This is a genomic window from Micromonospora sp. LOL_013 (assembly GCF_048060315.1).
Classification (GTDB): Bacteria; Actinomycetota; Actinomycetes; order Mycobacteriales; family Micromonosporaceae; genus Micromonospora_E.
This window is the reverse complement of the sequence record NZ_JBHMIQ010000002.1, coordinates 170657-228327: the sequence shown is the minus strand read 5'-3', so window position 1 is coordinate 228327 and position 57671 is coordinate 170657. Positions and strand designations below refer to the sequence as shown.

Sequence of the window (57671 nt, the reverse complement as noted above, 5' to 3'; positions counted from 1 at the left end):
GTTCCAGCTGCGCGACGACGTACTCGGGGTGTTCGGTGACCCGGCGCTCACCGGCAAGCCGGCCGGCGACGACCTACGGGAGGGCAAACGCACCTTCCTGGTGGCGTCGGCGTACCGGACGACGTCGCCGGCCGGCCGGGCGTTGCTGGACGACCGGCTCGGTGACCCGGTGCTCGACGCCGACGGGGTCGAGCGGCTGCGCGAGGTGATCGTGGCCAGTGGCGCGTTGGCCGTCACCGAGGCGCGGATCACCGAGCTGACCGAGCGGGCGTTGGCCGCGCTGGGTCCGGTGCCGGTCGAGCCCGAGGCCGGGCAGGTGCTCCGGGAGCTCGCGGTGGCGGCGACCACCCGCACCGGCTGACCGCCGCCGACCCCAGAACGGCTCAGCTCAGCCGGTAACTGTTGGCAAAGTTGTTCGGGCTGCACTCGTTGAGCCGGCTGACCACCAGATCGTAGGTGTACCCGGACGGCACCGAGCAGGCGTGGGTGCCGTCCAGGTTCTGCCCGACCGTCCAGCTGAGGCGGTCGCGGCGGTCCGGTTGGCGGCGTCGCGGGCGGTCACCGTCACGCTGTACGTCCGGACGGTCGTCGGCGTTCCCGAGATCAGCCCGGTCGAGGAGTTGATGGACAGCCCGGCCGGCAGCCCGGTCGCCGACCAGGTGTACGGCGCGGTACCGCCGGAGGCGGTCATCCGCAGGCTGACCGCGACACCCCGCAGGGTGTTCTGGGCGCCCGGGTTGTCGACGGCCGGCATGCCCGGCGTACCGCCGCCGGTGTTGACGAACAGCAGCCGGTTCGGCGAGCCGCTTCCCGCGTTGGTGATCTTGTTGGGGGTGGCGACGGTGGACATCGCGGTCGCGACCTGGGCAGGGGTCAGGTTGACGGTGATCGCCTGGCTGACCCGGGCCGGGGCGAAGTTGCAGGCGTTGGAGCTGGAGTTGCCGGAGGCGATCGCGTAGACCACGCCGTCGGCGATGGAGTTGCGTACCGCGTTCTCCAGGGTGGTGTTGCTGCCCTGGCCGCCCAGGCTCATGTTGGCCACCGCCGGACCAGAGGTGTGGTTGCCGGTCACCCAGTCGACCCCGGCCGTCACCGCGGCGAACGAGCCGCTGCCGGCGCAGTCGAGCACCTTCACGGCGACCAGGCGGACCGCCTTGGCGACCCCGTACGAGGTGCCACCGACGGTGCCGGCGGAATGGGCGCCGTGTCCGTTGCAGTCGGGGTTGCTGCCGCCCACCGTGTTGACACCCCAGACCGCCCGGCCACCGAAGTCGCTGTGCGTGGTGCGGATGCCGGTGTCGATGATGTACGCGGTGACGCCGGACGCGGTGTTCGGGTAGTCAGTTTCCGGTCAATGCTCGTCTCCGGGGGCGGCGGCGGACTGGCGCGCCCGGCGCCGCCGCAGCCGGGCGAGCAGCCAGTCGCCCTCGCCGGCGACCGGGGCGCGCTGCACGCCGCGTCGCCCCAGCCACACCCACACCGAGAGGGTGAACAGCACCATCGCGAAGCCGAACAGCAGATCCTCGACCGGCGCGTACGCGATCCGCAGCCCGACGGTGGCGGCCGGGTCGTAGCGCACGATGTGGCGGCCGGTCAGGATCCCGTTGGAGAGCAACTGGAAGCCGACGATGATCGGGTAGGTCGCCCAGAAGACCGCCCGCAGCACCAGCCGGGTGCGCAGCACCACGAGGTCGACCAGGACGGCGGCCACCACCCCGAGCAGCGCGGCGACGGTGTAGCTCACCGGACTCGCCGCCGGCCGGCATCGGCCTCGTCGCCCGCCGACCAGCGGTCGTCGGGGCGGCGTAGGCGGCCGGACGGGGTACGCACCGCGCGGACCGCCTCGAATCCCAGCACCGTGCAGATCGGCACGACCATGAAGAACAGCAGCTCGTCCAGTGGCAACCGGCCTGGCAGCAGCACCCCGGTCGTCTGGGCGGGGTCGAAACTCCAGTGTCCGGCGGCGATCGCGGCCAGGTCCCAGGCGACGAAGACCACCACCACCGCCAGCAGAGTCAGGGACAGCCGACGCCACCGGCGGAGCACGTTGACCCGCAGCACCGGCTCCAGCCAGATCGCGGCGAACAGACAGCCGGCCAGCACCGCCAGGTAGCTGAGCTGACCCATGCCGGTCAGAAACCCTCGGCCTGTGCCCGACGTTTCACCTCGCGAGCGCGGTCCCCACCCAGCGCAGTCGCGGGCGTGCCGGGCAGCGAGTCGTCCGGCCGGTACAGCCAGCCCAGCATCTCCTCGTCGGAGAAGCCGGCGTCGTGCAGCAGGGTCAGGATGCCGGGCAGGTGTTTGCGTACGGTGTGGTTGGCCACCAGTTCGGCCGGCACCCGGCGGACCCCGTCGCGCCGGACGGCGAGCAGCTCCCGGTCCCGGACCATCTGGTGGACCTTGCTGATCGTCACGTCGAGGCGTTCGGCGACATCGGGCAGGGTCAGCCAACCGGCCGGCTCCCCGGCGGTCACCGGCCCGGACCCGCCGGGGGCCGGCGGCGCTGGTGTCGAGGCGGGATCTGTCACGTCACCACCCTGCCACGCACCGGCCCCGCCGGCACCACTGACCCCGTCCTTACGCGCCAGGTGAGCCCGTACCGGTTGCGCCCCGACGGGTTCGCCGTTCGGCGGGCCTGGGCGGGTTGCCAGTTGGTTGCGGTGCGCTGCCGGCAGGTAACGGTTTGGCCCGGTTCGGCGGACCCGGCCTGATCGGAGTTCTGCCCTCCCCCTGCGGCCGCATAGACTGCCTGCCGATGGACACACAGGTCGCCGACTCGCTGCTGGGCTCGTTGATCGACGGGCGGTACCGGATCCGTGCCCGGGTGGCGCAGGGTGGCATGGCGACCGTGTACACGGCGACCGACGAACGGCTCGAGCGCACCGTCGCGCTGAAGATCATCCATCCGACCCAGCTCAACGACGTGCAGGGCCGCGATGCCGGGTTCCTCGACCGGTTCACCGACGAGGCCAAGACCATCGCCCGGCTGACCCACCCCAACGTGGTCGCCGTCTACGACCAGGGCACCCACCTCGGGCTGCCGTACCTGGTGATGGAGTACGTCCGGGGCCGGACGCTGCGCGACGTGCTGGCCGAGCGACGGCGGCTCAACCCGGGCGAGGCGCTGGCGATCCTGGAGCAGATGCTGGCAGCGATCGGTGCCGCCCACCGGGCCGGCCTGGTGCACCGTGACGTCAAACCCGAGAACGTGCTGGTCGCCGAGGCGCCGACCGGCGGCGCCGGGAACCTGATCGACAGCGTCGTGAAGGTCGCCGATTTCGGCCTGGCCCAGGCAGTGCAGGCCAGCGCCGAGGCCGGCGGCGGTCAACTGATGGCCACCGTGGAGTACGTGGCACCGGAGCTCGTCACCCAGGGCCGGGCCGATCCGCGTACCGACGTCTACTCGGCGGGCATCGTGCTGTTCGAGATGCTCACCGGTCGGGTGCCCTACGACGGCGACCGCCCGGCGGAGGTCGCCTGGCAGCACGTCGACCAGGACGTGCCACCGCCGTCGCAGTCGGTGCCGGGTGTCCCGGCGATGGTCGACGACCTGGTCGTCCGGGCCACCCGCCGGGATCCGGGTGAACGCCCCACCGACGCCGGAGCGCTGCTGTCCGACGTCCAGGTGGTCCGCGACGATCTCGGCAACGCGAGCGCCAATACGGCGGTGCTGCGCCAACTGGCGCAGCCCACGATGGCGGTCTCGCCGGTACCGGAGGCCGAGCGCCCGTCCTGGGCCCGACTGCCGGAGCCGAAGGACCGACGGGACCGGTCGGCACCGCGCCGCCGGGCCGCCTCCAGCACCGTGGTCCGCTCCGCCGCCGCCGGTGGGCCACCGGTGATGGCCAGCGGCGGGGCCGACCCGGCTCCCGGCCGGCGGCGCAGCACCAAGCGGAGCCGGACGAAGAGCACCGAGCAGCCCGGCGGCGCAGGCCTGGGCGGGTTGCGGGACCGGCTGGTGGAGAACCCCCGGGCCCGGCTGGCGGCGATCGCCGGGGCGCTGGTGTTCCTGCTGCTACTCGGGGTCGGCGGCTGGTGGCTCGGGGCCGGCCGGTACACCGTCGCGCCCAGCATGGTCGGCCTCGACCAGGCGCAGGCGCAGGCGCTGGCCGCGCAGCGCGGCCTCACGATCAGCATCGCCGACCCCCGGCACGACGAGAACGTCGCCCGGGATCTGGTGCTGGCCCAGGATCCGCCCAGCAACGGCCGGATCGTCCGCGGCGGCGAGATCACCCTGACCTTCTCCCTCGGCCCGGAGCGCTACGAGGTGCCGGACGTGGTCGGCAAGACGCTCGACCTGGCCCGGGTCGACCTGGAGAAGGCTCAGCTGGTGTTGGAGCAGGCGGCTGACCGGTACGACGACAACCTGCCCGCCGGTGTGGTGGCCGCCGTCGACCCGCCGGTCGGCACCGAGGTGCAGGCCGGCGATGTGGTGAAGGTGACGGTCAGCAAGGGCCGGGCCCCGATCACCGTGCCCAACGTGGTGGGGCTCAACGTCGACGAGGCACGCCGGATGCTGGCGGAGCTCAAGCTCGAGCCGCTAGTCGCCTCCGAGGAGTCGGACAAGCCAAAGGACCAGGTCATCGGTCAGGAGCCGGCGGACGGCGCCGGGGTGGAAGAGGGTACGGAGATCAAGCTCAGGGTGAGCGAGGGCCCGCCAGCGGTCGTCGTGCCGAGGATGATCGACCGGCCCTGTCAGGAGGCGCTGGCCGAGCTGCAGGGCCTGGGCTTCCCGGTCCGGGTCGACTTCAACCCCAACGGCACGGTCCGCTACCAGAGCCCCAACGACGGGTCCGAGGTGCCGCCGGGAACCGAGATCGTGATCGGCTGTCTCTGAGATGCCGGTTGACGGTTCCGCCGGGCACCGGCCGGTCGGCTCGCACACGCCCACCTCGGGCGGATTGGCCCGAGCCGCGCTGCCGTACGCCGCCGCGGCCGGCTCCGAGGTGGTGCAGGTGTACGTCGGCAACTCGCGCGGCTGGGCGATGCCCGACGGCGACCCGGCGCAGGACGTGGCGTTCCGCGACGGCTGCGCCGAGCGTGGGCTGCGCGCGTACATCCACGCCTCGCTGCTGGTGAACCTCGGCTCGCCGACCGCCGCCACGGTGGAACGCTCCGCCGCGACCCTGGCGCACGCGCTGCGCCGGGGCCGGGCGATCGGCGCTGAGGCGGTCGTCTTCCACGCCGGCAGCTCCGTCGACGACGGCTACGCCGACACCGCGATGCGTCAGGTACGCGAAGCGCTGCTGCCGTTGCTGGACGCCGCCGACGCCGCCAACGGGCCGATGCTGCTGGTGGAGCCGAGCGCCGGCGGCGGACGGTCGCTGGCGTCGCGGGTGGAGCATCTGCGGCCGTACCTCGCCGCAGTGGACTGGCATCCCCGGATGGGAGTCTGCTTCGACACCTGCCACGCGTGGGCCGCCGGGCACGACGTGGCCAGCCCGGGTGGCATGACGGCGACGATCAACGCGCTGGTCAACGCCGTCGGGGCGGACCGGCTGCGGCTGGTGCACGCCAACGACTCCCGCGACGGTTGCGGATCCACCCGGGACCGGCACGAGACGATCGGCGCGGGCATGATCGGCGAGGCGGCGTTCGCCGAGTTGATGCGGCATTCAGCCACCGCCGGCGTGCCGGTGCTGGTGGAGACGCCGAGCGAGAAGCACGTCGGGCATGCCGCCGACATCGCCACGCTGCGTCGCCTGGCCGAGGCGGCGACTGTGCGCTAGCGGCGCAGAATGGCGCCGAGCACCTCGCCCGCCCGGTCCACCGCCGCGTCGTCGACGTCCAGGTGGGTGACCAGCCGGGCGGCGGTCGGCCCGACCACCGACACCAGCACCCCGTCGGCCCGGGCCGCCTCGGCCAGCGCCGGGGCGGTCAGCGGGGTCTTGGTCAGGTCGAGACCGACGATGTTGCTGCGCACCTGGTCCGAGCGCACCACACCGTACGGCTCCAACGCCTGCGCCAGCCGGGCCGCCCGCACATGGTCGTCGGCGAGCCGGTCCACATGGTGCGCCAGGGCGTACCGCCCGGCGGCGGCGAGCACTCCGGCCTGGCGCATCCCGCCGCCCATCCGTTTACGCAGGACGCGGGCGGCCGCGATCCGCTCGGCGCTGCCGACCAGCACCGAGCCGACCGGCGCGCCGAGCCCTTTGGACAGGCACACCGACAGGGTGTCGAACATCGCGCCGTAGTCGGCCAACGGCACACTGTCGGCGATGTGCGCGTGCCAGATCCGGGCACCGTCGCAGTGCAGCGCCACCCCGGCGTCGGCGGTGACCGCCCGCAGCCCACGCAGCACGTCCAGCCCGATGATCTGCCCGCCGGAGCGGTTGTGGGTCTGCTCGACGGCGACCGCCCGGGTCGGCACCGCGCCGTACCCGGCCGGCCGGATCATCGCCGCGATCAGGTCCGGGTCCGGGTCACCGCCGGCGGCCGGCCAGGTCCGTGAGGAGATCCCACCGTACGCCGCCGCGGCCCCGACCTCGTAGGTGACCACGTGTGCGTCGGCGTCGCAGAGCAACTCGCCGCCGGGCGGCACCAGGGTCTGCAGGGCGACCTGGTTGGCCATCGAACCGGTCGGAGCGAACAGCGCCGCCTCGTGGCCGAACAGCGCGGCGACCTCGGATTCCAGCGCGTTGACCGTCGGGTCCTCGCCGTACACGTCGTCGCCGACCTCGGCCGCGGCCATCGCCGCCCGCATCCCCGGCGTCGGTCGGGTGACGGTGTCCGACCGCAGATCGACCACCGGCCGGACGGCGCTGCCGGCCGGCGCCGGCTCAGCCACGGAGCATCTCCGCGACCAGGAAGGCCAGCTCCAGGGACTGCTGGGTGTTGAGCCGTGGGTCGCAGGCGGTCTCGTACCGGTCCGGCAGGTGGATGTCCTCGATCGCCTGGGCGCCGCCGAGGCACTCGGTGACGTCCTCGCCGGTCAGCTCGACGTGCAGACCGCCAGGGTGGGTCTGTAGGCCCCGGTGCACCTCGAAGTAGCCGAGCACCTCGTCGACGATGCGGTCGAAGTGGCGGGTCTTGTAGCCGTTGGACGACTCGTGGGTGTTGCCGTGCATCGGGTCGCACTGCCACACCACCCGGGCGCCGGCGGCGGTGACCTTCTCGACGATCGGCGGCAACGCGTCGCGGACCTTGTGGTTGCCCATCCGGCTGATCAGCGTGAGCCGGCCGGGAATGTTGTCGGGGTTGAGCTTCTCGCACAGCTCGATGGCCTGCTCGGGACTGGTGCCCGGGCCGAGCTTGACCCCGATCGGATTGGCGATGCGGGAAATGAAGTCGATGTGCGCACCGTCGATCTGCCGGGTCCGCTCGCCGACCCACAGGAAGTGCCCGGACAGTCCGTAGGGGCGGTCACCGGAGATCCGGGTCAGCGCCCGGTCGTACTCCAGCGCGAGCGCCTCGTGTGAGCAGTAGAGGGTGACGGTCCGCAACGCCTCGTCGTCGGTCATTCCGCAGGCCTGAATGAACGCCAGCGCCCGGTCGATCTCCCGGGCGATCGCCTCGTAGCGTTCGCCGGCCGGGGACCGCTTGACGAACCCCTTGTTCCAGTCGTGCACCGCGTGCAGGTCAGCCAGCCCACCGGCGAGGTAGGCGCGGAGCATGTTCATCGCGGCGGCGGAGTTGGCGTACGCCCGGATCATCCGCTGCGGGTCGGCGACCCGGGCCTGCGCCGTGGTGTCCAGCGAGTTGATCATGTCGCCGCGGTAGGCGGGCAACCCGAGCGCGTCGGTCGGCGACGAGCGGGGCTTGGTGTACTGACCGGCGACCCGGGCCACCTTGACCACCGGCAGCGACGCGCCGTACGTCAGCACCACCGCCATCTGCAGGATGGTGCGGGCGTTGGCCAGCAGATGGCTCTCGGTGTTGTCGGTGAAGGTCTCGGCGCAGTCGCCGCCCTGCAGCAGGAAGGCCTTGCCGTCACAGACCAGCGCCAGCCGCTCCCGCAACTGGTCGACCTCGTACGGGGCGACCACCGACGGGACGTTGCCCAGCACCTGGCACACCTCGTCGACGACGGCCGGATCCGGCCAGGGCGGCGTCTGCGCCCGGGGCAGGCCGCGCCACCGGTCCAGCCCGAACGCCTCGTCCTCGGCCGAGTCGGCGGCGGGACGGCTGGTCTGCAGGCTCGGGTGCCCGACCGACGGATAGCTCAGCTGATGCCATTCTTGGCCCATGGCCAAAGCCTAGTCCGGCGGCGCGGCGGCGGACCCGCCGGCCGGGGCGGTACCCGGCGCACCTGCCGGAGCGGCATCGACGTCGACGTCAACGTCACCCGGACCGGTGTCGCCGGGCTGGTCTGGCGTCGCGGTCTCGTCGTGGATGCACCAGCCGCCGTCGCCGCTGCCGGCCGGCGTCACCGTGAACACGAGACTGACCCGGAGCGTGGTGGATCCGACGGCAGCGGCGACAGTGGTGGTGACCTCGTGGCCGACCGGGACCGGCTGGGAAGCCACGATCTCCGCCCGCTCCACCAGCAACGACTCGGCGAAGTCGCCGTTGGGGCCGGTGGCGCTCGCGTCAAAGATCTCCTGCGTCGCGGCGCAGAGCTGGGCGCGCCCTTTGTCGAGGTCCTTGGCGACCATCGCGTCGAGGTAGTCCTGCACGAGCCGCCGGGACTCTTCGGCACCAACGGGCACGTCCGTCCCGGTCGGCTCCGGTTGCGGCTCCGGGTCGCCGGTGCAGCCGGTGGCCGTCATCGTCAGCAGGGCCACGACGCCGACGGCCACGCTGCGGCCCGGTACCGCCCGGGTCCGCATCCGTAGCGCGCTGGTCCGCATCCCGTTCCTCCCGTACCGCTGGCCGCCGTCGCCCCTGGCCCGCTATCGCCGCAGGCCGCCATCACCAGGCGCTGAGTCTACGACCGGGCTGGCAGTAACTGATCTGTCGAGGGATTGACATGCCGTCGACACAGTCGTAGCTTCCTTGTCGAATCGCTTCGTCGAAGCGTTTCGACAACCGAAGTCGGCTCCCTCCACCGATCAGCCGCGTTCGAGACCCCGCCGCCAGCGGGCAGCCTCACCGCGGTCCGTGACCTTCACCCGACCCCTGTCCCCGTGGCGGCGCCTGCACCGCGCCGCCCCTGCGGCACACCCGCGAGGAGGCTGGAAATGATGTTCCGTCGACAGCGAACAAACACCCGCACCCTGATAGCCGCCGTACTCACCGCCACCGCCCTGACCCTGTCGGCCTGCGGTGCCGATACCGACGACAGCGGCGACGGCAGCACCCTGCGCCTGTGGCACTACGAAGGCGCCAACAGCGCCATGGGCATCGCCTGGGCCGAAGCCATCAAGCAGTTCGAGGCCAGCCATCCCGGCGTCACCGTGGTCTACGAGGAGAAGGGCTTCGAGCAGATCCGGCAGAACGCCGGCATGATCCTCAACTCCGACCAGGGACCGGACATCCTGGAGTACAACAAGGGCAACGCGACCGCCGGTCTGCTGTCAAAGCAAGGGCTGCTCACCGACCTCAGCGACGTGGTAGCCGAACGCGGCTGGGACGAGATGATCTCGCCGAGCGTCGCCACCACCTGCCGGTACGACGGCAACGGGGTGATGGGTGGCGACACCTGGTACGGCATCCCCAACTACGGCGAATTCGTGATGGTCTACTACAACAAGGACATGTTCGCCGAGTACGACCTGCCGGTGCCCACCACCTTCGCCGAGTTCGAAGGCGTACTGGACACCTTCGTCGACAACGGCGTCACCCCGATCTCGGTCGGCGGCGCCGAGTACCCCGCCCAGCAGATCCTCTACGAGTTGGCGTTGACCCAGGCCGACCGGTCCTTCGTCGACGACTTCCAGCTCTATGCCAACCCGGTCGACTTCCACGGTCCGGAGTTCAACTACGCGGCCAACACGTTCGCCGAGTGGGTCGACAAGGGCTACATCGGCGCCGACTCCGCCGGCATCAAGGCCGAGGACATGGGCGTCGCCTTCACCCAGGGCAGCTTCCCGATCATGATCTCCGGCAGTTGGTGGTACGGCCGGATGAGCGACGAGATCACCGACTTCGAGTGGGGCACCTTCCTCTTCCCCGGCAGCGACCTGCACCCCGGCTCCGGCGGAAACATCTGGGTGGTGCCGAGCAACGCCAAGAACAAGGACCTCGCCTACGACTTCATCGACATCACCATGCAGCCGGACATCCAGAACCTGCTCGGCGACTCCGGCGGGGTGCCGCTGGCCGCGGACCCAGCCGCGATCACCAACCCGAAGGCCAAGGAGCTGATCGAGAACTTCAACACGCTCAACGACTCCGACGGGCTGGCCTTTTACCCGGACTGGCCGGCACCGGGCTACTACGACGTGCTGGTCGCCGGGGTCCAGCAGCTGATCAACGGCAGCAAGTCGCCGGACGAGGTGCTCGACGAGATCGCCAAGCCGTACAACGACAACCTGGCCAGCATCGGCGAGTGAGCGACGACCGTGCGCCGGGGACGCCGGTCCCCGGCGCACGGTCCGCTCCGGGAGGTTCCATGGCTAAGTTGCTCACCCGCCCCCACCCCCGTACCCGCGCCGGCGCGGACGCCCGGAAAGCGGACTACGGATACGTAGCCTTCCTGCTCCCCGGGGTCGTGCTGTTCCTCGCCGTGATCGTCGTGCCACTGCTGATGAACATCGGGATCAGCTTCACCCGGTGGTCTGGCGTCGGGACGCCGGAGTGGATCGGGTTCGACAACTACGACCGGTTGCTGCACGACACCAACTTCTGGATCTCGTTCCGCAACATCGGCTTCATCATCCTCGCGATGGCGGTGCTGCCGACGCTGCTCGGCCTGTTTCTCGCCGCGGTCCTGTTCGACTACGTGGCCAAGCGGATCGGCCCGCGGACGGCGAGCGTGTTCCGCTCCGGGCTGTACCTGCCGCAGGTGCTGCCGGTCGCGGTGACCGGCATCGTCTGGGGCTGGATCCTGCACCCCAGCTACGGTGCGCTGAACTCGATCCTTGACCGTGTCGGTCTGGGTGCCCTCGCCCAGAACTGGCTCGGTGACCCGGCGTACGCCCTGCTCAGCGTCATGGCGGTGATGGTCTGGTTCCAGCTCGGCTACCCGGTCGTGATGTTCATGGCCGGTCTGCAACGGGTCGATCCGGAACTCTACGAGGCGGCCGACCTCGACGGCGCCGGCTGGTTCCAGCGGTTCACCCGGATCGCGGTGCATCAGATCAAGCCGGAGATCTACGTCGTGCTGGTCACCACGACCATCGCCGCGCTGAAGATCTTCGGGCAGATCTTCGTGCTGACCCGGGGCGGCCCAGGCAACGCCACCCTGGTGCCGTCGTACTTCGCCTACCAGAACTTCTTCGAGAAGGCCGATGCCGGGTACGGCTCGGCGATCGCCACCGTCCTGACCGCCATCATCGTCGTGCTGACCTACCTGTTCCTGCGGATCCAGACCCGCGACGAGCGCCTGGAAGGGAGCTGAGATGGTCGCCACCACCCCACCCGCCCAGCGCGGCCGGCCCGGCCGGCTGACCGCCTCGACCGTCCTGATCGGCCTGACCGTGCTCACCCTGCTGGTGCTGGCACCGTTCCTGGTCGTAGCACTCAACGCGGTCAAGGCACCGGCCGAGTACGCCGCCAACGGTCCGCTCTCGCTACCCGGCGAGCTCTACCTGCGCGGCATCGTCGACTTCTGGTTCCGGGTCGACTTCGGCGAAAAACTGTGGAACAGCTTCCTGATCAGCGCCACGGTCGCCGTACTCGCGGTACTGATCTCGGTGCTCAACGCGTACGCGATCGGCATCGGTCGGATGCGGGGTCGGATCGCGTTCCTGATGTTCTTCCTACTGGCCAACCTGCTGCCGCAGGAGGCGCTGGTCTACCCGCTCTACTATTTGTCCAAACAGGTCGGACTCTACAACAGCCGGATCGCCGTCATCATCATCTTCACCGCGATCCAGGCGGCGTTCGGCACCTACCTGCTCTCCTCGGTGTTCCGGGACTTCCCGCGACAGTTGTTGGAGGCTGCCGCGATGGATGGGGCAGGCAAGTGGCGGGTGCTCTGGAGAGTCGTGGTGCCGACCAGCTGGCCGACCCTGTCGGTGCTGTTCACGTTCTTCTTCATCTGGACCTGGAACGAGTTCTTCCTGCCGCTGATCTTCCTGATCTCCAACGACAAGCAGACGGTGCCGGTCGCGCTCGGTGTTCTGCAGGGGGACCGGATGATGGACGCCACCACCACCAGCGCGTCGGCGCTGCTCGGCATCGTGCCGGCGGTGCTGTTCTTCCTCATCTTCCAGCGCACCCTGACCCGGGGTGTGCTGGCCGGCGCGGTCAAGTAGGACCTGACGCAAGAGAGGGTTCGATGAAATTCAGCAACGGATACTGGCGGATGCGTGACGGCGTACAGCCGCTCTATCCCGCGCAGGTGCACGACGTCGAGGTCGAGCCGGCGGCGTTGACCGTGTACGCCCCGACCCGGCGGATCACCGGTCGCGGCGACACCCTCAACCAGCCGCTGCTCACCGTACGCTGCACCTCCCCCGCCCCAGACGTGATATCCGTCCAGGTGGGGCACTTCCTCGGCCGGCGGCCCCGGCATCCGGACTTCGCCCTGGCCACCGAGCCGGACACCGACGTCCAGGTAACCGACGGCGCCGAGCACGCCTGCATCACCTCGGGTGGGCTGACCGCCCGGTTCGCCCGGGGCGACGGCTGGCGGCTGGAGTTCGTGGCCGCCGACCGAGTGCTCACCGGCAGCGGCTACAAGAGCATGGCCGCGCTGGACACCGACGACGGGTCGTACATGCGGGAACAGCTCAGCCTCGGCGTCGGCGAGACGGTGTACGGACTCGGCGAGCGGTTCGGCCCGCTGGTCCGCAACGGCCAGGTGGTCGACATCTGGCAGGAGGACGGCGGCACCAGCAGCGAGCAGGCGTACAAGAACGTCCCGTTCTATCTCACCACCGGCGGGTACGGGGTGTTCGTCAACCATCCCGGGCTGGTCTCGTTCGAGGTCGGCTCCGAGGTGGTCTCCCGGGTGTCGTTCAGCGTCGCCGGGCAAAGCCTGGAGTACCTGGTCATCTACGGCCCGACGCCGCACGAGATCCTGCGCAAGTACACCGCCCTGACCGGCCGTCCGGCCCTGCCGCCGGCCTGGTCGTTCGGGCTGTGGCTGAGCACCTCGTTCACCACCTCCTACGACGAGCAGACGGTCAGCTCGTTCATCGACACCATGGCGGAGCTGGAGCTGCCGCTGTCGGTGTTCCACTTCGACTGTTTCTGGATGCGCGAGTTCCACTGGTCGAACTTCGAATGGGATCCGCGGGTTTTTCCCGAACCCGAGCTGATGTTGGAGCGGCTACGCAAGCGGGACCTGAAGGTCTGCGTGTGGATCAACCCGTACATCGCGCAGCGGTCGGCGCTGTTCGCCGAGGGGGCGGCGCGGGGCTACCTGGTTCGGACCGCCGACGGCGACGTCTGGCAGTGTGACCTCTGGCAGGCCGGGATGGGTCTGGTCGACTTCACCAACCCGGACGCCCGACGCTGGTACGCCGACAAGTTGCGGGCGTTGCTGGACATGGGCGTCGACGCGTTCAAGACCGATTTCGGGGAGCGGATCCCGACCGACGTCATCTGGCACGACGGCGCCGACCCGGAACGGATGCACAACTACTACACGCACCTGTACAACCAGACGGTGTTCGACCTGCTCCGGGAGCACCGCGGCGAGGGCGAGGCGGTGCTGTTCGCCCGGTCGGCGACCGCTGGCGGGCAGCAGTTCCCGGTGCACTGGGGCGGTGACTGCGAATCCACCTTCGAGTCGATGGCGGAGAGCCTGCGCGGCGGCTTGTCGCTGGCGATGTCCGGGTTCGGCTTCTGGAGCCACGACATCGGCGGTTTCGAGGGCCGGCCGGCACCGGAGGTGTTCAAGCGCTGGATCCCGTTCGGGCTGCTCTCCTCACACAGCCGGTTACACGGCAGCCAGACCTACCGGGTGCCGTGGACGTTCGACGAAGAGGCGGTCGACGTGCTGCGGATCTTCACCCGGCTCAAGGCGCGGCTGATGCCGTACCTGTTCGGGCAGGCGGTACTGGCCCACTCCGACGGGATCCCGGTGATGCGTCCGCTGGTCGCCGACTTCCCGGACGACCCGGCGGTGACCCACCTGGAGCGGCAGTACCTGCTCGGGGACAGCCTGCTGGTGGCGCCGGTGTTCCGGGCCGACGGGCAGGTCGACCTCTACCTTCCGGCCGGCACCTGGACCCACCTGCAGACCGGGGAGGAGATCACCGGCCCGGGCTGGGTGCGCCGGACGGTCGGGTTCGACCAGGTGCCGGTGCTGGTCCGCCCCGGCACGGTGCTGCCGCTCGGGGCGAACGCGGACCGACCGGACTACTCGTACGCCGACGGGGTGACCCTGGCGGTGTACCAGCTCGCCGACGGGCAGCAGGTGCAGGTTTCGGTGCCGGCGCTCGACGGGTCCGAGGCCGCCAGGTTCGTGGTCGCCCGGCACGGCACGACGGTCACTGCTGACCGGGTCGCTGGGTCGGCCCTGCCGTGGCGGGTGCAGCTGGTCGGCCACGGCGAGGTCTGGGAGGTGGCCGCCGACATCAGCCGGTGGCAGGGGGAGCTGACCGACCGGTAGCCGGGTTGGCCGCCCGGCCGCCCGCCGGGTCGGCTGCCGCCCCGGCGGTGAGGGCGGCGGCGACCGAGGCGGCCAGCCGGGCGACGTAGCCGCGTGGCAGCGGGGTACGGGCCACCGCGAGCCGCCAGTAGAGCGGGCCGACCATCAGGTCGACGACGAAGTCGGGATCGGTGTCGGCGGGCAGTTCGCCCCGCCGCACCGCCCGGTTCGTCACCAGGCTGCCGATCCCCCGCTGGTTGTCCCGCAGGGCTGCCTGCAGGGTCTGGGCGATCGCCGGGTTGCGGGCCGCCTCGGCGAGCAGGTCCGGCACGATCTGCCCGGCCAACGGATGACGCAACGCCCGGGCCGCGATGGTCAGCACCAGCTCGAGGTCACCGCGCAAGCTACCGGTGTCCGGCACGGCGGTCACCCCGAGGGCGACCTCGGAGACGATCCCGATGACCATCTCCAGTTTCGAACCCCACCGCCGGTAGACAGCGGTTTTGCCGACCCCGGCCCGACGGGCCACTGCTTCGATCGACATCCTGCCATAGCCGACTGCGGCCAGTTCCTGCAACGCGGCAGCCCGGATCGCCTGCGTCACATCCTCCCGCAGTACCGCCGCGCCCGCCGGCGGTCGCTTTCCGTCGCCCTGCATTCGAGCCAGTGTAACCGCACGACGATACGGTTGCGTATCGTCGTTGCCTCCCCTACCGTTTCCGTCAGGACGCGACGGTATCGTTCCGTGCCATCGGACATGAAAGGTGAGGAGCCGGGCATGAACCGGCTTCACCGGTCCGGCACCACCCGTGCCAGCGGGTCGCGCGGCACCGTCGTCGCGGCGTCCGGGACGAGAGGTACCCGTCGGAGAGGGGCGCGGGTGTGCACGAGCGGCAGCGTTGGCTGATGGAAGGACAGATCGGATGCGGCAGCCAACCAGTGGCACGACCGTGACGCTGGAACCGGACAGCGGGCCCACCCTCGCCGAGCTGGCCCGACAACACGGCCTGGCGGTGAGCGGTGCCCGCCCGTCGCTGGGTGCCTACGTCAAGCAGTTGTGGTCGCGGCGGCACTTCATCTGGGCGTACTCCAACGCCCGGCTGATCGCCATGTACACCAACGCCCGGCTGGGCCAGATCTGGCAGGTGATCACCCCGCTGGCCAACGCCGGGGTGTACTTCCTGGTCTTCGGACTGCTGCTGGGCACCGACCGCGGCATCGACAACTACATCGCGTACCTCTGCACCGGGATCTTCATCTTCACCTTCACCCAGCAGGCGGTGACCACCTCGGCCCGGTCGATCGGCGACAACATGAATCTGATCCGGGCGGTGCACTTCCCCCGGGCCAGCCTGCCCTTGACCTCGGTGCTGGTGCAGTTGCAGCAACTCGCCCCGTCGATGACCGTGCTGGCGGTCATCATGCTGGCCACCGGTGAGGGGATCGACTTCAGCTGGCTGCTGCTGATCCCGGCGCTGCTGCTGCAGACGCTGTTCAGCGGCGGGCTGGCCATGATGGTGGCCCGCTGGGCGGCGCGCACCAGTGACCTCTCCCAACTGCTGCCGTTCGTGATGCGGACCTGGCTGTACTCATCCGGCGTGTTCTACAGCATCGACCGGTTTACCGGCGACCTGCCCGGCTGGGTGGTCACCGTGCTGCAGTTCAACCCGATGGCGGTCTACATCGACCTGGTCCGCTACGCGTTGATGGACTCGATGGGCAGCCCGCCCGGGTACCTGTGGCCGGCGGCCGGCGGTTGGGCCGTGCTGATGGGTGTGGTGGGCTTCATCTACTTCTGGCGTGCCGAGGAGGAGTACGGCCGTGGCTGACCTGCTGGACGCACCGGCTTCCGGGGCCGACACCCGGGTGCCCACCGTGATCGTCGACGACCTGCACGTCGTCTACCGGATCAACACCGGCGGCGGCGGGCGCAACAGCCCGGTCTCGGCGCTGCGGCGGATCGCGACCCGCAAGCAGGCCCCGACGGTACGCGAGGTGCACGCCATTCGCGGCGTCAGCTTCGTGGCGCACCGTGGCGAGGCGATCGGGTTGATCGGCAGCAACGGCTCCGGCAAGTCCACCCTGCTGCGGGCGGTGGCCGGCCTGCTGCCACCGCGCCGGGGCAAGGTCTACACCCAGGGTCAGCCGTCCCTGCTCGGGGTGAACGCCGCCCTGATGAACGACCTGACCGGCGAGCGTAACGTCGTGCTCGGTTGCCTGGCGATGGGAATGAGCCCGGCGGAGGTGCGGGCGAAGTACGACGGGATCGTCCAGTTCTCCGGCATCAACGAACGGGACGATTTCGCGTCGCTGCCGATGCGGACCTACTCCTCGGGTATGGCGGCCCGACTGCGGTTCTCGATCGCCGCGGCGAAGAGCCACGATGTGCTGATGATCGACGAGGCGCTGGCCACCGGCGACGCCGCGTTCCAGCGGCGCAGCGAGGAACGGGTCCGTGAGCTGCGGGCCGAGGCCGGAACCGTCTTCCTGGTCAGCCACAGTAACAAGTCGATTCTGGACACCTGTGAGCGCAGTATCTGGCTGGAGTCCGGCGTGATCCGGATGGACGGGCCGAGCACCGAGGTAGTCAAGGCCTACCAGGAGTACGCCAACCGCAGGTGACCCGAGCCGGGTGTCCGGGTGCGGCGTACCCGCAGCCCCTGGACACCCGTGCGGGTGGTGGTTTCAGCTTCAGCCGAGACCGTTGCGGATCGCGGTGACCAGTTCGCCGTTGCCAGTGTCGCCGGACAACTCCCAGAAGAACGCCCCGCCGAGGCCCTGGCCCCTGGCGTAGTTCATCTTGCCGCCGATGGTCGCCGGGGTGTCGTAGCTCCACCAGTTGTTGCCGCACTTGGCGTACGCGGTGCCGCCGACGGTGCCGGTCGCCGGGCAGGTGTTCTTCAGCACCTTGTAGTCCTCGATGCCCTGCTCGTACGTGCCCGGTGCCGGACCGGTGGCGGTACCACCCGGAGCGCTCTGGCTGACGCCGGTCCAGCCCCGACCGTAGAAGCCGATGCCGAGCAGCAGCTTGTTCGCCGGGATGCCCTTGCTCTTCAGCTTCTGGATCGCCGCGTCCGACCAGAAGCCCTGCTGCGGGATTCCCGGGTACGAGGTCAGTGGCGAGTGTGGGGCGGTCGGTCCCTGCGCGTTGAAGGCGCCGAAATAGTCGTACGTCATCGGCATGATCCAGTTCAGGTCGCCGACCGCTCCGGCGTAGTCGGCCGCGTCGATCTTGCCGCCGTTGCCGCCGTCCGCGGTGATCGCTGCGGTCACCAGCGCGCTCGACCCGAACCGGTCACGCAGTGCCGAGATCAGGTTCCGGAACGCCGCAGGACCGCTGGAGTCGCAGGTCAGGCCACAGGCGTTGGGGTACTCCCAGTCGATGTCGATACCGTCGAACACGTCCGCCCAGCGTGGGTCCTCGACCAGGTTGTAGCAGGACTCGGCGAACGCGGCCGGGTTCTGCGCGGCCTGGGTGAAACCGCCGGACCAGGTCCAGCCGCCAAACGACCAAACTACCTTCAGGTGCGGGTACATCGCCTTGAGCTTGCGCAGCTGATTGAAGTTGCCCCGCAACGGCTGGTCCCAGGTGTCGGCGACCCCGTCGACGCTGTCCGCGGCGGTGTACGCCTTCTCGTAATCGGCGTAGCTGTCCCCGATGGCACAGCGCCCACCGGCGGTGTTGCCGAAGGCGTACATGATGTGGGTCATCTTCGATGCCGACCCGCTCGTGTGGATGTTGCGCACGTGGTAATCGCGGGCGTAGACCCCCCACTGGGTGAAGTAGCCGACCACCTTCTGCCCACCGGGCGGCGGTGGCGGAGTCGTCGGCGGTGGCGTGGTGGGCGGCGCCGTCGTCGGGGGCGGCGCGGTGGTCGGGGCCGGGCCACCGGCACAGGAGACCCCGTTGATGGTGCAGTTCTGCGGTGCCCGGAATGCGCCGGTGCCGATGTAGCCCCAGCTGAACGAGGCTCCCGGCGCGAGGCCACCGGCCCAGCTCTTCTTCACCGCGGTGTACCGGTTACCGCTACGCGTCACGTCGGCGTCCCAGAAGCTGCTGATGGTGGTGCCGGCCGGCAGGTCGAACTCGATCCGCCAAGTGCCGACGGTGGCGTCGGAGCCGTTGGCGCCCGTCACCCGGACCTCGTGCCCGGTACCCCAGTCAGAGCTGGCGGCGAAGCTGGCGGAGATGGTGCCGGCGCCGAACGCCGCAGTGACCGGCACCGCCGCCGCAGCCGTCACCACGGCCAGCGCCCCGGCCAAGACGGCGCGGCGCAGTGATCTTCTCATCAGGCGTCCCCCCATTTGCTTAGGAAACTTTCCTTAAAGTGCATGAGACGCTACTCACACATCAACCAGTTCGTCAAGATGTCGATATCTCGATGGCTACGCGACCCCGGCCAGGCGTCGTCCGGCAGCACCGGGGAACCGCTCGGACGAACCCGGGCTCAGATCCGGCGGCGGCCGGAGAACCCACACTCCAGGCGGTGGTACCAGCGGATCTCGCCGTCGCCTTCCAGCCAGCACCACAGGACCGGACGGTCGTCCAGCTCGCCCGGGAAGTCGAGTAGCACCGGGGCGACGCCCTTGACCTGGATCTCCTGCTCGTTCAGCTCGTCAAGAATCCCGTAGATCCGCGCTTCCAGCCCTTTCACCTCGGCCAGACCGCCGTGCGGGCTGTCCGATCCGGCGGCCAGATCAGCCCGCAACTCAGCCAGGTCCGCGCGGAGTAGGACCAACTCGTCGATCCGTGGACGGAGGGTTGCCATCAGGTGGCGGGCCTGGGCGAGGGTGAACACGTTCGCCAGTATGGTCCATCACCACCCGTCGTGGGTCGACCGGTCGCCGGGAGGACTGCGGCCGACCGTCACGCGAGGCCGCTGACCCGGACGGCTGCCCCGGGCCGCCGCCGGTCGCCGTGCGCCGGCGGCGGCACTGGGCGCGTCGGCGGAACGCGCCCGGTAGCCGGCCGCAGGGGGGCAGCCAGGGCCGGCTGTCGACGTCGCCGCAGGGGAAGTCACGATACGACGCCGGTACGGCGGTCGCCCAGCGCCGGCGGACCTCGTTCCCGTCGAGCTACCTACGACCACCTATGTCGCAAACGGTAGCCACGCCGACACGTTCAGCGGAAGAGGCTGAGCGTGAATGAATACCTCAGCCCTGCTGCGCGGCCAGCTCCCGGGCGCGGTCGCGGGCCGCTTCCAGGGCGGCGAGCAGCGCCGCCCGAACCCCGTGGTTCTCCAGCTCACGGATGGCCGAGATGGTGGTGCCGGCCGGCGAGGTGACGGCCTCACGCAGCTTGACCGGATGCTCGCCGGAGTCCCGCAGCATCACCGCCGAACCGATCGCCGTCTGCACGATCAGGTCGTGCGCCACCTGGCGGGGCAGCCCGAGCAGGATTCCGGCGTCGATCATCGCCTCGACCAGTAGGTAGAAGTAGGCCGGGCCGGAGCCGGACAACGCGGTGACCGCGTCCTGCTGGGTCTCCGGCACCCGGATCGTGACACCGAGCGGCTGGAACATCTCCTCGGCGAGGGCAAGATGCTCGACGGTGGCATGCCGGCCGGCGGAGATGGCGGTCATCGCCTGATCCACCAGCGCCGGGGTGTTGGTCATCACCCGTACCACCGGGGTGCCGTCCGGTAGGCGGCGGGCGAAGAACTCGGTCGGCAGTCCCGCGCAGAGCGAGACGACCAGCTTGTCCGCCGGCACCTTGGGGCCGATCTGGTCCAGCAGGGTGGCGGCGTCCTGCGGCTTGACCGCCACGGCCAGCACCTCCGCCTCGGCCACCGCAGTGTGGTTGTCCACCACCGACACGCCGTAGCGCACCGCGATGTCCTCGGCCCGCTCCCGCCGCCGAGTCGTCGCCAGCAGTTGATCGGCCGGCCAGCCGGCCCGCAACAGGCCGGAGAGGACCAGCTCGCCGATCTTGCCGGCGCCGATCACGGCTACCTTGTGCGCGCCGGGAGGCATCCGTGCGTCATCCTCTCTCGAACCGAACCAAACCGACCAGGACCGGTGACCGACCAGGACCGAAACGCGACGGACCGGACCGTGACGGACCGGGCGGAGCAGCGCCCTGGCGGGAGCCGCTCATCCCGGCCCGGACCCGGTGGTCAGCTGCCGAAGAAGACCTCGGCCTCGGTGTAGCGCTCCAGCGGGACGGTCTTGAGCTCCCGGGTCGCCTCGGCCAGCGGCACCCGGACGATGTCGGTGCCCCGGATACCGACCATCTTGCCCCAGTCGCCGTCGTTGGCGGCGTCGATGGCGTGCAGGCCGAGCCGGGTGGCGAGCACCCGGTCGAAGGCGGTGGGGGTGCCGCCACGCTGGATGTGACCCAGCACGACGGTCCGGGCCTCCTTGCCCGTCTTGGCCTCCAGCTGCTCGGCGAGCCACTGGCCGATGCCGCCGAGCCGGACGTGGCCGAAGGAGTCGAGTTCCTTGTTCTGCAGAACCATCTGGCCCTCCATCGGGTGGGCCCCCTCGGCGACCACCACGATCGGGGCGTACTGCTTCTGGAACCGCTTCTCGACGTAGGTGGCGACCTGCTCGACGTCGAACTCGCGCTCCGGCAGCAGGATCACGTTCGCCCCACCGGCGAGTCCGGCGTGCAGCGCGATCCAGCCGGCGTGCCGGCCCATCACCTCGACCACCAGGGTGCGGTGGTGGCTCTCGGCAGTGGTGTGCAGCCGGTCGATGGCCTCCATCGCGATGTTGACCGCGGTGTCGAAGCCGAAGGTGTAGTCGGTGGCACCGAGGTCGTTGTCGATCGTCTTCGGCACGCCGACCACCTGCACGCCGAGTTCGTGCAGCTTGGTGGCGACACCGAGAGTGTCCTCGCCGCCGATCGCGACCAGGGCGTCCACGCCCTGGGACGCCAGGTTCTCCTTGATCCGCTCGACCCCGCCGTCGATTTTGAACGGGTTGGTCCGGGACGAACCGAGGATGGTGCCGCCGCGGGGCAGGATGCCCCGTACCTCGTCGATACCGAGAGGCCGGCTCAGCCCCTCCAGCGGTCCGCGCCAGCCGTCGCGGAATCCGATGAACTCGTGACCGTAGCTGGCGACGCCCTTGCGCACCACCGCCCTGATCACTGCGTTCAGGCCGGGGCAGTCGCCGCCGCCGGTGAGCACGCCGATACGCATGATCCGCTCATCCTCCAGGAAACTGTGCGGTAGACCCACTCGAGCCCCAGGAACGAAGTCCGGTCAGACCGTCGGCATCGTTGCCGGCCCGGGGCGGGCCGTCAGTGCGCACTTTATCGGCCCGACCGGCGACCGGGCGAGCAGACCCCGAGGATCACCGGACCGTCGCTGGCCCGGTCACCGCCGGTAGGCCCGGCTGATCACCTGCCATCGGGCAAGGTTGTGGCGTGCGTCGACGAGCGCGTCGTGCCGGTCAGCGGCCGACGCCGGCAGATCCGGCCGACCGGCGTCGTCCCACCGCTGCCGCAGGTCCTTGGTGAACCGGGGAATCTCCCGGGGCAGGGCCGGCATGGCCCCCCACAACTGGGCCAGCGCCACATGGTCGTACGCGGCGTACCAGGCCCACAGCTCCAACTCGGCAGCCGAACCGTCGCGCAGCGGCGCGACCAGGAATGCGTACAGCTCGTCGCGGATCCGCGCCCGGGGCCGCCAGGCCGGATCGGCCGGTGACGGCAGCTTGTCGAGCACGTGGCGACGCACCCACGGCACAGCCCGGGCACCGTCGAACTCCGTGGAGACCGCGTAGAACTCCCGGCCGTGCTCGTCGACGACACCGATCGAAACCAGGTCGACGAGGCGCCCGTCCTCGATGAACTCGCAGTCGTAGAAGTAGCGGTAGATCATTACCGCCATCCTCGCCGATACCGGAGATAGACCCCCATCGGGGTGCCGGCCGGAGCGTCGCCGTCGCCCGGCTCGCTCCGACCGGTACCGCATCCCCACGGCCGGATCCGCCGGGCCCCCGTGTCGGCCCCCACCCGCCGGTGGATCTGGCCGCTAGCCTGCCGGTTTGTCGGGCACAGGACTGTCACAGAAATGATTGTGGGGGTGTACACCACGCGACACGGCAGCCATGATCTGATGTTGACACCGTTCTCCGAACGGTATCTATTTCATGTTCGCCTGGGTCGGGTGATGCACCCCGGACGGGCACGATGGTGCCCCCGGTGGGATGGTGCCCTTGGTGGGGAGGGGTTGGACCGTGGAGATGCGCCTGCCGGAGCCGGGTGACGCGCTCACCGGCGTGGACATGTTCGCCGGGCTCGAACCCGAGGTCCGGCAACGGGTCATCGCTGCCGCCGTGCCCCGCACCTACCGCAGGGGTCAGTTGCTCTTCGTCGAGAACGACCCGGGCGAGTCGCTCATCGTGCTCAAAAGGGGCGCCGTCGCGGTCTTCCGCACCGCGCCGACCGGCGAACGCGCGGTGTTGTCCGTCGTCCGCCCGCCCGACGTGCTGGGCGAGGTGTCGCTGCTGGACGCGTCGACCCGGTCGGCGTCCGCCGAGGCCATCGAGGACTGCACCGCGCTGGCGTTGTCCCGGGGCGCGTTCATGGATCTGGTGCACTCCAACCCGCGCATTCTCGACGCGGTGATGCGCTCACTCGGTGCGCTGATCCGCCGGCTCACCGAGCAGAACGCCGATCACGTCTTCCTCGATCTACCCGGTCGGGTGGCCAAGACGCTGGTCCGGCTGGCCGGGGAGAGCCAGGCCCCGATGATCACCATCGAGCTGAACCAGAGCCAGCTGGCGGAGATGGCCGGTGGCTCCCGGCAGAGCGTCAACCAGGCGATCGGATCGTTCAGCAACCGGGGTTGGCTGCGTACCGAAGGTCGGCGGATCGTGGTGACCGACGTGGCCGCGCTACGCCGCCGGGCCGGAATGGCCGACCGATGAGGTCGATACCGGCGGTACACGCGTGGCGCGCGTACCGCCGGGCCTGACGTCTACCGCCGTCAGGGCTGGGTGCTGGTCGGGCCGATCCAGTTGGTGCCGACCTTCTCCCCGGTCGGGCCGATCCACTCCTCGGCCACGACCCCCTCCTCCTGCAACTTCGCCAGCGTGCCGGCGTCGAGATCGATCATCTCCCCCGCGCCGTGGCTGACCCCGGACAAGTCCGTCCAGTCCTTCTCCAACTTGACGTACACCATGTCAGGACTCCCCTGCTCGGTCTGATCTGGCCAGATGAATGTATCCCGGTACCACCAGTAGATGGACTGTCCATTAGCCAACAGCCCGGTTATGGACAGTTGACCGCACGGGCGATACTCGGGCTGACGCACCCGCCGTGACCTGCGAATCCGGCCCCCCCGGCAGATCGGGTCCGGCACCGCCACGCCCGGCCGGGCATAGCCGCTGGCCAGGGCAGGTGGCCAGATGCGACAGTAGGCTCCCGACTCGACGTTCCCGCGAGGAGGCTGGCATCGCTGCCCCGTGCGAAAAGTGTGGCCGGACCGCAGCCGACGACGACCGCTACTGCGGCGGCTGCGGTACGGCGCTCATCCCTGTCTGCGCGCACTGCGACCGCCCGCTGGCGGCCGACGCGAGCTTCTGCACCTCCTGCGGCCAGCCGCAGGGTGGCCGACGGCCGACCGAGCCGAGTCAGGAGGACCGACGTCGGGTCAGCGTCCTGTTCATCGACCTGATCAACTTCACGCCGTACGTGGAACGGGTCGATCCCGAGCAGGTCCGGCGGATGCAGACGAACTTCTTCTCCATCGCGCGCCGGGTCGTCGGCCAGTACGGCGGGGTGGTGGAGAAGTACATCGGCGACGCGGTGATGGCGCTGTTCGGTGCGCCGGTGGCCACCGAGAACGACGCCCTGCGCTGCGTCCGGGCCGGGCTCGACCTGCGCCGCGCCCTGACCGAGTTCACCGCTTCCGCCGGCGAGGGACTCCGGTTCCGTATCGGCGTGGCCACCGGCGAGGCGCTGGTCGACACCGGCGCGGCCCGCGACGGTGGCCAGGCGTTCCTGGCCGGCGACGTGGTCAACACCGCGTCCCGGATGCAGTCGGTGGCACCGGCCGACGGGTTGCTGGTGTGCGGTGTCACGCACGGGCTGACCAAGGAGGCGATCCGCTACGACCCGCAGCCGGCGGTGACGCTGCGCGGACGGTCGTCGCCGACCGAGGTGTGGCTGGCGCTGGCCCCGTTGCGTCCCGTGCCGGCTGACCGGCAGACCGACGCGACCCCGCTGATCGACCGCGAACACGAACTGGGGCTGCTGGTCAACGCGCTGTACCGGTCGATCCGCGACCAGCGGCCCCAGGTGCTCACCGTGCTCGGCCAGGCCGGCATCGGCAAGAGCCGGCTGGTCCGGGAACTGCTTCGGCACACCGAACGGCTGGTTGACCAGCCGGTCACCTGGCGGATCGGGCGGTGCCCGCCGTTCGGGGAGAACGTCACGTTCGCCGCGCTCGCCGACATCGTCAAGGCCGAGGCCGGCATCCTCGACACCGACCTGGCCACCGTCGCCGAGCAGAAGTTGGCCACCGGGGTCCAGGCCCTGGTCGGACCGGAGGCGAACCGGCTGGTCGACGCGCTGCGCCCACTGGTCGGGCTGCCGCACCGCAACCTGCCGGCCGAGGAGACCGAGTCGGCATGGCGGCGCTTCCTGCTCGCCCTGGCCGCCCGGCAGCCGACCGTGCTGGTCTTCGAGGACCTGCACTGGGCCGACGAGGCGATGCTGCGCTTCGTCGAGCTGCTCGGCGCCTCCGCCTGGCAGGTGCCACTGCTGCTGCTGTGCACCGCCCGACCCGAGCTGACCAGCCGTGAGCCGGCCTGGGCGGGCACCACCCCGGGCGCGCTGACCGTCACCCTGCCGCCGCTGCGCGACACCGGGGTGGCCGCACTGTACGCGCACATGTTCGGTGCGGCGCCGTTCTCGGCCGATCTGCTCGGCCCGTTGATCGAGGTGGCCGACGGCAACCCGCTCTACGCCCACGAGTACGTGCGAATGCTGATGGAGCAGGGGGCGTTGCGGCGCAGCGGCCGTGGTTGGGCGTTGACCCGCAGCGATCGGCTGCCGATCCCGGACAGTGTGCACGGGGTGATCGCCAACCGGATGGATCTGCTGGACGCCACCGACCGGGCGGTGCTGCTCGCCGCAGCCGTGGTCGGGGTGCAGTTCTGGCCCGGCGCGGTCGCCGCCGCCCTCGGCCAGCCGGTGGAGCTGGTCGACCGGGCGCTGCGCCGGTTGGAGCAGCGCGACTTCGTCCACGAACAGCCGGGTTCGACGATGGCGCAGCAACCCGAGTTCCGGTTCCGCCACGTGCTGGTCCGCGACGTCTGCTACCAGCGGTTGCCCCGTAACGAACGGGTTGCCCGGCACGCCCGGACCGCCGACTGGTTGGACACCCTCGCTGGCGACCGGGACACCGACCTGGCCGAGGTGCTGGCCCACCACCGGTGGGCGGCGCACGAGATCGCGGACACGCTGGGTCTGGAGACCCACGGGTACGCTGGGGCCGCCCGGGATGCCCTGCACCGTGCGGCCCGCAGGGCGTACGCCCTGCACGCGCTGGACGTGGCGAGCGGGCACGTGGAACGCGCGCTGCGCCTGGTGACCGCCGCCGGCACCGACGGGCTGGGTGAGCGGTTGCAGCTCGAACTGCTCGGTGCCGAGCTCGCGTTTCTGCGCGACGGCCCGGGCTTCCTCGCCGACGGGGGCGCCGACCGGCTGAGGACGCTCGCCGACCAGCTGGCCGACGTCAACGATCAGGGGTGCGCGGCCCGGGCCTGGACCCTGCTCGGGCGGGCTGCCTGGCTGCGGACCGACCGGGACGAGGCGCTGCGCTGCCTCGACCGGGCGGTGGAACTGTTCGACGCGCTGCCGGACACCGATCAGAAGGCCGACGCGTACGCCGAACTGGGCCGGCTGCACATGCTCAACCTGGAACGGGATCCGGCGGTCGCGGCGGCCGGCGCGGCGGCCGAGATCGCCGACCGGTTGAGGCTGACCGAGACACTGGCCAACGCCCGGATCACCGTTGCCATGGCCCGGTACCAGTCCGGGGACCGGGCCGGGCTCGACGAGCTGCGGGCGGCCACCGCGATGTGTCGCGAGCACCAACTGCTCGCGCTGCCCCGGGCGCTGCAGAACCTGTCGTACGCGTTGTGCGAAGAGGGCGACTGGTCCGGCGCCCAGGAGCTGATGTCCGGTGCCGCCTCCGGCTCCGGGCTGAGCACCGGATACTCCGGCGAAGCCATGCGTGCCTACTTCGCCGGGGACTTCGCCGCCTTCCTCGCCGCCGCCGACTCCTTCGTCGCAACGCCCAGCGGCCGGTGGGACATCCAGGTACGGGGCCTACGGGCGTGTCTGCGGGTACTGCGCGGCGATCCGGTACCCACGGCCGATCAGAGCGGGGTCGACGACGTCGCCGACGCGGTACACGCGGCCCGGGACAGCGGCTTCCGTCGGCCGTACTGGAACAGCCTCGGCTTGGGCGCACTGTGCCGGGCGCTACAGGGGCGGGGTGTGGAGGCCGCAGCGCTGCTCGACGAGCTGGACCAGTCCTGGTCGAAGGTCCCCGCGCTGGCCAGCGGCGAATGGATCGCGGCCGCCGCGTTCGCCGCCGCGATCGCCGGGCGTGGCGCGGCAGGGCAGGTCCGGGCGATGCTCGACCGGGTGCAGCATCGCACCCCGTGGGCCGAGGCCGCGCTGCGGACGGTGACCGCAGCGGTGGCGGCGGCCGACGGCGAAAACCGCGCGGCAGGTGAGCTGTACGCTGCCGCAGCGGCCGGTTTCGCCGACATCGACGCGACCACCGACCGGATGATCGCGTTGGCGTTGGCCGTGGCGGCGTGGCGGCGTGTCGGCGACCGCGATGCCGACGCGCCGGCGCTGGCCGAGGTGCGCAGCTTCGCGCTGCGCAACAAGGCACCCGGGTTGCTGCACCTCGACGATCAGGACGCGGGCGGCTACCGCTGGTCTCCGACCCTGGCGTCGTGACCGCAGGCGGCGAGGTTCACGGGCACGGCACCGCACAACGCACTCCCACAACCGCCTACCGGCGTGTCACGATTCAAGGGCACGGCACGCCCCCGGCCGGGGGTCCGCCGGCGGACAGGGCCCGACGGCGGCCGGTGAGGAGTTGATTCGGTGTCTGCGGGTGGCGCGCGTCGGGGGCGGCGGGACAACGGCCTCGACGCATCCGAGTACGCCGTGGCCGGCGACGTCGACCCACGGGTCGGTGAGCACCTGCTCGACGTGCTCGCCGCCGGTGGGATCGCGGCCTACCTGCAGCCGTCGTCGGACGTCAATCCGGTCACCCGCACGACCACCGTGCCGGCCCGGCCGGTGGACCGGCTCTTCGTCGACCGGGCACACCTGGACACCGCCCGGGGCTACCTGGCGCAGTTGGCCGAGGACGGCCCGGGCGCACCGGGCAGCCGCTCCGGTTCCCCAGTGGCCGGGTTCGGACAGACCACGTCGCCGGCGTCGGACCCGGTTGTTCCGGCGGGCGCGGGGCAGCCGGCCGGTCGGGACGCCGATGTCGACGCCGTCTGGGCCGGCATCATCGCCAACTATCACGCTCCGGCTCCGGCGGACCCCACCGCCGCGCCCTGGCCGGCCGCCGAGAACCTGCCGCCGGTTGAGAACCTGCCGGTGGAGGGCCGGTCGACCGGTCGGGATCCGCTCGCCGACGGTCCACGCCGGGACGGGACGGCAGGCGAGGGCGACGGCCGGGACGCCATCGGCCGGGACGCCACCGAGCGAGGCCCGGCGGATCGGGCCGGCGACAGCCGGGACAGCGACAGCCGGGCCGGCGACGATGCTCACGGCCGCGCCGAGCCGGAGATCACGGCCACCGGCACGCCGGACCCGTTGCCGTGGGCGGTCGGCTACACCAACATCTCCGTCGGACGGCGGGACGACGAGCCGTCCCTACTGGATGGGCTGGACACCTTCGGTGCCCGGTTACCCGACGAGCCGGAGGAGGGCTACACGCCTCCCCTGCCGCCTCCGCTGCCCCGGTTGTCGTCGGCTGCGGTCCTCGGGGTACTGGCGATCATCGCCGGCTTCATCCTCTTCGTCTTCCCGACGGTGCTTCCGGTGGATCGTGGACTGGCTATCCTGCTCGGTTTCGCTGGCGTGGTCGGTGGCTTTGTCACGCTGATCTGGCGGCTGCGGCCGGATCACGACGAGGATGACGATCTGGACGACGGCGCGGTCGTCTGAAACTGACCAACGGATGGCGAAAATCCGGATCCATTGACGCCTGTGGTCACTCTGTAACACTCGCGTAACTTGTTCTCAGTAGGAATAATTCTCGTAGCCGATCCCCCCCCACGAGTTCGTGATCACTCGCCATGCGCGGCAACCGCCGCAGCGAAACGAGGTCCCCTCATGCGTCAGAGTTCTCTCGTCGTGGTGGCGAACCGGCTGCCGGTGGATGACAGCGTCGCGCGCGACGGCGCGTGCGAATGGCGTCGCAGCCCCGGTGGTCTGGTCAGCGCCCTGCACCCGATCCTGCAGCACACCCCGGCCACCTGGGTCGGCTGGGCCGGTGGCACCGGCCCGGCACCGAGCCTGCCCGACATCGACGGCGTACGGATGCACACCGTCGCTCTGTCTCAGGAGGACATCAGAGACCACTACGAGGGATTCGCCAACGCTACGCTCTGGCCGCTGTACCACGACTCGGTGGAGCAACCCGCGTACCACCGCAGATGGTGGGAGGCGTACCAGCGGGTGAACCAGCGCTTCGCCAAGGCGGCGGCGGCCGCCGCCGAGCCTGGTGCGCTGGTCTGGGTGCAGGACTACCACCTGCAGTTGGTGCCCGGGATGCTCCGGGCGCTGCGGCCCGACCTGCTGATCGGGTTCTTCCTGCACGTTCCGTTCCCGCCGCCGGAGCTGTTCATGCAGCTGCCACGCCGGGCCGAGCTGATGCTCGGCATGCTCGGCGCCGACCTGGTGGGGTTCCAACGCGCCCAGGCCGCGCACAACTTCGCCCAGCTGGCGACGAAAGTGCTCAAGGTGCCGGCCACCGACCGGCGAATCGCTATCGACGACCGGGTGGTGCGCATCGGCGCCTTCCCGGTGTCGATCAACATGTCCGAGATGGAGTCCCTCGCCGGCCGGCCGGATGTGCTGGAACGGGCCCGTCAGCTGCGGTCCGACCTCGGGGACCCGCAGCATGTCATCCTCAGTGTGGACCGGATGGACTACACCAAGGGCATCGAGCAACGGCTCAAGGCGTACAGCGAACTGATCGCCGACGGGCACATCAAGGTCCGCGACACGGTGATGGTTCAGGTCGCGGTGCCCAGTCGGGAACGGGTCGAGCAGTACCGCATCCTGCGCGACCGGGTGGAACGCGAGGTCGGACGGATCAACGGCGAGTTCGGCCGGGTCGGCGAACCGGCGATCCACTACCTCAACCAGTCGTTCAGCCGGGCCGACCTGGCGGCACTGTACCGGATCGCCGACATGATGGCGGTCACCCCGCTGCGGGACGGGATGAACCTGGTCGCCAAGGAGTACGTCGCCGCCCGGGTCGACGACGACGGTGCGCTGCTGCTCAGCGAGTTCGCCGGTGCCGCCGCCGAGTTCCAGCAGGCGTACCTGGTCAACCCGCACGATCTCGACGGACTCAAATTGACGCTGATGCACGCGCTGGAGGCATCACCGACCGACGTGGCGGACCGGATGCGCTCCATGCGCGAGTATCTGCGCACCCACGACATCCGAGCCTGGGTGCACGGCTACCTCACCGCGCTGGACCGCACCGGTTCCCTGGCCGCCCGACTCACCGCCTGATCCCACCGGCCGATCGCCAGCGGTCAGCCGGCGCCCTTGTCCAGCCAGTCGAGGATCGCGTCGACCGGCTCCGTCCAGCGGGCGTCGAGCATCAGATCGTGGCCCATCCCTGGGAACAGCAATGGAGCGCCCCCGTACCGCCGGGCCGCGCGGTCCAGCACCGCAGCCGGCACCACCCGGTCGTCGGGGCTGCCGAGGACCAGCACCGGTGGATCACCGACCGGCGGCTCGACCCGCTGGCGGACCAGCAGCTGCCACTGGGCCCGGGCCGACGCGCGCCCCAACCGCTCCATGTAGGACAGTGCGACGGCCTCTGGTAGCTCCCGGCTGAACAGTTGACCGGCGCGCAGCCGCAACGCCCCGCCGAAGACGGCCGGCAGGGTGCCGAACGGATTGCGCCGCAGCGCCGCGCCGAGCAGCGGCCAGCCACCGAGCACGGGGGCGGCCAGCACCGCGGCCCGCGCCGGATAGCGGGCCAATGCGTGACCGACCACCAACGCCCCGGCGCCGTGCCCGATCAGCACCGCTTGCCGGGGCAGGCCGGCTGCGGCCTGCACCACGTCGTGCACGTACGCCCGCAGGTCGGCCCGCGGCGCCGCGCCGCTGTCCCCGTGCCCGCGCAGACTGACCGCGTACGCCGGGAACCCGCGCTCGGCGGCCCGCTCCAGCCAGTGCTCGGCAAACACCCACGCGCCGTGCCCGAACCCGGGCACGAACAGCAGCGGCGGCCGGCCCTCGTCGCGCGACACGTCGGCGTGCAGCACCTCGCGGCGCACCGCCGGGACCGGTCTGGCCCATTCCCGGGTACGGACGATGCGGGGGGCCGCAAGGGTACGGCTCATCGGGCCGCCACCTCCAGACTGTCCAGGGTCTCCTGCAGCGCGCGCAGGTAGGTGACGTGGCTGACCTCGAACCAGCGCCGGGCCGGGACGGTCGCCTTGGCGTCGTGCCAGGGCCGTCCCGCGCCGGCCTCGATCCGGCCGGCCAGGGCACCGGTGACCGCCGGATCCGCCGACCGGGCGCGCAGCCACCGGGCGACCATGACGCTCTGCCAGTGGACCAGCGGGAAGACCCCGAACTCCGCCTGCACCAGCCCGATCACCGACAGCGTCGGGTGTCCCGGGGCGAAGGCGTGCAGGTGCAGGCGGGGCCGTCCGTCCGCGTCGACGCCGAGCACCTGCGGGTCGAGAAAATCGAACTGGGGCTGGTAACCGGTGGCGAGTACGACGAGGTCGGGATCCACCTCGGTGCCGTCGGCGAGCTCCACGGTGTGCCGGCGGAACCTGGCCACGTCGGGCACCGGGCGGACCGTACCGTGCCCGATGTGCAGGACGAGTTGGCTGTTGACCACCGGATGGGCGTCGAACACCCGGTGCTCCGGAGCCGGTAGCCCAAACCGGGTCTGGTCTCCGACTACCAACCGGAGCAGCCGGTGGAAAACTACCTGGCGCAGCCAGCGCGGCAGACGCCGGGCGAGCAGCCCCGCGTTGACCTGGTCACTCGGCCGGCCGAACAGGTACTTCGGGGTGTACCAGTAGCCGCGACGGGTGGAGTGCCAGCAGCGGGCCGCCTGTTGCCCGGCCTCGACGGCGATGTCGCAGCCGGTGTTGCCGCCGCCCACCACCAGTACCCGCCGGCCGCGCAGCTGGGTCGCGTCGTGGTAGGCCGACGCATGGATCACCTGGCCGGTGAAATCGGACAGTCCTTCGTAGGCGGGCAGCCGGGGTGCCCAGTTGTGTCCGTTGGCGACGACCACGGCGGCGTAGCGCTGGGTGCGTCGGGCACCGTTGCCGCCGGCGCTGCGGGTCGTCACGTCCCACCGGTCCCCCGGCGCCGGTTCGACCCGTACCACCTCGGTGCCGAACCAGATGTGCTGGCGCAGATCGAAATGGTCGGCGTAGCGTTCCAGATAGGCCAGCAGCTGGCTGTGGTGCGGGTAGTCGGGCCAACTGTCCGGCAGCGGGAAGTCAGGGTACTGGCTGAACGGCTTCGACGAGATCAGATGGGTGCTGGCGTAGACCGGGCTGCGGTCGTGGCGCCAGTTCCAGGCACCGCCGACGCCCGTCTCCCGTTCGTAACAGTCGACCCCGAACCCCTGTTCGCGCAGGTTCTTGACCGCGCACAACCCGCTCGCACCGGCACCGATGACGCAGACATTCTCACCCTGTTCGGAGATCGGGCGGTCGTCCCGCCACCGGTCGTCACCGGTGGCAGGGCTGTCGTAGTCAGCGGAAGTAGACACCGGCAATCTCCTTCGTACGGCTGCGAAATCGTGCCGGCTAGCCGCCCCGCTTGTCCAGTCCTGGTGCCGGTTCGGTGAGCACCAGATCGGCAACGACCGGAAGATGGTCACTCGCCCGCCGCGCCGCTGCAGTGTCCACCACCCGGCAGCCGGCCACCTCGATGCGCGGATCGACGAAGATTGCGTCGATCCGGCGGCGCGGGTCGCGGCCCGGGAACGTGCCGGCCCGGCCCGCACCGGCGGCGGCAGCGGCGTCGGTGAACCCGGCGGCGGCCAACCGCCACGCCGCACCGGTGTCGTCCGGCGGCGGGGCGGCGGTGCCGAGCCGGGCGGCGGTGCCGGGCCGGGCGGCGGTGCCGGGCCGGGCGGCGGTGCCGGGCGACGACAGGTCGTCGGGGTCCGCCGGCGGGTCGTTGACGTCCAGGCCAAGGATCACCGGCCCGTCGACGTCGGCGCAGGCCTGGCGCAGCAGCCGGGCCTGCGCCGGTCGCTCCGTCGGATCAGTGGACAGATGCGATCCGACCACCACGAAGCGGGCCGAGCCGACCGCGCAGCGGGCGAACACCGCGCCGCGCAGGTGCCGGCCGGGCGTCAGCGGGAACCGGACCGACCAGGTGCTCCCCACCCGTACTCGCAGCGTGGTCAGCACCAGGTTGCCCAACGGCGGTGGCCCACCGGATCCGACGACCATCTCGAACGCGTTCGCCAGCGCGGCCGACCTGGTCCGCCACCGCCACCGACGCGGTGCCTCCTGCAGGATCGCCACATCCGGTGCGATCTGGCGGACCACCTCGGCCAGCGCGGCCCGATCGTCACGCTGGCCGTGGATGTTGTACGTGAGCACCCGCAGCCGCACACCGGGCCGCTGCGGCGCGGTCGTCTGGTCAGCCGTCACAGTCTCCTCCTCGGCACGATGTGAAGGGGCCGGAATCCGGCGGGCAGGCCGGCTCAGATCCGCCGGGCGAGGTCGGCCGCACCGACCACACCGGCGGCGTTGCCCAGTTCGGCCGGCCGCACCTCGGCCACCGGGATGCGGACCCGCTGGGCCAGCGCGTCGGTGTACGCCCGTTGAGCGGGGCCGAGCAGCAGCTCACCCGCGTCGACCACGCCGCCGCCGATCACCATCACCTCGGGATCGAGAATCTGCGCCAGGTCGGCCAAGCCGATGCCGAGCCAACGCCCGATCTGTGCGAACGCCTCGCAGGAGACCGGGTCACCAGAGCGGGCCGCGGTGGTGACCATCGGCCCGGTGACCGCCTCGGCGTCGCCGCCGGCCAGGGCGAGCAGTTTGGTCGCCCGGTCCGGTTCCTGCCGGGCGCCGGCACGGGCGAACCGGACCAGGGCATTGCCGCTGGCGTACTGCTCGATACAGCCCTGCCGGCCGCAGCCGCACTGATGTCCGTCCGGGACCGCCAGCATGTGGCCGAGTTCCGCGGCGATGCCGTGCGCACCGCGGACGAGTTCGCCGCCGTACACGATGCCGCCGCCGATGCCGGTGCCCACGGTGAACATGACCATCGAGTCGGCGGCGTCCCGGCCGGCGCCGTGCCGAAACTCTGCCCAGGCCGCGACGTTTGCATCGTTCTCGACGATCACCGGCAGGTCGACCGCCGCGCTCACGTACTCCCGCAGCGGTTCGTCCCGCCAGGCGAGGTTCGGGGCGAACAGCACAGTTGAACGACGTGCGTCGATCCATCCGGCAGCCCCGATACCGACCGCGCCGACCGGGTGGTTCGCCGCCAGCTCGAGCACCACCTCGATGATCACGTCCCGGGTCATGGCCACGTCGTCGGCTGGCGTTTCGTGCCGAGTCCGGGCCAGGACCTTTCCGTCCGGATCGACGACCCCGCCAGCGACCTTGGTGCCACCGATGTCGACTCCGATGGTCAGCGTCACCGCTGCCGCTCCCCTCTGCTGTGCTCTTCGCGCGCCGGTGTCCGCACCGGGTCCGGTCCGGCGGCTGTCCACCGCCGGGGCAGTCGTCCGGCCGGACGGTGCCGGATCAGGCCGGATCAGGTCCCGGCCGGCCATGGTCCGGCGAGGTGGCACCCGACCGGTCCGGCTCCGCCCCGGCGGTATCCGCGCCGGGTGTCGCCGGAGCGGTCACCGCCGGACCGCCGGTGCGGCCCTGGGCTGGTGGTGCGCCTGTCCCGGCGACGTCGACGGGGGCGTTCGTCGCGGCCGACCAGACGTCCCGATCACCCGCGTAGTCCGAATCATCCATGGTCCAGGTGGTCTGGCGCCAGACCTCGTCGTCCGAGGTCGTCCGGCCGGTCGGCGGACCGTGCCGGTCCGGCGGCGGGCCGGCGGGATCCGCAGCCGGCGAACCGGCCGCCGGCTCCGGGGACGCGGTGGGGTCAGCCGGACGCTCCGATTGCCCGGCGGGGTCGGCCGGACGGTCGGGGGCCAGGGCACGCAGCAGGCTGGCGACTCCGGCGGCGAAGTCCCCGGCACCGGCGGCCAGCCGGTCGGCCAGCTCCGGGCTGGGGTCACGCAGTGCCGTGATGGCCCGGCAGACCGGGCAGACGCAGCAGGCCGGGTCGCCGGTGGCGACTGGCCCGGTGCCGCCCAGCAGGTCACGCAGCAGGCCGAGGCCGCCCGCGGCGCCGGCACCGAGCCGCTGGCCGCGCGCCGCCAGCTGCGCCATCGCCAACGCGGTCGCCACCAACCGTTCCGCTTCCGCCCGCGCGGAGCGAGGATCTGTTTCCACCGTCGGCCCGCCCCTAGCCTGTCTCCGTCGCACCGAACTGTTCCACTCGGTGCTTGAGCTGTGTCAGGGCAGCATCCATGATCATTTTTTCGGCCTTGCGGCGGAACATCCCGAGCATCCCGACAGAGAGCTCCACCTCCAGCGTGTAGGTCACCGTGGTGGTTCCATCCCCGTTGTCCTCGATGTCGTACGCACCGTCCTGCCGGCGCTGCATCCGGGACGGCTCAGCCAGCCGCCACTCGATCCGGGACAGGTCCTCGGAGTACTCGTAAATCAACGTGTAGTCGTCTGCGAGCACTCCGGCGTCAAGCACGAAGCGGACCTCACGGGCGTGTCCATCCTCGTACTCCTGGCGCACCTCGACTCGGTCCAGCGCCTCGGTCCACTCGGGGTAGCGCACGAAGTCGCAGATCACCGCCGTCACCCGGAACGCGGGCGCGGCGACGACAATCGACTTGGTGGAGGACTCCGCCATGTGGGGCAGGCTACCCGGTGCCGGGCCAAGATCAAGCCAGTGGCCGACAACCGTCCGGCCGCCGCCGGCAGCGGGCTGACCGCGCAGGTCATCGGTCGCCCGGTAGGTTGCGGGTAGCCGGACGTGCACCGCCGGTCCGGTCCGCCTCAGCCCACGAGCACAAGGAGTGCAGGTGCGCGAGTTCTCCGTACCACCGGTCGTCACGGTCGGTGATGCCGCCAACCTGACCGATCCGGTCTGGGACAACGCCGAGACCGCACCGGACGCGGTCCAGTTCACCCGGCCCGGACCGGACGGGCTGCAGGAGGTGACCTGCCGGGAGTTCCGCGACGAGGTGGTGGCGGTCGCCTGCGGCCTGATCGGCGCGGGAATCAACGCCGGAGACCGGGTCGGTCTGATGAGCCGGACTCGGTACGAGTGGACGCTGCTCGACTACGCGATCTGGTCAATCGGCGCGGTGACCGTGCCGGTGTACGAGACGTCCAGCGCCGAGCAGGTCAGCTGGATCCTGGCCGACTCCGGGGCGGTCGCCTGCGTGCTGGAGACCAACGGGCACGCGATCACCCTGGCCTCGGTCCGCGACCGGTTGCCCGCGCTACGCGAGGTGTGGCAGCTGGAAACCGGCGGTCTCGACGAGATCCTGGCCCGGGGCGGGACCGTCGACGCCGCCCAGGTGCAACACCGCCGCCAGCAGCTGACCTCGAACGACATCGCCACGATCATCTACACCAGTGGAACCACCGGACGGCCGAAGGGCTGTGTGCTCAGCCACCGGAACATGTACGCCGACATCGCCAACGCGATCCCCGGTCTGCCGAACCTGTTCCACGAGGGCGCGGCGACCCTGTTGTTCCTGCCCCTGGCCCACTCCTTCGCCCGGCTGATCCAGATCGGCGCGGTGCACGCCCGGGCCACGATGACCCACGCGGCCGACCCGAAGAACCTGGTCGACGACCTGGCCAGCGTCCGCCCGTCCTTCGTGTTGTCCGTACCCCGGGTCTTCGAGAAGGTCTACAACGCGGCCCGGCAGCGCGCCTACGACGGCGGCAAGGGTGCCATCTTCGACCGGGCCGACCATGTGGCCGTCGCCTACAGCGAGGCTCTGGACACCCCCGGCGGGCCAGGGCTCGGGCTACGCGTCCGGCACGCGGTGTTCGACCGGCTGGTCTACCGGAAGCTGCGGGCCGCGCTCGGCGGCCGGTGCCGCACCGCGATCTCCGGCGGCGCCCCGCTGGGCGCCCGGTTGGCGCACTTCTTCCGCGGCGTCGGGGTGACCGTCTACGAGGGGTACGGGCTGACCGAGACCTCCCCGGCGGTGTCGGTCAACCTGCAGCACGCGATCCGGATCGGCACCGTCGGCCGGCCGTTGCCCGGCGTCAGCGTCCGGATCGCCGACGACGGCGAGGTGCTGATCAGCGGCGACCTGGTGTTCCGGGGGTACTGGAACAACCGGCAGCAGACCGATGAGGTGCTCACCGACGACGGCTGGTTCCGCAGTGGCGACCTCGGCCAGCTCGACGACGACGGATTCCTGACCATCACCGGTCGGAAGAAGGAGCTGATCGTCACCGCCGGCGGCAAGAACGTCGCACCCACCGTGCTGGAGGACCAGTTGCGCGCCCACCCGCTGGTCAGCCAGTGCGTGGTGGTCGGCGACCGACGGCCGTTCATCGCCGCGCTGCTCACCGTTGACGAGGACGCCTGGCCGGGCTGGCTGGAACGCAACGGTCACCCGGCCGGTCGCACAGTCGCCGATCTGCGCGACGATCCGACGCTGCTGGCCGAACTTCAGCAGGCCGTGGACGAGGCGAACCGCGCCGTCTCGGCCGCTGAATCAATCCGGCGGTTCCGGGTGCTGGCCCGCGACTTCACCGAGGCGAGCGGCGAGTTGACCCCGTCGCTGAAGGTGAAACGGGCGGTGGTGCACGCCAACTACGAAGCCGAGATCGCCGAAATCTACGGGGGCTGACTACCATCCGTCACGTGTCCGCACCGACATCCGACGCGCCCCGTCCGCATCCACTCGCCGCGGTGGCGCGCCTGGTCATGCTCGCGCTCGTCGCGGTGCTGACCCTGATCACCACCCGGGACCTCGGCGAACTGCGCTGGGTGGCGCTGCTGGCGGTCGCCGGCGCCCCAGCGGTGCTCGTCCCCCGTCAACCGGTCATCGCCATGCTCGGCCGCCTCGCCGAGGTCGTCATCGTCGGCCTGGCCACGAGCGAGGTTGCCGCCGCCGCCAACCTGCGCGGCTCCATCGGCGCCGGGCTGGGCGCGTCGGCGATGCTGCCGTACCTGTCAGTGCCGTTGACGGTGGCGGTGCTGCAACGGCGGACCCGTGAGGCGACCGCGCTGCTCGGCGTCACCGCGCTCACCCTGGCCCTCAGCGGGTTGTTCACCACGATCGACGGCCGACCGCAGCTGGCCCAGCTCGGCTACGTCGCGGTCTGCACGCAGTGGCTGATCCTGGCCAGCCTCGGCATCCTGGCCGCCGGCACGCTGCAGCAGGTGATGCAGGCCCGTGGGGAGAGCAAGCCGGCCCCGTACGCGGAGGCCACCCGGCTGCTCACCCAGCTGCGCAGCGTCGCACGGCAGCTGCCCGGTGCCACGCTCGACCCCGGCAGCATCTCCGAGCACCTAATCGAGGAGCTGCGGGCGGTGGCGCCGACCGGTCGCACCGCGGTGCTCTCCGGCAGCGGTGGGGGGCGGCTGGTGGTGCTCGCCCAGGCCGGTCTGGATCGGGTCGACTGGGAGACGACCCTGGACGCCGATTCGGCCATCGCCGACGCCTGGGCCAGCCAACTGCCGCAGACCGCGGCCCGCTCGCAGGCCCGGTCGCATCCCGGTGGTGACGTGTCGGCGCTGGTGGTACCGCTGGTCGCCGGGGTGCGCACGGTCGGTCTGGTGATTTTGGAGACGGACAGCGCCAACGCCTACCCGCCGCCGGTGGTCGGCCGGATCACCGCGTTGACCCGCCCGGCGGCGCTTCGGCTGGAGGCCGCGCTGCTGTTCGACGAGGTCCGGTCGCTGGCCACCAACGAGGAACGGCAACGGCTGGCCCGGGAGATTCACGACGGGGTGGCCCAGGAGTTGGTGATGGTCGGCTACGGCATCGACAACGCCCTGGCCACCCTGCCGGAGGGCAGTGACGAGACCGCCGAGGACCTGCGGACGCTGCGCGGCGAGGTCACCCGGGTGATCACCGAGCTGCGGCTGAGCCTGTTCGAGCTGCGCAGTGAGGTTGACCGGCACGGCGGGCTGGCAGCCGCGATTGCCGAGTACGCCCGTACCGTCGGATCGTCCGGCCGGTTGCGGGTGCACCTGTCGCTGGACGAGTCCGGGGCCCGGCTGCCGGCGGCCACCGAGGCGGAACTGCTGCGCATCGCACAGGAGGCGATTACCAATGCGCGCAAGCATGCCGGTGCCGCGAATCTGTGGGTCACGTGCGACATCGACCCGCCGTACGCGCAAATAGAAGTGTCGGATGACGGTCAGGGGATCGCCGACCAACGGCCGGACGGGCGGTACGGTCTTGCAATCATGGCAGAGAGAGCGGAACGTATCCGGGGCCGGTTGGAGATCAGGCCACGGCACCCGAGCGGAACGACCGTGGCAGTGGTGCTCGGAACCTCGCCCCGGCGCGATAGCGTGCGCGATAGCGTGACAGCACCAGAAGGGGAGTAGCCACAGCATGACCACCAGCCCCACACCGACCACCCGGACCAAGGTCCTACTTGTCGATGATCACGACCTCATCCGGAAGGGCCTGCGGCACGCTTTCGAGCGCGACCGCCAGTTCGAGGTCGTCGGTGAGGCCGCAACGGCGGCCGAGGGTGTACGCCAGGCGGGCGCCCTGCAACCAGATGTTGTGATCATGGACCTGCGGCTGCCGGACGGCAGCGGCCTCGAAGCGACCCGGGCGCTGCGCAAGTCCAGCTCCACGATGGGCATCGTGGTGTTGACCATGTACGCCGGCGACGACCAACTGTTCGGCGCGCTCGAGGCCGGGGCCAGCGCGTTCGTGCCGAAGACCGCACCGGCGGACGAGGTGGTCGCGGCGGCCCGGCACGCGGCCTCCTCGCCGAGCGCGTTCACTGCGGCTGACCTGGCCGAGGCGATGAAACGCCGGCTCGCGCCGTCCGGACCGCAACTTTCCCCCCGGGAGGGCCAGGTGCTGCGCCTGCTCGCCGACGGGATGAGCGTGGCCGGGATCGCCAAGCAGTTGTTCGTCAGCGAGTCGACGGCGAAGACGCACATCTCCAAGTTGTACGAGAAGCTCGGCGCGGCGAACCGGGCCCAGGCGCTGATGACGGCGCTGCGGCTCGGTCTGTTGGAGGCGCCGGACGCTCCGAAGTTCTGACCTGGTCGCGTGGTGCCGGCGGCGGGCGGGCCGGCCCACGTCGACCCGTGGCGACTGTGCTCGGTGCGGCGGGACCTCCCGGTTCGGACGCTCTGGATGCCCGGGCACGCAGCGGGCACAATGGCTAGCGCCACCAGCCAAGCCAGCAAACGGCCAGACAGGGACAAAAGGGGCGAAAATGGATCGGCCGCACTGGGCACCGGAGAGCATCGACGTCGAGCGGCCGAGCGTCGCCCGGATGTACGACTACTACCTCGGCGGCTCACACAACTTCGCCGTCGATCGGGCCGCCGCCCAGGCGATGATCACGGCCGTTCCCGACGCCCCGTTGATGGCCCAGGCGAACCGGGCCTTCATGCGCCGCGTTGTGCAATTCCTCGTCGAGTCGGGAATCCGGCAGTTCCTTGACATCGGCTCCGGGATCCCCACTGTAGGCAACGTGCACGAGATCGCTCAACGGCTGGCACCGGAATCGAAGGTCGCCTACGTGGACGTCGATCCGATCGCCGTCGCACACAGCCGGGAGATCCTCGCCGGCAACGACCGGACTACGATCCTGCAGGAGGACCTGCGCAACCCGGAACGGATCCTGCACGATCCTCAGGTGCGCAAGCTACTCGACTTCGACCAGCCGGTCGCGGTGCTGATCGTCGCGGTCCTGCATTTCGTGCCGGACTCCGACGACCCCACCGGGATCCTGGCCGAACTGCGCGCCGCCCTCACGCCCGGCAGCCATCTGGTCCTGTCCCAGGCCAGCGACGACGGTCGCAGCGACGAGGAACGCCGCGAGGCGGACCAGATCTACCGGCGCACCGACAACCCGCTCAACGTCCGGTCCCGGGCCGCGCTGACCAGGTTCTTCGACGGGTTCGACCTGCTACCGCCGGGCGTGGTCTGGGTGCCGCAGTGGCGCCCAGAGTCGCCCGAGGCGGCCGAGGACGCCGAGCGTGCCGTCTTCATGGGCGGGGTAGGCCGACTCGGTGGCTGAGCAGTCCGAGCCGGACGCCGATCCGCCCGGTGGCCGGCCACCGGGCGTCGCCGCCGTCGCCCGGGCCTGGGCCAAGGCGGTAACCGGGACCAGCTACCTGCCGCTGACCCAGGAGCAGTTGGAGGCGTTTCTCGGCGACCTGACCGTACGGCTCGTCACAGCGCTGCGCGCCGAGCCGTTCACCATTCGGGTCGGCTACCAGATCGGGTCGGACCTGGTCGCCGCGCACATCGCCTCGGCGGAAGGGCTCGGCCGCACCATAGAGGTACTCGACCTGCGACTACTGCGGGACCTGGACATCGACGACCCGGACCTGCCGGACCGGATGGCACGGCTGCTCGGCGGTATCGCCACCGGCTACACCCGGGCGCTGCGCGACCGCACCCTGGACGAGCAGGAAACCATCCGCCGCGCGGCGTTGGTCGCCCGGGAGCAGGCCGAGATCGCGCTGCGCGAGAGCGAGGCCCGGTACCGGCACCGGGCCACCCACGACCCGCTCACCGACCTGCCCAACCGGAGCTTGTTCACCCAGCGGCTGGACGACGTGTTCAGCAGGACCGGGCGTACCGGCAGGGACGGACGCCGACTCGGCGTCTGCTTCGTCGACCTCGACGGTTTCAAGATCGTCAACGACACCCTCGGTCACCACATCGGGGACCTGCTGCTGGTCTCCGTCGCCGAGCGGCTGCGCCGGGGCGTCGGCGAACACCTGGTGGCCCGCATCGGTGGCGACGAGTTCGTCATCCTGGTCGCCGACACCACCTGCACCGACGACGTGCTCAAGGTCGCCGAAGCCGCGCTCGCCGCGATCGGCGAACCGGTCGTCGTCGACGGCCACGAACTGACCGTGACCGCCAGCATCGGCATCGTGGAACGCCTGGTCGCAGGCACCACTCCGAGCGAGGTGATGCGGGCCGCCGACGTCACCCTGCACTGGGCGAAATCGGCGGGAAAGGGCCGGTGGGCACTGTTCGATCCGGTGCGCAACGACCACCAGTTGGCCCGGTACGCGCTGTCGGCGGCGATGCCCGCCGCTCTCGACCGGGGCGAGTTCTACCTGGACTACCAGCCGCTGGTCGCGCTCGCCGGCGGCGCGCTGCTCGGCGTCGAGGCGCTGGTCCGCTGGCGGCACCCGACGATGGGGGTACTCGGGCCGGACCGGTTCATCTCCCTCGCCGAGGACTCCGGGCTGATCGTCCGGCTCGGATCGTGGGTGCTGGCGGAAGCCTGCCGGGAGGCCCGGCGCTGGCTGGACCGCAGCGCGAACGCCCCGTTCGTCAGTGTCAACCTGGCTGTCCGGCAGGTCAACGACCCCGGTTTGGTGCGGTACGTGACCGAGGTGCTCGCCGACACCCGGCTACCAGCCGACCGGCTGCAGCTGGAGATCACCGAGAGCGCCCTGATGAGCACCGCTGACGGACCGGTCCGCACCCTGCGAGAGCTGGCCGACCTGGGCGTACGGATCGCCATCGACGACTTCGGGACGGGCTACTCCAACCTGTCCTACCTTCGCTCGCTGCCGGTGCAGGAGCTGAAGCTGGCCGGGAAGTTCGTCGAAGGGCTCCGTGCCCCGGCTGGCACCGACCGGACCGACGAGAGCATCCTGCTCACCCTGGTGACGCTGGCCCACACGCTGCGGCTGACGGTCACCGCCGAAGGAGTGGAGACCGCCGGGCAGGCCGAGCGGCTCCGGGCAATCGGCTGCGACGCCGCCCAGGGCTGGCATTTCGGCCGGCCCGGACCAGCCGACGGGATCACCGAACGACTCGGCTGACGCCGCAAGCAGCCGCCCACCGCAGGGCCAGGCGACGCCGCTGAGGGGTCAGGCCGCCCCGAGGTCAGCGCCGGATTCAGGCCACCGGGGCCAGGCCGCTCAGCCGGCCAGCAGCGACGCCAGCCGCTGCGCCTGGGTGTCCCACCGCCACTCACGCTCCACCCAGGTCCGACCGGCGGCCCCCATCCGCCGAGCCAGCTCCCGGTCGGCCAGCAGGCCCGCCAGCCGGTCAGCCAGCTGGCTCGGGTCTCGACCGTTCACGACGTACCCGGTCTCGCCGTCGCGGACCGCATCCGGCGCGCCGCCGGAATCCCCGGCCACCACCGGCAGCCCGGTCGCCGATCCTTCCAGGTAAACGATGCCCAGGCCTTCCACGTCGAGCCCGCCGCGACGGGTGCGGCAGGGCATCGCGTACACGTCCCCGGCGGCGTAGTGCGCCGGCAGTTCCGCCCAGGGCACTGCCCCGGTGAAGGTGACGTCGTCGGCCACCCCGGCGCGCCGGGCGAGTCGTTGCAACCGGCGGCGGTCCGGGCCGCCGCCGACGATCAGCAACGCGGCGCCCGGCACCCGACGCCGAACCAGCGGCCAGGCCCGGATCAGCGTGTCCTGACCCTTGCGCGGCACCAGCCGGGACACACAGACCACCACTGGCCGGTCCGACAACCGGTGCCGGCGGCGCACCTCGCCGCCGTCGACGCCCGGATGGTAGGCATCGGTGTCCACCCCCGGGGCGAGCCGACGCAGCTCGGTCAGCCCGCCGATCGCGCGGTCCAGCCGGACCCGGGTGTACTCCCCCAGGTAGGTCACCACGTCGGCGGCGCTGGCGATCCGACGCAGCATCGACCTCGCGCCGGGCAGCGCGGCCCACCCCACCTCGTGCCCATGAGTCAGGGCCACCGTCCGGCTGATCTCGACCCGCCGGCGCAGACCGTCGGCGAGCAGGCCGAGCGGCGCGGCCGCCCCGAACCAGACGGTGTCGCAGCCCCGGGCCCGCGCCAGGGCGGCGGTCTGCCGGGCCACCGCCGGCGTGGGCAGCAGCATGCCGGTCGGGTTACGGATCACCTCGAACGGCTGTTCGGCGTCGAACCGCTCGGCACCGTCGTAGCTCGACGCGTAGACCACGATGGTCTGTGCGGGCTGCCGCAACGCCAGATTGTGCACGAACGACTGGATGCCGCCGGGCCGCGGCGGGAAGTCGTTGGTGACCAGCAGGGTGCGGATCATCGGCCCGCCTGGTCGGCGTACCTTCGGGCCGCCGCGATCCGTTCCACGGTCGACGGGTGCGTGGCGGAGTAGAGGTACTCCCAGCGGGGCGGGTCCGGATCGGCGAGATTGATCGCGGACAGCCGGCGGTGCACCGCCGCGTACGCCGCCGGGTCACCGTGCAGCGCCAGCGCGTGCTCGTCGGCGCGGGCCTCGATCCGGCGCGACACCAGCGCCTGCGCCGGTGTCGCCACCAGGCCGACCAGCGTGACCACGGCCAGCAGCAGGGCGATCGACCGCGGCTCAGCGATGTCGGCGACGCCGGCCGCCCGCAGCACCGGCCGCCAGCTGCCGAGCAGGTACAGCCCGATGACGGCCGCGGCCGCACCGAGTGCGCCCAACCCGGTACCGGTCAGCACGTCCCGCGCGCGGGCGTGGCCCAGCTCGTGGGCGACCACGGCGGCCAGCTCCGCCGGAGGCGCCTCGAGCAGCAGGTTGTCGTAGACGACGATCCGCCGGGTGGGGCCGAACCCGGACACGTAGGCGTTGACCGCGCGGGTACGCCGGGACGCGTCGGCGACCAGCACGTCCCGCACCGGGACGCCGTCGCGCTCGGCCAGCTCCAGCAGCTGCGTGCGCACCGGACCGTCCGGCATCGGGGTGAACTTGTTGAAGACCGGCTCGACCAGTACCGGCAGAACGAACGACAGCAGCACCACCAGGGCGGCCGCACCGGCCGCGGCCAGCGCCCACCACCAGCGGGGGGCAAGCCGAACGACGGTGTAGAAGCCGAGCAGGGCCACCGTCGCGATGACCGCGCCGACCGCGTACGACCGGACCAGGTCCAGCCCCCAGCCGGCCCAGCCCTGCGTGGCCAGCCCGTGCTCGGTCAGGATCCGGTGCCGCCAGGCGGCGAACGGCAGGGTCAGCAGGTCGGCCAGGAACACCACGAGCAGCCCGCCGAGCAACGCCTGGGCGGCCCAGTGACCGCCGAACGGCCGGCCGGCGACCTCCACCAGCCGGGCACCGACCGGGGTGAACCCGAGCAGCAGCGCCACGAGCAGGCCGGCCAGCATCGCGCCGTAGCGACCCGGGCGCAACGCCGCCCGCAGGGCCCGCCCCCGTTCGACCTGGTCGACGGGCAGCTCACGCAGGGCGGCGAGCTGGTCGGCGCGGGGCACCGGCGGCCGCTGCCACGGCACCAGCACTGCCGCCGCGACGACGACCGCCACCACCAGGACGACGAAGGTGACCAACGCCCATGCGCGAGGCGTCATCGGGCTCCTTCCGCCGGCCGGTCGCCCGACCATCCTAGGTGTGCCGGCGCGGTCCCGGTCCGCGCTCGGGCGACAGACCGGATCCTGTCAGGTGGACCGGTCGATCGCTCAGGCGACCTGTCTTCGGGACCGGGGCCGGCGCTGCCGGCGGCCACGCGGCGCGGCCGTCGACCCGCCGAGCACCTCGACGTCGAACCCGGCGCGCGCGAAGACCTCGATCGCGTACCGCTCGCCGGCGTCCAGGTTGGTCACCGCGTCCGGGCTGTCGATCAGGGCACTGACCAGGCAACCCCGGCAACTCGGGCCGCGCTCGACGGCGCAGGTGTCACAGTCGATCAGCATGGTCGTCTCCTCACGTGACGGTGCGATCGGACAGTGGCCGGCGGTGACCGGCCCCCGTACGACGCAGCATCGCCGACCGACCACCGCCAGTGACATCGACGATAGGCATCAGGTACGACAGTTCCGCGCGACCGGGTGTCAGCTCAGGACCGGGCCAGTCGACGCAGCAGCGAATCAGCGCCCATCGGGTACGCGCCGTGCCGCCGGACCCCGTCGGCCACCTCCCGGTCGGAGGAGACCACCACGATCACCCGGCCGGACGGCTCGGCCCGGACCAGCCGACGGATGAGTTCATCGGCCGTTTCCCCTTTGCGGGAGAACAGCACCCGTACGCCGCGTGGGGCCGGCGGCAACCCGTGCATCCGCTCGGCGCCGTCGAAGACCACGGTCACCTCGTCCCCGGTCTGCGCGGCGATCCCACCGAGCCCGGTGATCAACCGCTTACGTTGCTGCTCCAGCGGCATCTCACCGAAGCCCCGCTTGGTCACGTTGTAGCCGTCGACGACGAGGTGGGCCCGGGGCAGGGCGAGCAGGTCGTCCAGCCGGACCGGGTCGTCGGTGTCGCGGGCCCGGGTTGACGTCGCCGCCGCCGGCCGGTCGGTGAACGCGTCGGCGACGTAGTCGGCCGGCAACCGGTCGGCCGGGTCCAGGGCAAGCTCCCGCCGCAGCCCCTGGGCTGCCTGCCCGATCGTCTCCAGCAGCAGCCACAGCCGGGCGTCGTCGACCGCCCGGGCCTCCTTCGCCGACTGCCGGGCGGCGCCGGCGGTCAGCTCCGCGTCGGCGAGCCTGGCGCGCAGCCGCCGCAGCTCCGCGTCGTGGTCGGCGGCGGCCCGCGCGGCGCGGCCGCGTTCGGTGGCGAGCAGTTCGTTGGCCCGCCGTTGCTGCGCCTGCGCCTCACGCAGCGTGCGGGACAGCTGCCGGGACTCCTCGCGGAGCTGGCCCAGCTCCTCGCGTACCCGGGCCAGCTCGTCGCGGAGCTTCTCCACCTCGACCCGGGCGACGGTGCGGTCATGTTCGGCCCGATTGGCGCGGGCCTCGGCATCACGGATCAGCTCGGCGACGGCGGCGCGGTCGGCCTCGGCCCGGACCGCCGCACCGGCGGCGTCGACCAGCTCACGCCAGCCCGCCGGCCGCATCAGGTACGCCAGGGCGGCGACCTCGACCGGGTCCGCCGCCGCGGGCGAGACCCCTTCGCTGACCGCCGTGCCCAGCTCACCGGCCTCGGTCAGCGCGCGGGCAGCCACCCGCTGCCGCAACGACGGATCGTTGGTGAGCGCTGCCGCGATGGCCGCACCGCCGTAGCGGGCCCGCCGGTTCGGCGCGAACTTGGCGACCTTGCGCAGCTGGGGTGGCATCTCGTCGGTCGGGATCTCGGGCAGCGCGGCGGCGGCGAGCACGACGATGCGCGACCGCACCGGCTCCGGCAGCACCGGCTCGGCGGGTGGACCACCGGCCGGCTGGTCGGCGGACAGGGGCAGGGCGCCGGTCGTCGGCGCCGCCCCCTCGGGACGAGCGTCGGTCGGATCCGGTGCGGCCATGCACCCCAGTCTCCCACCGGGTGGCCGCCGCGTGCCCGACAGGAAGAATGATCTCGTAGAGTCGATCGGATCGTTACCGATGGCACCCATGAGACGGCTGTGTCGTACCCACGTCCTATCGTCTGCGCCGTGGCACCGCCTGACCCCGCACCTCGACCGGCCTACACCCAGGGCTCGATCGACTCGCTGCTGTCAGCCGGGCCGGACCAGTCGCTGTCGACCGGCACGGACCGGTCGCTGCGGGAGACCACCTTCGTCGTGCTGGATCTGGAGACCACCGGCGGCGCGCCGGACGGCGGCGGCATCACCGAGATCGGCGCGGTCAAGGTGCGCGGCGGCGAGGAGCTCGGCGTCTTCGCCACGCTGGTCAACCCGGGCCGGCCGGTGCCGCCGTTCATCACCGTGCTCACCGGCATCACCGAGGCGATGCTCGTTCCCGCGCCGCCGATCGAGCAGGTGCTGCCCAGCCTGCTGGAGTTTCTCGGCGGCGCGGTGCTGGTGGCGCACAACGCGCCGTACGACGTGGGTTTTCTCAAGGCAGCGTGCGCCCGGCACGGCTATTCCTGGCCGGCGCCGACGGTGCTGGACACCGCAGCCCTCGCCCGCCGGGTGCTGACCCGCGACGAGGTGCCCAACCGCAAGCTCGGCACTCTCGCCGGCTACTTCCGCACCCCTCGGCGTCCCACCCACCGGGCCCTGGCCGACGCCCAGGCGACCGTGGACGTGCTGCACGGGCTGATCGCCCGGCTCGGCGGGCACCAGGTGACGAGCATCGGCGACGCGGTCGAATTCAGCCGGGCGGTCAGCGACGTCCAGCGACGCAAGCGGCACCTCGCCGATGGGTTGCCCCGCTCCCCCGGGGTGTACATCTTCCGGGCGGCCGACGACCGGCCACTGTACGTCGGCACCTCGGGCGACGTCGCGACCCGGGTACGCAGCTACTTCACCGCCGCCGAGCGGCGGGCGCGGATGTCCGAGATGCTGGCCGCAGCCGTGCGGGTCGACGCGGTCGAATGCGCCCACCGGCTGGAGGCCGAGGTACGTGAGCTGCGGCTGATCGCCGCCCACGCGCCGCCGTACAACCGCAGGTCGAAGTTCCCGGAGCGGGTGGTCTGGTTGAAGGTCACCGACGAGGTCTATCCACGGCTGTCCACCGTCCGGGCGATCTCACCGGCCGACACCACCGTGCTCGGGCCGTTCGCCTCCCGCCGGGCGGCCGAGCTGGCCGCCGCCGGCATCCACGACGCGCTGCCGCTGCGTCAGTGCACCCACCGGTTGTCCACCCGGACCCGGACCCCGGCCTGCGCGCTGGCCGAGCTGGGTCGTTGTCCGGCACCGTGCGAGCACCGGATCGACCCGCTGCAGTACGCCGAACTGGCCGTCACCCCGCTGCGTACGGCCCTCGAAACCGACCCGCAGCCACTGGTCGACACGTTGCTCGCCCGGATCGACCGGCTCGCCGCCGGGCAGCGGTTCGAGGAGGCGGCGGTGGTCCGGGGCCGGTTGGCCGCATTCCTGCGGGCGACCGTCCGGATGCAGCGGTTGACCGCGCTGACCCGCATCACCGAGCTGGTCGCGGCACGACGGGCCGGGCACGGTGGCTGGGAGCTGGCGATCGTCCGGCACGGTCGGCTCGCCGCCGCTGGCGTGTCGCCCCCACGGCAGCACCCTCGGGCCGCCATCGAGCTACTGTGCGCCACCGCCGAGACGGTGCCGGCCGGGCACGGTCCGGTGCCCCGGGCGAGCGCGGCCGAGAGCGAGCGGATTTTGTCCTGGTTGGAGCCGGACCAGACCCGACTGGTCAGGGTGAGCGGGGACTGGTCCTCGCCGCTGCGCGGCGCCGGCCGATTCCACCATTTGCTGGTCAAGGCCGAGGAAGCCGCCCGGACGACGGCCGGCGTCAACGAAGCGGACCAAAGACTCGACCGATCGATCACCCGCAAGTAGCCGATCGTACTACGCTCGCTCGCTTAGTCTGTTAGACAAGTGCAGTCCTGTCAGCCAACGCCCGATTCGTGGCGTGCGTCCGGGCGGTCTACCGGCCGGGCGATGGGTGAGGAGGTGTCTCCGCGTGGACGTCGACGCCGGTCCCGGCGCCGCCATCGGACGTTTCCTGCCCACCGCGACACCCCTGTCCGCCCGCCTGCGGGCCTGGCTGTCCTGGTCACCCGGCTCGCCGGAACCGGTCGCCGAGCTGATCCGGGTCCACCGGTCGATCCACCCGTCGGCGGACCCGGCGGTGCTGCGCCGCGGCTACCAGATCGCCGACAGCATGCACGCCGGCCAGTACCGCAAGAGCGGCGAGCCGTACATCACCCACCCGTTGGCCGTCGCGGAGATCTGCGCCGGGCTCGGCATGGACACCACCACCCTGGTGGCCGCGCTGCTGCACGACACCGTCGAGGACACCACGTACGACCTGCCGACACTGGCCGCAGACTTCGGCGACGAGGTCGCCCACCTGGTTGACGGGGTGACCAAGTTCGACAAGGCGTTCTACGGCAAGGCCGCCGAGGCCGAGACCATCCGAAAGATGATCATCGCTGCGGCGAAGGACGTCCGGGTGCTGGTCATCAAGCTCGCCGACCGGCTACACAACATGCGGACCCTCGGTGTGCGCTCCCCTGCCTCCCGGGCCCGGATCGCCAAGGCGACCCTGGACGTGCTGGTCCCGCTCTGCGATCGGCTCGGCATCCAGAAGCTCAAACGGGAGCTCGACGACATCGTCCTGTTCCATTTGGAGCCGGAGGCCTACCAGCAGATTGAGGAACACCTGGCCAACCGACCGGGCTGGGCGACGTACCTGGACACCGTCTGCGGACAGGCGCGGGTGACGCTACGCCGGGAGAAGGTCACTGCCCGGGTCGCGGCCCGGCCCCGGCACCGCTACTCGATCTGGAAGGACACCGTCGCCGGTGGCCACCCGGCACCGTTCGACCTGCCCCGCATCGAGGTCGTGGTCACCGGGCCGGACACCGACTGCTACGCGGCGCTCGGCGCGATCCACTGCCGCTGGCGACCGGTACCGGGCAGGTTCAAGGACTTCATCGCGGCGCCGAAGAACAACCTCTACCGCTCGCTGCACACCACGGTCATCGGCCCGGACGAACGTCCACTCGAGGTGCTGATCCGGACCGACGCGATGCACCGCTCTGCCGAGTTCGGCATCGCCGCGCCGTACCACTTCCCCAAGCCCGGCCGCAGTCGTGCCGCCGCCCGCGCCGACGAGCTGGCCTGGCTACGCAGGGCGATCGACTGGTCACAGGAGAACATCGACGCCGACCAGTTCGTTCACTCGCTGCGCTGCGACCTGGTGGACGCGCAGATCCAGGTCTTCACCGACGGCCGGCCGATCGTGCTGCCGGCCGGGTCGACGCCGGTCGACCTCGCATACGAGCTGGATTCACGGAAAGGCGCGCACTGTCTCGCCGTACGGATCAACGGCCGACTGGCACCGCTGGCCTCCGAGTTGACCGACGGCGACGTGGTCGAGATCTTCACCGAGAGCGACGACCAGCCGACCGGGACGGCACCGGCGTCAGCCGGGCCGCGGAAGGAGTGGCTGGGTTTCGTCAAGTCGCCGCAGGCCCAGATGCAGATCAACCGCTGGTTCGCCGAACACTCCGAACCGGGCATCAGCATCAGCGACAAGGTACGCCTCGGCCGCGCCACCGTCAGCCTGATCCTGCGCAAACACGACCGGGCGTTGTCCAACGACAAACCACTGCGCCAGCTCGCGGAGAGCCTCAAGTACCCGGACATGGAGACCCTGCTGGTCGCGGTGGTGGACCGGACCATCGAGCCCGAGGCCGTCGTCGACCAGCTCATCGCCCTGGTCGACCAGCCGGGCTGACCTGGCCCGGCGCCGGTGACCGGCTACCTCTAGCCTGAACAGTATGATCATCCGCCGATCCCCCGCACGCGCCCTGTTGTACGGCGTGTTCTACCGGTTGCCGCACCCGGTCCGTCGGCGGTTGGTCCGGCTCGCTGTGCAGAAGTACATCGTCGGCGCCGTGACGCTGGTGACCGATGCCGAAGTCGATCCGTCGGCACCCGCCCGACTGCTGCTGCTGCGCCAGCCACCCGGCCGGGGCTGGACGCTGCCCGCCGGTCTGCTGCGACACCGCGAAGCGCCGGTGGTCGGCGCGGCCCGGGAGCTCGCCGAGGAGACCGGCATCCGGCTGGCCCCGGACCAGCTACGCCCGGCGGTGCCGAACGCCGTGGTGCACGCCAAGGGCTGGGTGGACGTCGTCTTCGAAGCCGCCGTGGCAGCGTCGCGAACCCAACTGGTGGTGGACGGGGCCGAGGTGTACGAAGCCGCCTGGCACCGGCTCGACGACCTGCCCCGGCTGACCCCGGCGACCGCCCGGCTGCTGGCGCACTACGGCATCGGACCGCTCGTCGTGCCAGCGGAGACCGACGTACCAGCGAAGACCGGCCCGCCAGCGGGCCAGGAGCCGGGGTGAGCGCACCGGCGGTCGGACCGGACCGGATCTGCGCAGTGGTCCTCGCCGCCGGTGAAGGCCGCCGGCTGCGGCCGTTGACCGGTCTCGTCCCGAAGGCGCTCTGCCCGGTCGGGAACGTACCGCTGCTGGACCGGGCACTCGACCGGGTCGGAGCCCTCGGCTTCACCGGGCCGGCGGCGGTCGCGGTCAACGCCTGCTACCTCGGCCGGCAGGTGGTGACCCATGTCGGAGACCGGGCACAGCTGTCCGTGGAGCCAGGAGACCCGTTGGGCACCGCCGGCGGCGTCGGCCGGCTACGCGACTGGATCGGCGGTCGCGGCGTGCTGGTCGGCAACGTCGACGGCTATCTAGCCCATCCAGATCTCGATCCTGGGCCGGACATCGCGACACTGCTCGACGGCTGGGACGGCGAAACCGTCCGGCTGCTGGGCAAGCGGTTCACCGACCCGGCCGCCCGGGGCGGCTTCGACGGGCACCGGTTCGCCGGCTTCTCGCTGCTGCCGTGGCGCTACGTCAGCGGACTACCGGCCGCCCCCGGCGAGCTGGTCCGTACCGTCTGGCGGCCCGCGGAGGCGGCCGGCGCGCTGCAGGTGATCAACTATCCGGGTACCTACCTGGACACCGGGACACCACCGGACTACCTCGCGGCCAATCTGCATGCGGCAGGTGGCCGGAGCCTCCTCGACCCGTCGGCCACGGTGACCGGCCCGGTCGACCGCTCCGTCGTCGGTGCCGGCGCGGTGGTACGGGGGACGCTGGTCCGCTCAGTGGTGTGGCCCGGCGCGCAGGTGCATGCGGGGGAACGGCTGACCGACGCGATCCGGGTGGGCAGCGATCTGACGGTGTCCGCCGGTTGACCGTTCACTATTGAGTAACATCGGCGGCGGACGCCGGTGAGAGACGGAGGGCCTGCGTGATCACTGCCATCGTGTTGATCGACTGCGCCACGGACTCGATCCCGGAGGTGGCCGAGGCGCTCGCCGGTCTCGACGGGGTGAGCGAGGTCTACTCGGTGGCCGGGCACGTGGACCTGATCGCGATCGTCCGGGTGCGGGAGTTCGACCAGATCGCCGATGTGATCGCCGGACGGATCTCGAAGGTTCCGGGCGTACTCAGCACCGAGTCGCACATCGCCTTTCGCGCCTACTCGCAGCACGATCTGGAAGCGGCCTTCGCCATCGGGCTGGCCGACACGGACTGACCGACGACAGCGCTGAGCCAACCGCGGGAACTGACAGCTGCCGCAGGCAGAGCCGCCCAGCAAACATGACGACGCGGCTGGTCGGCGGGGCCCCAGACCCCTGGCGACCAGCCGCGTCACCGTACGGTGTCTGACGTCGGCTGCCCGTCAGCAGACGGGCGGTGAGGTCGACGGTGCCCAGCGGAACGAGGTGATCTGATCGTTCGCAAGCGGATCAACGTTGCCACCGCCGCTGTAGGGCGGGACGAAGATGTGCCAGTTGCCATCGTAGTTGAGGTCGGGATACAGGCAGACGCCCCGGGCGGAAGTGTTCCGGACCGAGCTGATCTTGTCGTCGAAGCTCCATGCCCGTAGGTCCGGCTGGTTGCCGGTGTTGACCGACGCCCAGACCATCAGGCCGTTACCTCCGCTGTGCTCCCACATGCACATGGCGTTGGCCGGACAGTCCCAGTAGGCGGCTTGCGCAGGCGACGGCGTCACGACTACCAGGGCCATGGTGGCGCCAATGGCCCACGTCAGCAACTTCCTTGCCAGCTTCACGTAGCTCCTCCTCCGAGCGACTACCTTGCGGTTGATCGATCGCTGTCGACTATGACGCTACGTCGAGAGGAAACCGTCACCAATGGATCACCGCAGTCTCTTAGGGATACCGCTACTACCATGGCGACAGGGCTTGTGGGGGCGGCCGGTGCAGGTATGAGATCACAGAGGCGCCCGCCGATCTGCTCGGCGGACGCCTCTGTCGACTCCGGGTGCGCGGTGGTCAGCGGCTGCCGCTGCTGATCTCCTCGCGGTCGGCCGGCTGCTTCTCCTTGCCAGCCGACCGCAGTTCGGCCGGCTGTTCCTCGGCCGGGTCGATCGCCACATGCGCTGGCGGCGGAACCTGTGCCGGCTTCTCGATCGGGAAGAAGAAGCCCTTGACCGCCGGGCCGAGCGCGCCTAGCCGGTTCATCTTTTTCGGCACCACCCAGCCGACGTACTCCAGCTTGCCGTGGCCGTGCTCGTCGGTCGGTCCCAGCGGCTGGTGCACTTCGACGAAGCGGCCGTCAGGCAGCCGTCGGATGATGCCGGTCTCGACACCGTGCGCCAGCACTTCCCGGTCGTGCTGCTGCAGACCGAGACAGATCCGGTAGGTGACGTAGTAGGCCAACGGCGGGAGCAGGATCAATCCGATCCGGCCGGCCCAAGTCATCGCGTTCAGGCTGATAAAGAACTTGTCGGCGAACACGTCGTTGCCGCCGGAGATGGTCAGCACGATGAAGAAGGTGACGGCCATCGCGCCGACGGCGGTCCGGGCCGGCACGTCCCGGGGCCGCTGCAGCAGGTTGTGGCTGGCTTTGTCCTTCGTGTACCGCGCTTCGAGGAACGGGTACACCAGGGAGAGCATGACCAGGATGCCGGGCAGTACCACGGTCGGCCAGAACAGCGGCGGGATCACGTACCCGTCACCGATCGGGATGGTCAGCTCCCACGCTGGCATCAACCGGGTGGAGCCGTCCAGGAACATGACGTACCAGTCGGGTTGGCTCGCCGCCGAGACCACGGCGGCCTCGTACGGGCCGAACAGCCACACCGGGTTGATCTGGAAGACTCCCGCCATCAGGGCGACCACCCCGAAGACGATCATGAAGAAGCCGCCTTGCTTGATTGCGTAGCGGGGGAACATCCGCTCGCCGACCACGTTGTCGTTGGTCCGTCCCGGGCCAGGCCACTGGGTGTGCTTCTGCTTGAAGACCAGGCCGAGGTGGGCGCTGATCAGCGCCACCAGCAGCCCGGGGATCAGCAGCACATGGGCGATGTAGAACCGGCTGATGATGATCGTGCCCGGGAACTCGCCGCCGAAGATCGACGAGGTGACCCAGGACCCGATCACCGGGATGGACAGCATGATCGCCGACGCGATCCGCAGCCCGGTGCCGGACAGGCCGTCGTCGGGCAGCGAGTAGCCGGTGAAGCCGGCGAGGAAGCCGACCCAGAACAGCAGCGAGCCGATGATCCAGTTGGCCTCACGCGGCTTGCGGAACGCGCCGGTGAAGAACACCCGCAGCATGTGCACCACGATCGACGCCATGAACAGCAGCGCCCCCCAGTGGTGCATCTGCCGCATGATCAGGCCGCCCCGGACGTCGAACGAGATGTCCAGCGTCGACGCGTACGCCGCCGACATGGGGATGCCGCGCAGCGGGGCGTAACTGCCGTCGTAGGTGACCTCCTCCATCGACGGGTCGAAGAAGAAGGTCAGGTAGACGCCGGTGAGCAGGACGACGACGAACGAGAAGAGCGCGATCTCACCGAGCAGGAACGACCAGTGGTCCGGGAAGACTTTGTTCAGCAGCTTGCGCAGCGGCGTAGCTGCCTGGAACCGGTCGTCGAGCTGCCCGGCGGCCTGGCCGGGCAGCGCACGGGCGTCGAACTTACGGCGTTTCATGGCCGCTCCCAGAAGTCGGGTCCGACGATCTCGGTGTAGTCGGAGGTGGCGACGAAGAAGCCCTCGTCGTCGACGGAGATGGGCAGCTGCGGCAGCCGACGGCTGGCCGGGCCGAAGACCGGCTTGGCGTTGTCGGTGATCAGGAACTGCGACTGGTGGCAGGGGCAGAGCAGCCGGTTGGTCTGCTGCTCGTACAGGCTCGCCGGGCAGCCCGCGTGGGTGCAGATCTTCGAGTACGCGATGTAGTTGCCCCACATGTAGTCGGGCTTGCCCACCGCCTCGTTGTTCTCCCGGGCGGTCCGGGCGTCGTCCAGCCGCAGATGGATCAGCAGGGTCGGCGAGTCGGCGTACCGGTTGGTGTGCCCGCCGGGAATTCCGGGGAAGACCGTCATCTGACCACCGACGCTGACGTCCGCGGGCCGGATCGGCGAGCCGTCCTCCCTGGTCAGCCGGACCAGCTCGGTGCCGCCACCGACCGTCTCGACCGGCTCCCAGCCGGTGGTGGCCATCTGGTTGTCGGTGTGCGGATCCCGGATCAGGCCGCCGACCAGCGGTGCGGCCGCGACCGCGGCGACCGGAGCCAACCCGGCCAGCAGCGACACCCCGAGCAGCGGACGGCGCTTCACCCCGAGCTCGTCCACCATGTAGGTGAGCGTGCCGCCGGTGATCTTGCGGTCGTCCGGGCTGGACGGGCCGTCGTGCCGGTCCTGGATTGCCACCTCGTGGGGCAGCAGCTTCTTGCCCCAGGTAAGGATGCCGACGCCGATGGCCAGCAAGGTCAGCCCGAGGCTGACGCCCAGCAGCGGAGTGTAGAACTTGCTGATCCCGGTGCCGAGCTCGTACTCCCAGGGCCACCAGATGTACACCACCAGGAACGCGGTCGCGGTGAGCCCGGCGAGCAGGAACAGCCCGGCGACGAACCGGCTGATCCGCCGTTCCGTCCTGGTGCCGGGTACCGGAAATGGCGGCTCGTAGTGGACGATCTCGATGTCGTCGCGCCGGGCGCCCTCGCGCAGCACGTCGAACGACGTCAGCCGAGGGTCGTCCAGGCTCACCTGCGCCGGCTGGCGGTGCTGCTGAGTGGTGGTGGTGGTGTCGATGTCGGTGCTCATGACTTCCCCGCAATCCACAGGCTGGCGAAGACCAGCGCGGTGATGCCGACCAGGAAGATGGCGATGCCCTCGGTCACCGGACCGTACCGGCCGAGGTTGGCCAGCCCGCCGGGGTCACCGTCGGTCTTCAGCCCTTCCTGCACGAAGGCGATGATGTCGCGCTTCTGCTCGGGGGTGAGCTGGTTGTCCCCGAAGACCGGCATGTTCTGCGGACCGGTCAGCATGGCGGCGTACAGCTGCCGGTCGGTGGCCGGGTCCAGGCTCGGTGCGTACTTGCCGGAGGACAGCGCGCCGCCGCCGCCGCTGAAGGCGTGGCAGGACGAACAGTTGATCCGGTAGAGATGGCCGCCGACGGCGATGTCACCGCCGGTACGCAGCATGTCGCCGGCCGGCAGCTGCGGGCCGCCGCCCAGCTCCTGGATGTACTGGCCGAGCTGGCGGATCTCCTCCTCGGTGAAGACCACCGGCTTGCGCTCGGCCTGGGCCTCCTGTCGGGCCATCGGCATCCGGCCCGAGCCGACCTGGAACTCCACCGACGCCGATCCGACACCGATCAGACTGGGGCCGCGTCCCTCGACGCCCTGGGCGTTACGCCCGTGGCAGGAGATGCAGCTCTGGTCGAACAGCGCCTTGCCGTCCTCGGCCGCCTGGGACAGCTGCGGGGTGTCCTGCGCCTGCAGGCCAGGGGCGAAGACGGTGTACGCACCGCCGGCCAGGAACAGCGCGGCGAGCAACCGGACCGCGGTGCCCAGCCGACGGCGGCCCCGGCCTCGCGGCGTGGCCCGCCCGCTGCGCAGCCGGGCGAGGAGACCACGTCCGCGGTCGGCTCGCCGGTCGGCGGGGGTGTCAGATGTCATTGACCTGAATCCTTGTCGGTTTTGCGACCTGCCTGGTCGGCACGACGCCGCACCATCACGGTGAGTGACCGCTTGATGATCATTGCAGCCAGTAGATCATGAAGTAGAGGCCGATCCAGACCACGTCAACGAAGTGCCAGTAGTACGACACGACGATGGCCGAGGTGGCCTGGGCTGGAGTGAACCGCCCCATCGTGGTCCGGACCATGTAGATCAGGAAGGCGACCAGGCCACCCGCCACGTGCAGCCCGTGGAAGCCGGTGGTGAGGTAGAACACCGAGCCGTAGCCGTCACCGTTGATCTTGATGCCGTGGTGGACCAGCTCCCGGTACTCGTTGACCTGGCCGAGCAGGAAGATCAGGCCCATCACGA

At 70.9% G+C, this 57671-nt stretch carries 51 protein-coding genes and 1 pseudogene (2 of these 52 running past the window's edge); 23 read left to right on the top strand and 29 right to left on the bottom strand.

Annotation, left to right across the window (positions count from 1 at the left end):
* Positions 1-361: the end of a polyprenyl synthetase family protein gene (locus ACFHWS_RS02890; protein WP_416567560.1), read on the top strand. It extends 722 nt beyond the left edge of the window; 361 of the gene's 1083 nt are visible here — the last part of the coding sequence; its start codon lies beyond the left edge, outside the window; the stop codon is at positions 359-361.
* Between the two features lie 174 nt (positions 362-535).
* On the opposite strand, the pseudogene ACFHWS_RS02885 reads toward ACFHWS_RS02890, so the two are convergent.
* The 4 genes and pseudogenes from ACFHWS_RS02885 to ACFHWS_RS02870 all read right to left on the bottom strand — a co-directional run.
* A pseudogene (locus ACFHWS_RS02885) lies at positions 536-1339 on the bottom strand (putative Ig domain-containing protein); the annotation flags it as partial.
* 12 nt (positions 1340-1351) lie between these two features.
* Positions 1352-1744 (bottom strand): lycopene cyclase domain-containing protein, encoded by a 393-nt coding sequence (locus ACFHWS_RS02880; protein WP_416551603.1) that lies wholly within the window; start codon positions 1742-1744, stop codon positions 1352-1354.
* A complete protein-coding gene (locus tag ACFHWS_RS02875; protein ID WP_416551601.1) occupies positions 1741-2127 on the bottom strand; it encodes a lycopene cyclase domain-containing protein in 387 nt (128 codons plus the stop codon). Before ACFHWS_RS02875 ends, ACFHWS_RS02880 begins: the two co-directional genes overlap by 4 nt.
* 5 nt (positions 2128-2132) lie before the next feature.
* Complete coding sequence (locus ACFHWS_RS02870; protein ID WP_158632205.1) at positions 2133-2528, bottom strand: Rv2175c family DNA-binding protein; 396 nt, start codon at positions 2526-2528, stop codon at positions 2133-2135.
* 227 nt (positions 2529-2755) lie between these two features.
* On the opposite strand from ACFHWS_RS02870, the gene pknB reads away from it, so the two are divergent.
* Positions 2756-4837 carry a Stk1 family PASTA domain-containing Ser/Thr kinase gene (gene pknB, locus ACFHWS_RS02865; protein ID WP_416551599.1) on the top strand — a complete coding sequence of 694 codons (2082 nt, stop codon included), beginning with the start codon at positions 2756-2758 and terminating at the stop codon, positions 4835-4837.
* 1 nt (position 4838) lies between these two features.
* The gene (locus ACFHWS_RS02860) at positions 4839-5729 is read left to right on the top strand and encodes a deoxyribonuclease IV (RefSeq protein WP_416551598.1); all 891 of its coding nucleotides are present in this window, start codon (positions 4839-4841) and stop codon (positions 5727-5729) included.
* Here the strand turns inward: ACFHWS_RS02860 and ACFHWS_RS02855 are convergent.
* The 3 genes from ACFHWS_RS02855 to ACFHWS_RS02845 are packed head-to-tail and all read right to left on the bottom strand — an operon-like array spanning position 5726 to position 8789.
* Positions 5726-6748, bottom strand: a complete 1023-nt coding sequence (locus ACFHWS_RS02855) for a threonine aldolase family protein (protein WP_416567570.1) — start codon at positions 6746-6748, stop codon at positions 5726-5728. The two genes, ACFHWS_RS02860 and ACFHWS_RS02855, sit on opposite strands and share 4 nt — an antisense overlap.
* 31 nt (positions 6749-6779) lie before the next feature.
* Entirely contained in the window at positions 6780-8186 is a 1407-nt protein-coding gene (locus ACFHWS_RS02850; RefSeq protein WP_416551596.1) for a class II 3-deoxy-7-phosphoheptulonate synthase, read from the bottom strand.
* A 9-nt stretch (positions 8187-8195) separates the two neighbouring features.
* Positions 8196-8789: a hypothetical protein gene (locus tag ACFHWS_RS02845; protein ID WP_416551594.1), complete on the bottom strand. Its 594-nt coding sequence runs from the start codon at positions 8787-8789 to the stop codon at positions 8196-8198.
* Between the two features lie 330 nt (positions 8790-9119).
* Here ACFHWS_RS02845 and ACFHWS_RS02840 point away from each other — a divergent pair, with 330 nt between their 5' ends.
* Genes ACFHWS_RS02840 through yicI form a run of 4 tightly spaced genes read left to right on the top strand, consistent with a single transcriptional unit; the run spans position 9120 to position 14605 of the window.
* Positions 9120-10433: an ABC transporter substrate-binding protein gene (locus tag ACFHWS_RS02840; RefSeq protein ID WP_416551592.1), complete on the top strand. Its 1314-nt coding sequence runs from the start codon at positions 9120-9122 to the stop codon at positions 10431-10433.
* Positions 10434-10492: 59 nt separating this feature from the next.
* The gene (locus tag ACFHWS_RS02835; protein ID WP_416551591.1) at positions 10493-11440 is read left to right on the top strand and encodes a carbohydrate ABC transporter permease; all 948 of its coding nucleotides are present in this window, start codon (positions 10493-10495) and stop codon (positions 11438-11440) included.
* A 1-nt stretch (position 11441) separates the two neighbouring features.
* A complete protein-coding gene (locus ACFHWS_RS02830) occupies positions 11442-12299 on the top strand; it encodes a carbohydrate ABC transporter permease (protein WP_416567559.1) in 858 nt (285 codons plus the stop codon).
* Positions 12300-12322: 23 nt separating this feature from the next.
* Positions 12323-14605, top strand: coding sequence for an alpha-xylosidase (gene yicI / locus ACFHWS_RS02825; protein WP_416567558.1), 2283 nt, complete (start codon positions 12323-12325; stop codon positions 14603-14605).
* Here the strand turns inward: yicI and ACFHWS_RS02820 are convergent.
* Entirely contained in the window at positions 14571-15242 is a 672-nt protein-coding gene (locus ACFHWS_RS02820; RefSeq protein WP_416567557.1) for a TetR/AcrR family transcriptional regulator, read from the bottom strand. The two genes, yicI and ACFHWS_RS02820, sit on opposite strands and share 35 nt — an antisense overlap.
* A gap of 265 nt (positions 15243-15507) precedes the next feature.
* Here ACFHWS_RS02820 and ACFHWS_RS02815 point away from each other — a divergent pair, with 265 nt between their 5' ends.
* Both ACFHWS_RS02815 and ACFHWS_RS02810 read left to right on the top strand, forming a co-directional pair.
* Positions 15508-16413 (top strand): ABC transporter permease, encoded by a 906-nt coding sequence (locus ACFHWS_RS02815; RefSeq protein ID WP_278170320.1) that lies wholly within the window; start codon positions 15508-15510, stop codon positions 16411-16413.
* Positions 16406-17206, top strand: coding sequence for an ABC transporter ATP-binding protein (locus ACFHWS_RS02810; protein ID WP_416567556.1), 801 nt, complete (start codon positions 16406-16408; stop codon positions 17204-17206). The genes ACFHWS_RS02815 and ACFHWS_RS02810 overlap by 8 nt, the downstream gene beginning before the upstream one ends.
* Positions 17207-17275: 69 nt before the next feature.
* On the opposite strand, the gene ACFHWS_RS02805 is transcribed toward ACFHWS_RS02810, so the two are convergent.
* From ACFHWS_RS02805 to ACFHWS_RS02785, 5 genes are all read right to left on the bottom strand, one after another.
* A complete protein-coding gene (locus tag ACFHWS_RS02805; protein WP_416551583.1) occupies positions 17276-18874 on the bottom strand; it encodes a glycosyl hydrolase family 18 protein in 1599 nt (532 codons plus the stop codon).
* Positions 18875-19032: 158 nt separating this feature from the next.
* Positions 19033-19383, bottom strand: a complete 351-nt coding sequence (locus tag ACFHWS_RS02800) for a DUF2203 domain-containing protein (RefSeq protein WP_123602715.1) — start codon at positions 19381-19383, stop codon at positions 19033-19035.
* A 355-nt stretch (positions 19384-19738) separates the two neighbouring features.
* Complete coding sequence (gene proC / locus ACFHWS_RS02795) at positions 19739-20557, bottom strand: pyrroline-5-carboxylate reductase (RefSeq protein WP_416551581.1); 819 nt, start codon at positions 20555-20557, stop codon at positions 19739-19741.
* Between the two features lie 143 nt (positions 20558-20700).
* Positions 20701-21729, bottom strand: a complete 1029-nt coding sequence (locus ACFHWS_RS02790) for a 6-phosphofructokinase (RefSeq protein ID WP_278170326.1) — start codon at positions 21727-21729, stop codon at positions 20701-20703.
* A gap of 177 nt (positions 21730-21906) precedes the next feature.
* Positions 21907-22413, bottom strand: coding sequence for a polyadenylate-specific 3'-exoribonuclease AS (locus ACFHWS_RS02785; RefSeq protein ID WP_416551579.1), 507 nt, complete (start codon positions 22411-22413; stop codon positions 21907-21909).
* A 358-nt stretch (positions 22414-22771) separates the two neighbouring features.
* On the opposite strand from ACFHWS_RS02785, the gene ACFHWS_RS02780 reads away from it, so the two are divergent.
* Positions 22772-23464, top strand: a complete 693-nt coding sequence (locus tag ACFHWS_RS02780) for a Crp/Fnr family transcriptional regulator (RefSeq protein WP_123602718.1) — start codon at positions 22772-22774, stop codon at positions 23462-23464.
* A 59-nt stretch (positions 23465-23523) separates the two neighbouring features.
* Here the strand turns inward: ACFHWS_RS02780 and ACFHWS_RS02775 are convergent, their stop codons facing one another.
* On the bottom strand, positions 23524-23718 hold the full coding sequence (locus tag ACFHWS_RS02775) for a hypothetical protein (RefSeq protein WP_416551578.1): 195 nt from the start codon (positions 23716-23718) through the stop codon (positions 23524-23526).
* Positions 23719-23936: 218 nt separating this feature from the next.
* Here ACFHWS_RS02775 and ACFHWS_RS02770 point away from each other — a divergent pair, with 218 nt between their 5' ends.
* From ACFHWS_RS02770 to ACFHWS_RS02760, 3 genes are all read left to right on the top strand, one after another.
* Positions 23937-27518: an ATP-binding protein gene (locus ACFHWS_RS02770; protein WP_416567555.1), complete on the top strand. Its 3582-nt coding sequence runs from the start codon at positions 23937-23939 to the stop codon at positions 27516-27518.
* A gap of 150 nt (positions 27519-27668) precedes the next feature.
* Positions 27669-28748, top strand: a complete 1080-nt coding sequence (locus ACFHWS_RS02765; protein ID WP_416567554.1) for a DUF308 domain-containing protein — start codon at positions 27669-27671, stop codon at positions 28746-28748.
* A 168-nt stretch (positions 28749-28916) separates the two neighbouring features.
* Positions 28917-30329, top strand: coding sequence for an alpha,alpha-trehalose-phosphate synthase (UDP-forming) (locus ACFHWS_RS02760; RefSeq protein ID WP_416551572.1), 1413 nt, complete (start codon positions 28917-28919; stop codon positions 30327-30329).
* A gap of 23 nt (positions 30330-30352) precedes the next feature.
* Here the strand turns inward: ACFHWS_RS02760 and ACFHWS_RS02755 are convergent, their stop codons facing one another.
* The 6 genes from ACFHWS_RS02755 to ACFHWS_RS02730 form a co-directional block, all read right to left on the bottom strand.
* A complete protein-coding gene (locus tag ACFHWS_RS02755) occupies positions 30353-31171 on the bottom strand; it encodes an alpha/beta hydrolase (protein ID WP_416551570.1) in 819 nt (272 codons plus the stop codon).
* Positions 31168-32571 (bottom strand): flavin-containing monooxygenase, encoded by a 1404-nt coding sequence (locus tag ACFHWS_RS02750; RefSeq protein WP_416551568.1) that lies wholly within the window; start codon positions 32569-32571, stop codon positions 31168-31170. Before ACFHWS_RS02750 ends, ACFHWS_RS02755 begins: the two co-directional genes overlap by 4 nt.
* Positions 32572-32608: 37 nt before the next feature.
* On the bottom strand, positions 32609-33466 hold the full coding sequence (locus tag ACFHWS_RS02745; protein WP_416567553.1) for an endonuclease/exonuclease/phosphatase family protein: 858 nt from the start codon (positions 33464-33466) through the stop codon (positions 32609-32611).
* 53 nt (positions 33467-33519) lie between these two features.
* Complete coding sequence (locus ACFHWS_RS02740; protein WP_416551564.1) at positions 33520-34467, bottom strand: ROK family glucokinase; 948 nt, start codon at positions 34465-34467, stop codon at positions 33520-33522.
* A gap of 106 nt (positions 34468-34573) precedes the next feature.
* Complete coding sequence (locus ACFHWS_RS02735) at positions 34574-35281, bottom strand: hypothetical protein (RefSeq protein ID WP_416551562.1); 708 nt, start codon at positions 35279-35281, stop codon at positions 34574-34576.
* A gap of 13 nt (positions 35282-35294) precedes the next feature.
* On the bottom strand, positions 35295-35756 hold the full coding sequence (locus ACFHWS_RS02730) for an SRPBCC family protein (RefSeq protein WP_416551560.1): 462 nt from the start codon (positions 35754-35756) through the stop codon (positions 35295-35297).
* A 172-nt stretch (positions 35757-35928) separates the two neighbouring features.
* On the opposite strand from ACFHWS_RS02730, the gene ACFHWS_RS02725 reads away from it, so the two are divergent.
* The 5 genes from ACFHWS_RS02725 (at position 35929) to ACFHWS_RS02705 (ending at position 42875) form a co-directional block, all read left to right on the top strand.
* Positions 35929-37725: an AMP-dependent synthetase/ligase gene (locus ACFHWS_RS02725; protein ID WP_416551558.1), complete on the top strand. Its 1797-nt coding sequence runs from the start codon at positions 35929-35931 to the stop codon at positions 37723-37725.
* Between the two features lie 71 nt (positions 37726-37796).
* Positions 37797-39437: a GAF domain-containing sensor histidine kinase gene (locus ACFHWS_RS02720; RefSeq protein ID WP_416551808.1), complete on the top strand. Its 1641-nt coding sequence runs from the start codon at positions 37797-37799 to the stop codon at positions 39435-39437.
* A gap of 7 nt (positions 39438-39444) precedes the next feature.
* Complete coding sequence (locus ACFHWS_RS02715) at positions 39445-40113, top strand: response regulator transcription factor (RefSeq protein ID WP_123602728.1); 669 nt, start codon at positions 39445-39447, stop codon at positions 40111-40113.
* A 178-nt stretch (positions 40114-40291) separates the two neighbouring features.
* A complete protein-coding gene (locus tag ACFHWS_RS02710; RefSeq protein WP_416551555.1) occupies positions 40292-41101 on the top strand; it encodes an SAM-dependent methyltransferase in 810 nt (269 codons plus the stop codon).
* Positions 41094-42875, top strand: coding sequence for a putative bifunctional diguanylate cyclase/phosphodiesterase (locus ACFHWS_RS02705; RefSeq protein WP_416551553.1), 1782 nt, complete (start codon positions 41094-41096; stop codon positions 42873-42875). Before ACFHWS_RS02710 ends, ACFHWS_RS02705 begins: the two co-directional genes overlap by 8 nt.
* Positions 42876-42974: 99 nt before the next feature.
* Here the strand turns inward: ACFHWS_RS02705 and ACFHWS_RS02700 are convergent, their stop codons facing one another.
* The 4 genes from ACFHWS_RS02700 to ACFHWS_RS02685 all read right to left on the bottom strand — a co-directional run bounded on the left by ACFHWS_RS02700 (position 42975) and on the right by ACFHWS_RS02685 (position 47235).
* Positions 42975-44099 (bottom strand): glycosyltransferase family 4 protein, encoded by a 1125-nt coding sequence (locus tag ACFHWS_RS02700; protein WP_416551551.1) that lies wholly within the window; start codon positions 44097-44099, stop codon positions 42975-42977.
* Entirely contained in the window at positions 44096-45355 is a 1260-nt protein-coding gene (locus ACFHWS_RS02695; protein ID WP_416551549.1) for a M48 family metallopeptidase, read from the bottom strand. Before ACFHWS_RS02695 ends, ACFHWS_RS02700 begins: the two co-directional genes overlap by 4 nt.
* Before the next feature lie 108 nt (positions 45356-45463).
* Complete coding sequence (locus tag ACFHWS_RS02690; RefSeq protein WP_416551547.1) at positions 45464-45697, bottom strand: hypothetical protein; 234 nt, start codon at positions 45695-45697, stop codon at positions 45464-45466.
* A 143-nt stretch (positions 45698-45840) separates the two neighbouring features.
* A complete protein-coding gene (locus tag ACFHWS_RS02685; RefSeq protein WP_416551545.1) occupies positions 45841-47235 on the bottom strand; it encodes an NYN domain-containing protein in 1395 nt (464 codons plus the stop codon).
* A 177-nt stretch (positions 47236-47412) separates the two neighbouring features.
* Here ACFHWS_RS02685 and ACFHWS_RS02680 point away from each other — a divergent pair, with 177 nt between their 5' ends.
* The 5 genes from ACFHWS_RS02680 (at position 47413) to ACFHWS_RS02660 (ending at position 52902) form a co-directional block, all read left to right on the top strand.
* Positions 47413-49182 (top strand): DEDD exonuclease domain-containing protein, encoded by a 1770-nt coding sequence (locus ACFHWS_RS02680; RefSeq protein ID WP_416551807.1) that lies wholly within the window; start codon positions 47413-47415, stop codon positions 49180-49182.
* 124 nt (positions 49183-49306) lie between these two features.
* The gene (locus ACFHWS_RS02675) at positions 49307-51088 is read left to right on the top strand and encodes a RelA/SpoT family protein (protein WP_416551543.1); all 1782 of its coding nucleotides are present in this window, start codon (positions 49307-49309) and stop codon (positions 51086-51088) included.
* A gap of 43 nt (positions 51089-51131) precedes the next feature.
* Positions 51132-51701 carry an NUDIX hydrolase gene (locus ACFHWS_RS02670; RefSeq protein WP_416551541.1) on the top strand — a complete coding sequence of 190 codons (570 nt, stop codon included), beginning with the start codon at positions 51132-51134 and terminating at the stop codon, positions 51699-51701.
* Positions 51698-52558, top strand: coding sequence for a nucleotidyltransferase family protein (locus ACFHWS_RS02665; RefSeq protein ID WP_416551539.1), 861 nt, complete (start codon positions 51698-51700; stop codon positions 52556-52558). The genes ACFHWS_RS02670 and ACFHWS_RS02665 overlap by 4 nt, the downstream gene beginning before the upstream one ends.
* Before the next feature lie 56 nt (positions 52559-52614).
* Positions 52615-52902, top strand: a complete 288-nt coding sequence (locus ACFHWS_RS02660; RefSeq protein ID WP_416551537.1) for an Lrp/AsnC family transcriptional regulator — start codon at positions 52615-52617, stop codon at positions 52900-52902.
* Positions 52903-53049: 147 nt separating this feature from the next.
* Here ACFHWS_RS02660 and ACFHWS_RS02655 read toward each other — a convergent pair whose 3' ends face one another.
* From ACFHWS_RS02655 to ACFHWS_RS02635, 5 genes are all read right to left on the bottom strand, one after another.
* Positions 53050-53442 carry a peptidase inhibitor family I36 protein gene (locus tag ACFHWS_RS02655; RefSeq protein ID WP_416551535.1) on the bottom strand — a complete coding sequence of 131 codons (393 nt, stop codon included), beginning with the start codon at positions 53440-53442 and terminating at the stop codon, positions 53050-53052.
* A gap of 223 nt (positions 53443-53665) precedes the next feature.
* Positions 53666-55330 carry a cytochrome b gene (locus tag ACFHWS_RS02650; protein WP_416551533.1) on the bottom strand — a complete coding sequence of 555 codons (1665 nt, stop codon included), beginning with the start codon at positions 55328-55330 and terminating at the stop codon, positions 53666-53668.
* Entirely contained in the window at positions 55327-56442 is a 1116-nt protein-coding gene (locus ACFHWS_RS02645) for a ubiquinol-cytochrome c reductase iron-sulfur subunit (protein WP_416567552.1), read from the bottom strand. Before ACFHWS_RS02645 ends, ACFHWS_RS02650 begins: the two co-directional genes overlap by 4 nt.
* The gene (locus tag ACFHWS_RS02640) at positions 56439-57299 is read right to left on the bottom strand and encodes a cytochrome c (RefSeq protein ID WP_416551529.1); all 861 of its coding nucleotides are present in this window, start codon (positions 57297-57299) and stop codon (positions 56439-56441) included. Before ACFHWS_RS02640 ends, ACFHWS_RS02645 begins: the two co-directional genes overlap by 4 nt.
* A 79-nt stretch (positions 57300-57378) precedes the next feature.
* Positions 57379-57671, bottom strand: the final stretch of a protein-coding gene (locus ACFHWS_RS02635; RefSeq protein WP_282231574.1) for a cytochrome c oxidase subunit 3. 307 nt of this gene lie beyond the right edge of the window; only the last 293 of its 600 coding nucleotides appear in the window; its start codon lies beyond the right edge, outside the window; it ends in the stop codon at positions 57379-57381.

Coding starts and splice junctions, on each gene's coding strand:
- ACFHWS_RS02845 (WP_416551594.1), bottom strand. CDS start 8,789: ATGCGGACCAGCGCGCTACGGATGCGGACCCGGGCGGTACCGGGCCGC.
- ACFHWS_RS02805 (WP_416551583.1), bottom strand. CDS start 18,874: ATGAGAAGATCACTGCGCCGCGCCGTCTTGGCCGGGGCGCTGGCCGTG.
- ACFHWS_RS02695 (WP_416551549.1), bottom strand. CDS start 45,355: ATGACGCCTCGCGCATGGGCGTTGGTCACCTTCGTCGTCCTGGTGGTG.
- ACFHWS_RS02820 (WP_416567557.1), bottom strand. CDS start 15,242: ATGCAGGGCGACGGAAAGCGACCGCCGGCGGGCGCGGCGGTACTGCGG.
- ACFHWS_RS02755 (WP_416551570.1), bottom strand. CDS start 31,171: ATGAGCCGTACCCTTGCGGCCCCCCGCATCGTCCGTACCCGGGAATGG.
- ACFHWS_RS02690 (WP_416551547.1), bottom strand. CDS start 45,697: ATGCTGATCGACTGTGACACCTGCGCCGTCGAGCGCGGCCCGAGTTGC.
- ACFHWS_RS02640 (WP_416551529.1), bottom strand. CDS start 57,299: ATGACATCTGACACCCCCGCCGACCGGCGAGCCGACCGCGGACGTGGT.
- ACFHWS_RS02875 (WP_416551601.1), bottom strand. CDS start 2,127: ATGGGTCAGCTCAGCTACCTGGCGGTGCTGGCCGGCTGTCTGTTCGCC.
- ACFHWS_RS02685 (WP_416551545.1), bottom strand. CDS start 47,235: ATGGCCGCACCGGATCCGACCGACGCTCGTCCCGAGGGGGCGGCGCCG.
- yicI (WP_416567558.1), top strand. CDS start 12,323: ATGAAATTCAGCAACGGATACTGGCGGATGCGTGACGGCGTACAGCCG.
- ACFHWS_RS02775 (WP_416551578.1), bottom strand. CDS start 23,718: ATGGTGTACGTCAAGTTGGAGAAGGACTGGACGGACTTGTCCGGGGTC.
- proC (WP_416551581.1), bottom strand. CDS start 20,557: ATGCCTCCCGGCGCGCACAAGGTAGCCGTGATCGGCGCCGGCAAGATC.
- ACFHWS_RS02790 (WP_278170326.1), bottom strand. CDS start 21,729: ATGCGTATCGGCGTGCTCACCGGCGGCGGCGACTGCCCCGGCCTGAAC.
- ACFHWS_RS02730 (WP_416551560.1), bottom strand. CDS start 35,756: ATGGCGGAGTCCTCCACCAAGTCGATTGTCGTCGCCGCGCCCGCGTTC.
- ACFHWS_RS02785 (WP_416551579.1), bottom strand. CDS start 22,413: ATGATCTACCGCTACTTCTACGACTGCGAGTTCATCGAGGACGGGCGC.
- ACFHWS_RS02835 (WP_416551591.1), top strand. CDS start 10,493: ATGGCTAAGTTGCTCACCCGCCCCCACCCCCGTACCCGCGCCGGCGCG.
- ACFHWS_RS02830 (WP_416567559.1), top strand. CDS start 11,442: ATGGTCGCCACCACCCCACCCGCCCAGCGCGGCCGGCCCGGCCGGCTG.
- ACFHWS_RS02670 (WP_416551541.1), top strand. CDS start 51,132: ATGATCATCCGCCGATCCCCCGCACGCGCCCTGTTGTACGGCGTGTTC.
- ACFHWS_RS02700 (WP_416551551.1), bottom strand. CDS start 44,099: ATGATCCGCACCCTGCTGGTCACCAACGACTTCCCGCCGCGGCCCGGC.
- pknB (WP_416551599.1), top strand. CDS start 2,756: ATGGACACACAGGTCGCCGACTCGCTGCTGGGCTCGTTGATCGACGGG.
- ACFHWS_RS02815 (WP_278170320.1), top strand. CDS start 15,508: ATGCGGCAGCCAACCAGTGGCACGACCGTGACGCTGGAACCGGACAGC.
- ACFHWS_RS02860 (WP_416551598.1), top strand. CDS start 4,839: ATGCCGGTTGACGGTTCCGCCGGGCACCGGCCGGTCGGCTCGCACACG.
- ACFHWS_RS02710 (WP_416551555.1), top strand. CDS start 40,292: ATGGATCGGCCGCACTGGGCACCGGAGAGCATCGACGTCGAGCGGCCG.
- ACFHWS_RS02840 (WP_416551592.1), top strand. CDS start 9,120: ATGATGTTCCGTCGACAGCGAACAAACACCCGCACCCTGATAGCCGCC.
- ACFHWS_RS02850 (WP_416551596.1), bottom strand. CDS start 8,186: ATGGGCCAAGAATGGCATCAGCTGAGCTATCCGTCGGTCGGGCACCCG.
- ACFHWS_RS02760 (WP_416551572.1), top strand. CDS start 28,917: ATGCGTCAGAGTTCTCTCGTCGTGGTGGCGAACCGGCTGCCGGTGGAT.
- ACFHWS_RS02715 (WP_123602728.1), top strand. CDS start 39,445: ATGACCACCAGCCCCACACCGACCACCCGGACCAAGGTCCTACTTGTC.
- ACFHWS_RS02645 (WP_416567552.1), bottom strand. CDS start 56,442: ATGAGCACCGACATCGACACCACCACCACCACTCAGCAGCACCGCCAG.
- ACFHWS_RS02650 (WP_416551533.1), bottom strand. CDS start 55,330: ATGAAACGCCGTAAGTTCGACGCCCGTGCGCTGCCCGGCCAGGCCGCC.